Origin of the sequence: uncultured Xylophilus sp. (assembly GCA_913776965.1) — a bacterium.
Classification (GTDB): Bacteria; Pseudomonadota; Gammaproteobacteria; order Burkholderiales; family Burkholderiaceae_C; genus Xylophilus.
Genome location: CAJYQL010000128.1, coordinates 53,361 through 109,816, shown reverse-complemented (window position 1 = coordinate 109,816; position 56,456 = coordinate 53,361). Strand labels below are relative to the sequence as shown.

Below are 56,456 nucleotides of genomic sequence, written 5' to 3'. Positions count from 1 at the left end.
CGCCGTGCTTGGCGTTCTTCCACTCGTCTTTGTGGGTGTGGTGGTATTCCTGGGCGCAGTGCCGAAAGGTGGTGCTGGCTTGAACTTGTGCTTGGGCCTGCGCCTCGGCAGCCACTTTCTCGGCTTTGCGGGCGGCCTTGGCTTTCTGGCGTTCGCCGACCGGGTCGATGCCGTCTGCGATCTGCTGGCGAAAGCGGTTAGCGCGTATTCGGGCTTCAGCCAGGCCGAAGTCGTCGATCGAGCCCAAACCCATTTCCCGCGTTTTGCCTTCCATGGTGTACCGCAGGATCCAAGAGCGGCCGTGGCAGTTTTTGGCTACTTGCAGGTAGAGGCCGTGGCCGTCCAAGTGGTAGCCCGGTGGTTTGCTACGCAGGTCGACGGGGCGCAGGAGTTGGCGGTGGGTCATGTTGGGCGGGGTAAGGGTGGGGCCATAACGCCGGCGGTCGGCGCAAAGCCAATAGGGCGGGCATACCGGCCAACGCTCAGAAAGAAAGCCACCCGGAGGGGCGTATTTACCCTTCATGTTACCCACATTATTAACTGCATACTAGTGCTTTTTCTTGCACGGTGGTGCACATGACGGTATGGCTAACCCGTTGCCCCTACGCAATTTTTGCACTGGCATGGTTGCCCTTGCACTGCGTTGCAGTTAGGATGTTGCGGTCTGAGCTTCCGCCAGCGAATGTACGAAACGGGCCTGCGGGCCCGTTTTTCGTTGGGCTTTCATCGCTGGCCGAACGATGAGGCGGTGGATTGCGGGACCGTGTGAATCGAGGCATTCACCCGCCCCAGGCGAGGCCGACGGTGCCGAGCCATGGCAAATCCGGTAAGCCAGCGGCAGGTAGGTCACCCGAGTTCCGACAACTGCGCGTGAACGCGTGGACGCGTAATGCGACCGCAGTTACGTTGACGGTCTGCAGTTTCCACACCGCTTGTTCCTGCAACTCCACAGCAAACACATAGAATAAGAACAATTCGTGTTTATTTCTCATTGAGAGTTCCTATGCTCAAACCCACTCTGTTCGCGGCCCTGCTGACCACCTTCGGCTGCGCCCAGGCTCATGTCGTCTGGCTGGAGCCGGTGGGTGCCGACGGCACGGCGCGCGCCTATTTCGGCGAATGGGCGGACGACGTGCGAGAGACCGACACCGGTTACCTGAAGCTCGTCACGGCGCCGCGTGCACCTGCACCCGACGGCACGCTGCTGCCGGTGATGCGCCACCACGACCATCTGATGTTCCAGGCCGCACCGCAGGCCGACGCACGGCTGGTGGGCGGCTATGTCAACGATAAGGGCACGATCAGTCTCTACCAGGCCAAGACCGGCCGCACCGAGACGCAGCCGCGCAACCCGCTGGAATTGGTGCCCACGGCGCCGAACGCCAACACCTTCGTGCTGCTGCTCGCCGGCCAGCCGCTGGCCGGCAAGGACGTCGTGCTGTCCGGGCCGCCCAAGTGGGAGAAGAAGTTCAAGACCGACAACCTGGGCCGCGTGACGCTGCAAACGCCGTGGCCGGGGCAGTACGTCGCGGAGATGGTCCACCTCGACACGAACGGCAGCGGCTCCTGGGACGGCAAGCCCTACAGCCAGACGCGGCACGTGGCGACCCTGACCTTCCTGGCACCGTAGCGTTCCTCGGCCGGGGCGCTTCGCGCCTCGCCGTCCATCCTGTACGGGAGACATCGGCCGACCGGCACCGCCGGATACCCGATGTCCTCGACTGAAAAGCCCGCGCGCTGCATGTTCCGGTCCTCGACCTCGCCGATGAATTCCTCCGTCCCGCCCCGTCCATTGCCGTCCGCCTCGCGCGCCGAGGCCTCGCCCTCCATGCGCGGCCGCGGGTGGCTTGCGGGCAGCACGGGGCTGCGCTACAGACTCGGCGTGGCGGCCCGCACAGTCGTGGCGATCGGCGGCGGCTACGGGCTGTCGGCGCTGGTGGCGGCGACGCTGTCGGTGTGGCTGCCGATGACGCGGGTGGAGGCGGTGGTCACCGGCACGCTGGCGGCGTTCGTGGTGTATCCCTGCGCGGTGATGGGTGTGTTCGCCGCCCGCAGTCTCGCCCGGGCCTATGCCGGGCTGCTGGTGCCGGCCGCGGTGCTGGGTGCGCTTCTGCTCGTGCACCTGCGGACGGGAGTCCTGCCGTGAAAGAAGGTTTCCGCCAGTCGATGGCCTGGCTGCACACCTGGAGCGGCCTGCTGGTCGGCTGGGTGCTGTTCCTGGTGTTCTGTGCCGGTACTGGCGCCTACTTCAAGGACGAGATCACCTTCTGGATGAAGCCGGAGCTGCATCGGTCGGCCGCCACGCCGGTCACGCAGGAGCAGACGGCTGAGCGCTCGGTGGCCTTCCTGCAGCAACGCGGGCCGGACGCGGTGCGCTGGTTCATCGGCCTGCCGACCCAGCGCGAGCCGACCGCGCGCCTCTTCTGGAACCCGCCGCCGAAGCCGCTGCCGCCGGGCGCCGAGAAACCCCGCCGCCAGCGCTTCGAGAGCGCCAACCTCGACCCCGCCACCGGCCAGGCCACGGGCGAGGCCCGCGCCACCCGCGGCGGCGAATTCATCTACCGCCTGCATTTCGACCTGCACTACATGCCGGCGCTCTGGGCGCGCTGGATCATCGGCTTCTGCGCGATGTGCATGCTGGTCGCGATCCTGAGCGGCATCGTCACCCACAAGCGCATCTTCCAGGACTTCTTCACCTTCCGGCCGAAGAAGGGCCCGCGCAGCTGGCTCGACGCCCACAACGCGACCGCGGTGCTGGCGTTGCCTTATCACCTGATGATCACCTACACCGGGCTGGTCACGCTGATGTTCATGTACATGCCGTGGGGCCCGCAGGCGGCCTACCGGGGCGACACGAAGACCTTCAACGCAGAGATGTTCCCCGCCGATGCCACCCGCGGCGACAAGCCCGCTGGCCGCGCCGCGCCGCTGGTGCCGATGGCGCCGCTGCTGGCGCAGGCGCGGTCGCACTGGGGGCCGGACGCTCAGGTCGGCCGGATCGTGGTGATGCATCCGAACGATGCCAACGCCACCGTCACCATATCGCGGCAGGAAGGCCACGACCTGTCGTTCGAGCAGCCGTCGATGGTCTTCAGCGGCACCACCGGCGCGCTGCTGTCCACCCACGGCGACCGCATCGGCCCGGCGGCGGAGACACGCGGCGTGCTCTACGGGCTGCACGTCGGCCGGTTCTCCAGCCCGCTGATGCGCGGCCTGTTCTTCCTTTCGGGGCTCGCGGGCTGCGCGATGGTCGCCACCGGCCTGCTGCTCTGGGCGGTGAAGGAGCGACAGAAATGCGCTAAGGCGTTGAAGCAGGGCGGCCGGGTCGGCTTCGGCGTGCGCTTGGTGGACGGACTGAACGTCGCCGCCATCGCGGGTCTGCCGATCGCCTTCGCCAGCTATTTCTGGGGCAACCGCCTGCTGCCGACGGGCTTGGCGGACCGGGCGCAGATGGAAATCCACCTGTTCTTCGCCGCCTGGGCGATGGCGGCGGTCGCAGGCCTGGCCTGGCCTTCGCGGCGAATGTGGCAGATCCAGCTGGCAGCCGGTGGCGCCCTGTTCGCCGGCGTGCCGATGCTCAATGCGCTGACCACGCACAGCCACCTCTTCATGGCGATACCGGCGGGGCTGTGGAGCGTGGCCGGCTTCGACCTGGTCTGCCTGGCCCTCGGCCTTGCGCTGCTGGCCGCCGCGTGGACGGTGGCGCGCCCCCGGCCTGCCGCGCGGCCGAAGCCGGTCCGCGCACTTTCAGGCGCACCGGTCGACCCGTCGGCGCATCCGCCAGGACCGTCTTCGGCGACGGCTCGCAACCCGGCGGGCGCCGCGCCATGAGCGCGACCGTGCTGTGGATGGCGGGCGCCTTCGCGTCGGCGCTGGGCGGCTTTTCGGCGCTCGGGCTGGCGATGGACCGGCATTTCGAGGACGGCTTCGGCCGCGGCCGCACCTCCGACCGCGCGCGGCCCTGGTTGCGCGTGGCGGGTGGGCTGGGCCTGCTGTCGTCGCTCCTGGCCTGCTGCGTGCTGCGCGGCAGCGCCCAGGGCTGGGTGCTGTGGTTCGGCATGCTGACCGCGAGCGCGGTGGCGGTGGTGCTGGTGATGAGCTATGCGCCGCGCCAGTCGGCACGGGTGCTGGTCGCGGCCGGTGCGGTCGCCGTCCTGACGCTGGCCGCAGGTTGCTGGCGCTGGGACGGATGCTACTGAATCAATAGCTGCATGCGCCCGTCCAGCGGGCGCAGAAGACCGATTTCCTTCACATTTTTCCCAGGCCTGCGGTTCGAACGGCCGATCCGCGGTCGGCTGGGCGAGACCTCTCAAAAGCCGAAGCGCGGTGCGCTGTCCGGCGACGAGTGCCGGCGCCGGAAGAAGTGCATCGGTGCGATGGCGGTCACCGGCACCGCGACGCCGTCGACCTCGTAGGGTCGGAAGCGGGCGGTGCGCATCGCCCGGATGGCCGCCGCGTCGAGCGTGCTGTTGCCGCTGCCTTGCAGCAGCGCCACCCGCTGCACCGCGCCGTCGGCCGCCACGTGGACCCGCATGGCCGCGGACCCGCTGGCGACCGGTTCGCCGCGCTCGGCCCGGTCGAGCGGTACGGCCACCCGGATCGGCGCCAGCGGACGCAGCGCCTCGATCGGCACCGTGCGGGCGGGCCAGGGCTCGTCGTCGGCCGGGGTGGCGCAGCACGACAGGAGCAAAGAGACGGTCGCCACAGCAGTGCCCGCAAGGAGGGAACGACGGCGACTGCCGGGTGCTGGAGTGTCGATACGGGAGGACGGGCAGGGCACGGCCGGATGGTCGATCGATGGGGCGGCGCTGTCTGCAAGCGGTGGTAAGAAGGCGGTGAGGGTCGCTGCGGGTGTGCAACGCCGTAGACGCAGCGACGCCTGAACGGCAGGGGGCCGGTGCGTGGAGGATCGGTACGCCATTTCTCGCGTACAGGAGGCGTTCAAACCCGATAGTCCGTCGGCGCCATGCCGACGAGATCCGGGTTCACAATCCAATGAATAAGAATTACAATCAATTGCATTAGCCAAGCCGCGGGCGGCGCTGTCATGAAGGCACGTCCCATCCGGTTCAGCCAGAGACCCGAGCGGGTCGTGATCGTCCGGCGCTGGCTTTGTCCGTTTTCTTCGTCCTGGTGCATCGCGGCGCGTACCCAGGACCTATTTGTGAAGAAAACCGTACGTGCCGACAGGTACTTTCCCTCTGCCCGCGCCATCTGCCGTACCGGCCGCTGGGGCGTCGTGCTGCTGGCCGCATCGGGCGTGCCGGCCTGGAGCCAGGATGCCGCGCCCAGCGTGGCGGAACTCGGCTCCGTCACCGTCAGCGGGGCGCGCGAAAGCGCCTCCACCCGCCTGCCGCTGACGCCCAAGGAGACGCCGCAGTCGGTGAGCACGATCGGTCGCCAGGAGATCGAGCAGCGCGCGCTCACCAGCGTCGACGCGGTGCTGCGCAGCGCCACCGGCATCCATGTCAGCTTCTACGACACGCAGCGGCCGCTGTATTTCGCACGCGGCTTCCAGATCACCGATTTCCAGATCGACGGCCTGCCGACGTACAGCAGCAGCACCAACCAGGAGTTCGATACCGCGCTGTACGAGCGCATCGACATCGTGCGCGGCGCCAACGGCATCCTGACCGGTGTCGGCACGCCCTCGGCGACCATCAACCTGATCCGCAAGCGGCCCCAGCGCACCTTCGGCGGCTCGGTGGCGCTGACCGCCGGCTCCTGGGACTTCTACCGCGGCGAGGTCGACCTGAACCTGCCGCTGAATGCCGATGGCAGCGTGCGCAGCCGGTGGGTCATCGCACCGCAGAAGCGCCAGAGCTTCCGCGACCGGTACCAGGAAGACAAGTACGCGCTGCTCGGCGTGGTGGAGGCCGATCTCGGCAGCGCCACGGTGGTGTCGCTCGGCTACCAGCGCCAGAACAACGACCCGATCGCCGGGCTCTGGGGCACCATTCCGCGCTTCACGACCGACGGCGGCCTGGCGAACCTGCCGCTGTCGAGCAACTTCTCGCCGTCGTGGACCCGCTGGTCGCGCGAATCCGGCACCCTGTTCGCGACGGTGGACCACCAGCTCACCGACGACTGGGCCCTCAAGGCGACCTACCAGCACACCGAGGGCGAGACCTTCAGCCTGCGGACTTACGCCTACGGCGCCTCCACCGCGCTGGCGCCGTTCGTCAATCCTGCCACCGGCGCCGGCGTACGCCTGTACGGCGCTGTCGGCGGAGGCACGGAGAAGCAGGACACGCTCGACGCCTACCTCACCGGCAAATTCGCCCTCGCCGGGCGCCAGCACGACCTGACCGTCGGCTTCAGCAGCCTGCGCACCAACACCCGCACCGACGGCTACGCCAGCATTGCGGGATGGAGCTACACGATTCCCAACGTCTACACCTGGGACGGCACCGCGCCCCAGCCGACGGTGGCGCGCACCGGTGCCTTCACCGAGCAGGTCACGCGACAGGATGGCGTGTATGCGTCGGCGCGCTGGCGCCTCTCCGATCGCCTGTCGTTGCTGACCGGCGCGCGGCTCACCAACTGGCGTCGGCAGACGGACAACTTCAACACGACCGGGACGTACACCAGCACCACCGCACGCCAGTCGGTGCGTCGGGAGGCGTCGCCGTTCCTGGGGCTGGTCTACGACGTCACGCCGGAAGTGGCGGCCTATGCCAGCCACACCGGCATCTTCAATCCGCAGAACTACCGCGACCGCAACAACAACCCGCTCGCGCCGGTGGCGGGCACCAGCAACGAGATCGGGCTGAAAGGCGAATGGCCGCAGCGGGGCGTCAGCGCGTCCTTCGCGGTCTTCGAGGTCAAGCAGGACAACTACGGGGTGCGGGACAGCGGCGTACCGGCGGGCACGCTGCCCGACGGCGGCTCGGCGTACGTCGGCGTGCAGGGCACCCGCAGCACCGGCTGGGAACTGGACACCGGCGCGCGCCTGGCGGCAGGGTGGCGGGCGACCGCCGGCATCACGCGGGTGCGCACGCAGCGCAACGCGGCGGACCTGACCTACGCGAACATTCCCGAATGGATCGTGAAGCTGGGGTCGCAGTACCGCTTCAGCGGTCTGCTGGAGCCGCTGGAGATCGGCGGCCAGTTCCTGTGGCAGGGCCGCATGGACGCGTTCAACGTGCCGAGCCCGTCCGGCCCGGCGACGGTGACGCAGTCAACGTTCGGCCTGCTGAACCTGAATGCGTCCTGGCGGTTCAGCGACAAGACGACGCTGCATCTGGCGGTCTTCAATGCGGCGGACAAGCGGTACTGGGCGACCCTCGACTACCCCAACTATGGCGACAGGCGTTTTGCCAGCGTGACCCTGCGCAGCCGGTTTTGATATCCGACGGGTAGCGTCTGTGCCGCATAGGGACGCCGAGGACTGCAAGCCGCGGGGTAACCGGTGGGCCGCCGGTAATGGCGCGACGGGACTTTCGAACGCGGCGGGGCCTTGAACCAGTCGCGCAGGCGCATCAGTAAGATCTGCCAATACCGCGTTCACGCATCCGTCGCGGCGGTCGGCTCCAGTGCCGCATCAGCAGCAAAGAGGTGCCCAGGCTCATTGCCAGCGTCGTGGCGCCGCCGACGACGAGCCATCCCATCGGAACATTGGAGCGGGCCGACAACTCCGTGCGGGGCAGGCCGGCCACGACCCACCAGGGCGTGCCCCTCACTGGGGCGATGGCCGTCGCGACCTCGATCCCTTCTTGCGTCCGGGAATAGCTGACCCCGGGTTTGCCGGACTGGATCAGGGCCTTCAACGACGGCGTGGCGCGGGTTCCCAGGTACTTCTCCTCGTCCCGGGAGCGGGCGACCACGACCATGTTCTGGTCCAGCAGGGCCGCCGTCCAGCTATCGGGCCAGCGCTGCTCCCGCAGCACGACACCCAGAGCCGCGGGCTTCAGGGATATGCGCAGCCCATAGGTTGTGACGCCGTGCATCCGCCAGGGCACCGCGAAGCCGACCGTCAGGTCCGCCAGGGCGCTCTCGATACCCATGCCGGCTATCCAGACGCTGCTGTGGTCGAAGATGGCATGGGCGCCCATGGGCAGCGGTCTCCACGGCGGTGGCCGGTCGTGGGCCAGGTCGGTGTGGAGCACGACATGGCCCGCCCGGTTGAAAGCGGACACGCTGCCCACCGTCGCATCCGTTTTGACAATGGTCTCGGCCATCTTGCGCACCGCGTCCACATCGCCGGCCTGTGCACGTTCCTGGACGGCCAATACCCGCATGCTGGTCAGCGCCCGCTCGGCCTCGCGCGCGATGGCATCGGCGGCCACTTCGGCGTGCCACTGCAGCTCGAGGACGGCGTCGTTTTCCGACATCGCGCCGTGTCGGCCGACGACCCATACTGCGAAGGACAGCACGGGCAGCACTGCCACCAGCTGGGCGGTAACGGCCGCCCGGTAGGGCAGGTGGCGGAACGGTTGGAAGCGAGAGTTCTTCGACATGGCTGGTGCTCCGCAGACATGATGCCGCCGGAGCGGCGATCCGTCGTCAGCAGCCGCAACCTGTGGGCGGACCAGTCGTCGGAGCCTGGCGCTGGGGTTGCACGGCTTGTGGTGCGATGATGGACGACCGCCGGAAGGAGCTGTTTTCCCGGCACCGATCCCGTCCGTGGATGCATTGCCTGCGAATTTGCTGGCATGCTCCCGCTCCTTCGACGCCCTTTCGGCTGTTTTCGTATCCCCGCGCTTGGCTCACCTGTGATACCCACTCCTGTTCCCGATCTCACGGTCTGCGACCGCGAACCCATCCGTGTGCCGGGCGCGATCCAGGCCCACGGCCGCATGCTCGTACTCGATGGCGGGTCGCTGGCGCTCCGCGCCTGGAGCGCCAACTGGGGCGAGGGCGCAGACGCAGCCCGGACGGGCCTCGATGCCGATGTGCTGCGCGCCACGCCGGGCGATGGTTCGTCGGTGCAGGTCGGCACCCTGCGCCTGTCGTGCGAGCTGTATGCCTGCTGGGCGCATCGGACCACCGAGCACCTGATCGTCGAATGCGAACCGGAGCCTGCGGAAAAGCTGCCCGAGGCCCCGATCTACGGTGTGGTGCGCGATTTGCTGCCGCGTCTGCAGGCCGCGCCGACGGTGGAGGCACTGGCAGAACTCGCGGCCGAAGAGCTGCAGCGGCTGACCGGCTTCGGCCGCAGCGTCGTCTACCGGTTCGATGCCGACGGGCACGGCGAAGTGCTCGGCGAGACCTTGCAGGAGGGCTACCAGAGCTACAAGGGCCTGCGCTTCCCGGCCGCGGACATCCCGCAGCAGGCCCGGGCGCTATACCTCGCGAACCGCTTCCGGCTCATTCCGGACGCGAACTACGCGCCGGTGCCGCTGCTGTCGGTGCCGGGCGGTCCGGCGGCGCACGAGATCGACCTGTCGCATGCGTTCCTGCGCAGTGTGTCGCCGGTGCACCTGGAATACATGCGCAACATGGGCACGCCGGCGTCGATGTCGCTGTCGATCATCGTGGACGGCAAGCTGTGGGGCCTGGCCTCCTGCCACGACCATGCGCCGCGCAACCTGAGCCCCGACATGCGGGTCGCCTGCACCCACCTGGGCCAGCTGCTGTCGATGCAGGTCGAGTCCAAGCAGACGACCGCCGATGTCGCCGAGCGGCTCGAACTGCGCAAACAGACGTTGCAGATCGTGTCCCTGTTGTCCGAGAGCGATGCCAGCCTGCGCAGCATCCTCGACGAGCCGGCCGTGCTGCTGCGGATGGTCCGGGCCACCGGCGCCGCCGTGGTGCGCGATGAGGAGGTATGGACGGTCGGCGAGACGCCGTCGCCCGCCGGCGTGCGCGACCTGTCGGGCTGGATCGCGGGGCTGGGGCGCGAGGTGTACGAAAGTTCTCAGATCGCCGAGCACTATCCGCCCGCCGCGCAGTGGCAGAGCGCCATCGGCGGCGTCCTGGCCCTGTCGATCTCGCAGGTCCACCGCCACCAGATCCTGTGGTTCCGGCCCGAGGTGGTGCAGACCGTCACCTGGGCGGGCGACCCGCGCAAGTTTCAGCAGCCGGACGCCAGCGGCCGCATCCATCCCCGCCACAGCTTCGCCCGCTGGGTCGAGGAGATCGCCGGCCGCTCGGTGCCGTGGTCGGTGCCGGAAGTCAGCGCGGCCGGCGAATTGCGGCAGGCGCTGATCGGCATCGTGCTGCGGCGCGCGGAGGAACTCGCCGCCGTGGCCAACGAACTCGGCCGGGTGAACAAGGAACTGGAAGCCTTCTCGTACAGCGTGTCGCACGACCTGCGTGCGCCGATGCGCCACATCTCCGGTTACGTCGATCTGGTGATGGACAGCGAGAAGGCCCTGAGCGAGCGGTCGCACCGCTATCTCGGCCATGTGAAGGACGCAGCGGGATTCGCCGGCCAGCTGGTTGATGCACTGCTGGACTTTTCCCGCATGGGCCGCACCGCGCTCAATCTCAAGTCCATCGACACCCGCGCCCTGGTGCATGCGCTGACCCGCGAGATCGCCCGCGCCGAGCCGCACCGCACGATCGAGTGGCGCATCGACAGCGACCTGCCCCACCTGACTGCCGATCCGCTGCTGCTGCAGGTGGTGGTGCGCAACCTGTTGACGAATGCTGTCAAGTACAGCCGTACGCGGGATGTGTCCATCGTGGACATCCGCACGATCCGTAACAATGCCGGGACAGGATTGGAAGTTCAGGACAACGGCGTCGGTTTCCAGATGCAGTACGTCGCCAAACTCTTCAACGTGTTCCAGCGCCTGCACCAGACCGAAGAGTTCGAAGGTACCGGCATCGGCCTCGCCAACGTCAAGCGGATCGTGGAGCGCCATGGCGGCACGGTCTGGGCGCGCGGCGAACTCGACCACGGTGCTGCGTTCGGCTTCGTGCTGCCGCCGTACACCCCGAAACTCCAGGCCCTAAACCCCTTGGACAACACTCCCGCCCATGCTCAAGCCCATCCTCCTCGTTGAAGACGATCTTCGCGACCAGGAACTGACGTTGCTGGCGCTGGAACGCAGCCAGCTCGCCAACGAGGTCGTACTGGTCCGCGACGGCGCATCCGCCCTCGACTACCTGCGCCGCGAAGGTATGCATGCCGACCGCGAGCCCGGCAATCCGGCCATCGTGCTGCTCGACCTGAAGCTGCCGAAGGTCAACGGACTCGAGGTGCTCGAAGCGGTGCGCGCCCACCCGGCGCTGCGCAGCGTGCCGGTGGTGATGCTCACCTCGTCGCAGGAGGAAAGCGATCTGGTGCGCAGCTACGAACTCGGCGTCAACGCCTATGTGGTGAAGCCGGTCGACTTCAAGCAGTTCGTGTCGGCGATCTCGGATGTCGGCGTGTTCTGGGCGGTGCTGAACGAGCCGCCGCCCGGGTCGCAGCGCGCCGGCCGACGATATGAGTGACGACCGCACGGCGCCCGTAGCGGCGCCCGACGATGCGCACCTGAGCGTCCTGCTGCTGGAAGACTCCGCGTTCGATGCGGAATTGCTGCAGGAGCAGCTGCTGCGCTCCTATCCGCACGCGACCCTGCAACATGTGCGGGACGGCCGCAGCTTCGCGGCGGCGATCGCACGGGGCGGCTTCGACGTGATCCTGTCGGACCACGACCTGGGCGGCTACACCGGCGTCGAGGCGCTGGACCTCGCCCACGCGCAGGTGCCCGACGTGCCGTTCATATTCGTCTCCGGTGTGATCGGCGAGGACAACGCCGCCGAACTGCTCAAGCGCGGCGCGACCGACTACGTCAGCAAGTCGCGGCTCGCCCGCCTGGACATGGTGCTGGAACGGGCACTCCGCGAAAAACAGGAGCGGATCGCCCGCGTCCAGGCGGAAGCGGCCCTGCGGACGGCGCGCGAGCAGGCCGAACGCCTTGCGGCGGAACTGGAATTGCGCGAACAGCAGGTCAAGGCCGGCGAGGAGCGGCTGCACAGCGCGACCGAGGCCGGCAACATCGGCATCTGGCAGTTCGATCTGGCGACCCAGGAACTGTTCGCGTCGGACCACTGCAAGAAGAATTTCGGCCGCGATCCCCGGCTGCCGTTCACCTATGCCGAACTGACGGCAGCGGTCCACCCGCACGACCAGCAGCGCATGCGGGCCGCCGTCGCGCACACCGTGGCCACCGGCCAAGACTACCGGATCGAATACCGGGTGCTGCGGCCCGACGGTCAGATGGCCTGGGTCCGGGTCGAAGCCCGTCTGGAGCACGATGCGGACGGGCAGCCGCTGCGGATGGTCGGCATCTCGCAGGAGGTGACGGGCGCGGTGCTCTCGCGGCGCCGGGGCGAGTTGCTCGAGTACCTGGACAGCCATGTGTTCTGGGGCAAGCCCGATCCGGCGGAGATCGCCTACGGCGTGGTGGAAGCGCTAGGCCGCATCCTCGACGTGGACCGTGCCGGGTACGGTGTCGTGACCGACCAGGGCGAGACACTGACGATCGAACGCGACTGGACTGCGCCCGGCCTCGATATCCCCACGCTGTCCGGTCCCTACCGGTTTCTCGATTTCGGCAACTACGTCGACGAGTTGCGGCGCGGCGATACGGTTGTGGTGCCCGACGTGCGCACCGACCCCCGCACCCGCGACAATGCGGACCCGCTGACAGCGATCGGCGCCCGTTCGTTCATCAACGTGCCGGTGAGCGAGGGCAGCGGCCTCGCGGCGGTGCTGTACCTTGCGCTGGGAGCGCCGCGCACCTGGACGGACGAGGAGAAGAGCCTGGTCCGCGAGGTCGCGCACAAGACCCGGCATTCGATCGAGCGCCGGCGCGCGGAACTGAAATTGCATGCCTTCGCCAATTCGCTCGAACGCAAGGTGCAGGAGCGCACGGCCGAGCTGATGCAGTCCGAGGAAGCGCTGCGGCAGTCGCAGAAGATGGAAGCGGTCGGCCAGCTCACCGGCGGCCTGGCGCACGACTTCAACAACCTGCTGGGCGCGATCTCGGGCGCGCTGGAACTGCTCAAGCGGCGGATGGGCCACGAGGAGATGGTGACGCGCTATGTCGAGATCGCTCAGAACTCGACCAAGCGTGCCGCGGCTCTCACCCACCGGCTGCTGGCGTTCTCGCGCCGGCAGACGCTCGAGCCCAAGGTGGTGAACGTCAACCAGCTGATCGGCGGCTTCGAGGACCTGGTGCGCCGCACGATCGGGCCGCAGGCGGTGCTGGAAGTGGCGGCCGGCATCGGCACTTGGCCGGTCGAGGTCGATCCGGGCCAGCTGGAAAACGCGCTGCTCAACCTCTGCATCAACGCGCGCGACGCCATGCCCGATGGGGGCCGTCTGCTGATCGAGACCTCGAACTGCCCGCTGGAGGGCGAGGCCGCCCGCCGGGAGCGGATGCCGCCGGGTCCTTACTTGTCGATTTCCGTGACCGACACCGGCACCGGCATGACGCCCAGCGTGATCGCGCGCGCCTTCGATCCGTTCTTCACGACCAAGCCGCTCGGGCTCGGGACGGGGCTGGGCCTGTCGATGGTGTACGGCTTCGCCAAACAATCCGGCGGCCATGTGCGGATCTATTCGGAGGTTGGCCAGGGTACGACGGTGCGCATTTATCTACCGCGCCACCTGGGCGACGACGCCGTGGTGGAGCCCGCGGGTCGGCAGACAGGCGTCTCCGCCGCCCAGGGGCAGGGCGAGACGATCATGGTGGTCGACGACGAGGAAGCCATGCGTATGTTGATGGCCGAGCTGCTGCAGGACCTGGGCTACCGCGTCCTGCAGGCCGCCGAGGGTGCGCGGGCGATCGAGATGCTGCAGGCCGAGAAGTCGGTGGCGCTGCTGGTCACCGACGTGGGGCTGCCCGGCGGCATGAACGGCCGCCAGGTGGCCGACGCGGCGCGGACCCTGATCCCGCAGTTGCAGGTGCTGTTCGTGACCGGCTATGCCGAGACCGCGGTGCTGAGCCATGGCCATCTGCCGGCCGGCATGCAGATCCTGACCAAGCCGTTCGAGATGGAGATGTTCGCGCAGAAGGCGCAGGGGCTGATGGCGCTGGCATCGTCGCGCTGTACCCAGGCCCCGGTAGCTGCGGAGCCGTCGTAGCGACGGGGCGTCGCGCCGCGCACGCGGCATGGTTTGAAGCCAAATGATGCGTTTGCGCAGAGGGCGTCTTCGTAGAACGCTATGAAATTTATAGCTTAAGACGGACGATCTCACAATGCGTCACAGCGCTGTTCTGCCGTTGGTGCCTGCGTCGGTGTCCTGAGTCGTCCCGCAGTGCCTCTATTTTGAGCAGCGGCCTGCAACGTAGGCGGGGCGCGGCTTACGGCAGTTGCCCCCGTCCTTATCCACAGAGTCGTCCACGCGCGACAGGGACAACTGGACCTCGCCTCTCCGGCAGCGAGGGAGAGCAGGGCGGTCAGACGATCGCGCAGTCCGCCGTGCCGTGCAGCAAGACGGCGCCAGTGCCGGGCTGACGCACGCTGCGCAGCAGGTTTTCCGCCAGCTTGCGGGCGTGGATGTCTTCTACCGTGCCGTACCAGCGCACGATGGTGCCGTCGAGCGCCCGGCACGGCGCGGCATAGCAGCGGGTCCAGCGGTATTCCTGTGCCCGCACGTACCAGACCGGCAGCTCCATGTCGTGGATCTCGCCCGTTTCCAGGCTGTGGGTCCAGGCGGCGAAAGCGTCCAGACGGTAGTCCGGGTGCAGCACCTCGGCCCAGCCGCTGCCCTGCAGTTCTTCCAGCGAGCGGCCGACCGCGATCTGGTACTTCGGGCTGATGAACAGGAAATGCCCATTCGGCTGCGCGACCCAGCTGGACTGCGGGCTCAGTTCCACCGTGTTGCGGTAGTGCTCCTCGCTGTCGCGCAGGGCGCGCTCCATCGCCTTGCGCCGGGTGATGTCGACCATCGCGACCGACACGCCCATGATGTCGCGGGCCTCGTCGCGCACCGTGCGGCACGACACCAAGTAGCAGCGGTCCTGCAGCCAGAGTTCTCCCTCGGGAATCGGCTCGCCGCGCAGCGCCTGGTCGAGCGCCTGGCATTGGGCAGCGGTGAGGAAAGGCATCACCTCGTGGACGCAGCGGCCCTGCAGCGAAGAAGCGGCGGTGTAGCAGAGCTCGGCGAACGGCGCGTTGGCGCTGACGATGCGGTGCTGGTGGTCGATGAAGGCGATGGCCGCGACCGAGCTGTCGTAGATCGCCTGCAGCTGGGCGAGCCGCTGGTTCGGCGAACGGTCGAGCGGCCGCGGGCGCGCCGATCCGTCCGGCAGCGCGCGCACCAGCAGCAGCGCCCGGGCTTCGTCCGCCTGCATGCCCAGGCCGAAGTGGAAGCCTTGGCCCAGGCAGCAGCCGAGCTCCTGCAGCAGCGCCACCTGTTCCAGGCTCTCGACCCCTTCGGCGACCACCGACAGGCCCAGGCTCTGGCCGAGCCCGACCACGGCGGCCACGATCTTGCGGCTTTCGCGGCGTGCCAGCATCGACTGCACGAAGCTCATGTCGATCTTCAGCGTGTCGAAGGGCAGGTCCTGCAGCCGCGTGAGGCTCGAATGTCCGGTACCGAAGTCGTCGAGGCCGACCTTCACGCCATGACTTTTCAACACGTTCACCGTGCGGCGTGCGCGTTCGAGCTGCGACGGCTCCAGCGCCTGCTCGGTGATCTCGATGCACAGGCGCGTCGGGTCGATGCCGGCGTCGCGCGCGGCGTCGAGGATCATCGCCGGCAGACCGTCGTCCTGCAACAGTTCGGGCACGATGTTCAGGCTCAGCGACGGCCGGCCTGGCCAGTCCGCGGCCTCGCGGCATGCGCGGGCGACCAACTGCGCGGTGAGTTCCGGCAGCAGCCCTGCGTCCCGAGCGACCGGGATGAACTCCACGGGACTGATGTCGCCCGCCTCGCTGTCGTGCCAGCGCGCGAGCACTTCGAAACCGCTGACCGTCCCGCTGCCGAGGCAGACAATCGGCTGGAAGACCGGATAGATGGCGTGGTGGGCGACGGCATGGGTCAGCCGCTGGACGAGCGAAGAAGGCATGGTGGATCGACGCGATGTGAAAGGGCCTGCAGCGGCAGCTGTGGGGGCCGGGCGGTGTCACAGGGCCGATGCAGAACGCGGGCGAGGTCCACCGGGGAGCGCCGGATAATAGATACGATACGTAACGTAGTCAATCATTCATGATCATTTTTCGACAGAGGGTTGCCTTATGAGCGCGCCGGCAACACCCGGCCCCCAGCGGCTGACACGGGCCGACGGCGCGGTGGCGACCCAGCTGGTCCTGGATGCCGCGCTGAAGCTCGCCTACGAAGGGGGCGTGCGCCATGTGACGGTGGAGCGCATCACCCAGGCGAGCGGCGTCGCCAAGACCACGATCTACCGCCGCTGGCCCAATGCTAGCGCGGTAGTGATGGAGGCGTACCTGGCCGAGATCCAGCCCATGATCGGCTACGCCGACGAGGGCGACGTGGTGGAGACCTTCCGCCGTACGGTGCGCGACGTGGCGGTCGTGCTGTCGGGCTACCGCGGAACCCTGCTGCGCCAGCTGCTCGGCGAGGCGCAGCATGATGGGCAACTGCAAAAGGCGTTCGTCGACCGCTGGACCCAGCCGCGGCGCGAGGCCGCACGCGCGGTCTTGCGGCGGGCGATGGAGCGGGGCGAGCTGCGGCCGGATATCGACATCGAGGTGACCATCGACGCGATCTACGGCGCCATCTACTACCGCATGAACATTCCCTACGCGGCGCTGACCGCCGACTATGCCGAGCGGCTGGTCACCCAGATCTTCCACGGCTTGGTGGTGCGGCCCGACAGCACCCCTCGTCCGGCGGAAACCTGATCCGACGTGGCCGGTCAACTGGCGAACACGAAGCCGCCGCCGCCTTGTTTGGCACGGTACATCGCGGCATCCGCCTTCTCCAGCAGCTCGGTGGCGCGTTCGCCGGTTTTCGCGCTGCACACGGCGATGCCGATGCTGGCGCCGACGGCGACTTCCTGACCATCCGGCAGCAGGATCGGCTGGCGGACCCGTTCGACGATCGCGCCGGCGATCGCCGACAGCTGTGGCACATCCTGGGTATAGATAAGGAACGCGAACTCGTCGCCACCCAGCCGGGCGACCGTATCCGAATTGCGCACCAGCGGCGGCAACCGCCCGGCCACCGCCTTCAATACTTCGTCGCCGGCGGCGTGTCCGAGGTTGTCGTTGATCGCCTTGAACTTGTTGAGGTCCATCAGCGCGACGGCGAAACCGCGACCCTGCTGTTGGTGATAGGCATCGGCCAGTTCCATCCGGTTGTCGAACGCACGCCGGTTGGCCAGCCGGGTCAGGGCATCGCGTTCCACCTCGGCAGCCAGCGGCGAGACGATCTTGCGGGTGGTGCGGCGGATCGTCACGATCGAAGCGAAGCACAGCAGCAGGGAGGCCGCCGTGATCAGGTGCTCCAGCCGACGAAACGGGCGCAGCGTCGGCCCATACGGTGTAGCCACCACCGACACGACGCGCACCTCGCTGCTGCCGTTCATGTCGACCGCCATCACCCGGTAGTTTTCGCCGTCGATCTGTTCGGTCCAGGCGGTACCGTTCGCGTACTGCAGCCCGGCATGCGCCACGCTGCGCGTGTCCCATGCGAGCGACGAAGCGTGCGCTGTCCAGGGCTCGCCCGGTGCCGCCGACACGTACGCGAAGTCGAGGTTGGTGACGTTCTTGAACTCGGCAAGGACGGCCCGGTTGATCTCGAATCCCAGCAGCACCGCGCCGGCCGGTGTCGGATTACGGACCGCCGTGCGCGTCCACTTGAAGAGCCGCGAATCCCCGTCCGGCTGCAGAGGAAACAGGTTGGGCTGGCCTTCGCGGTAACGCTGCGCGATCCGTTCGAGGTCCGCGTCGGCCACCTTGCCGTCCTGCGAGGCGAACGCCCGGGCTGACGACTGGGCGACGACCTGTCCGTTCAGATCCAGTAGGACGGCGACGTGCGCATCCAGCCGTTTCGACAGGTTCTGCAGCGCCGATTCGATGGTCGCCGGATCTTCGGTTCCTACCGCGTCGAGAAACCCGAAGTCCTTGGTCAGCAGATCCGCGGAGCTTTTCAGGTAGGCACCGCGCTGGGCGGCCACGAACCGGTAGGCCCTTGCCCCGGTGCCGAGTTGCCCGTCGAGGGTGTCCATCGCGATCTGGCGATTGGCCATGATCAGATAGAAGTACCCGGCGATCTGGAGCAGGATGATGATCGGAATGACGACATAGACCAGCTTCTTGTCGGAAGCCGTCGGCATCGTCTTGGAGAACAACATGGATGGCCTCCGGTCGGAACAATTCAGCGTGTACTTGGATGCTCCGTTTCGTACCTGGGCCTATTGTTACGAGGGTCTCTGTGCTGCTTTTTCTCCAATCGCGTTGAAGCTGATCACAGGTGATGTCGTCTCGATATTTGTGACCCGTCCGACCGGCTGATTTGACGATGAATCGAACAGAGTTTGATCTTCACGGCATCGGCGCGGTCGGAATGGCGCGGGGAGTTAGATTCAGGCGACGGATGCAACGTAACTCGATGTTGCATCTGCTTGCAATTGATCGAGGGGCCCTGTGCCAATGCACGACCGCGGTTCCGTCAACCCCATTCGCTGGTGCGCAGAACGTGCCGGAGCGCTGCCGGCAGCTTTGCGATGGATGTCGCATCCGATAGCCGCGCTCTTTGTCCGTCAGGCTAGAACGATGCCGTCGGCAGCAGCTGCGACACTGGGTGCTTGCACTGTGGCCTTAATGCACTCGACGCCTTATCTGTCTGCTGAATGCAGCGCCTGCGCAAGCGCTTATCGCCAGGGGACGGGTCGTAGGACCTTGATCGGATCAGCAGTGTCTAAAAAATATCTCAGAGAAATTGGGCGATAGCGAAGCCGAGCCGCCACCTTACTGCTCGAACGTACCCGGCGGGAAAAGCTGGTCCAGCTGCACGATGCCCAGTTCCGTCGCGTCGCCCGCGTGGTCGGGCAGCAGGACGGCAGCGGCGGCCGAGAGCGCCACCAGAATCGTGGCGGTGAAGGCCAGGAAAGCGGTACGCAACGAGCGACGCATGATGGGACTCCGGTGGTTGATGGCCGTATTACGTGCCTGGCCGGACGAACGCGTTGCAAGACGTTGCCGCAGCTGGCAAGCCGATTTGGCCTACAGCCGCCGATGGTGCCGCAGTTCGGTGACTGAGCGGAACCCCCGGGCACCCCTGCTGTTGCAGAAATGTCAGGCTTTGGATGACGCCAGCCGCTCGAGCGCATTGCGTACCGCGGGCAGGTCGGCGGGCTCTGCCGGCTCTGCGGCCCGCGCGACCAGGGCCGCGATGTCGGCATCGGGCCCTTGCAATGCGGCGATGACCTGGGCGGCCTCCCGCGGCTGCTCGTATGCCCGGCTCTGGAGCACCGTCTGCCCACGGCCGTCCTGCAGCTTGAAGCGGAACCGGCCATCGGCCTCGCGGTACTGTTTGAACGTCGGTGCGGCAGTCTTCTCGTCGCGCGCGGCGTCGCGGGGCGCGACCGTGGCTCCGCGCAAGGGGCGCAGCCCGACGGCCTGGCGCAGTTCTTGAACGAAAGGCGTCGCGATGGCGCGGGCCTTGGCGGCGCCCGCCTGCAGCATGTCTTCCAGCCGTTCGGGGCGGGCGATCAGCGCTTCGTAGGTATCGCGCAGCGGCGCGATTTCCCGGTCGATCCGTTCGAACAGCCGCTGCTTGGCATCGCCCCAGCCGATGCCGTCGGCATACGCCTGCCGCAACTCGGCCGTCTCTTCGGCCGACGCAAATGCCTGGAAGATCTGGAACAGCGCCGACCCATCGGTGTCCTTGGCCTCGCCCGGCGCCCGCGAATCCGTCACGATGGTCGCGATGCTCCGCTTCAGGTCGGACGCCGGCAGGAACAGCGGGATCGTGTTGTGATAACTCTTGCTCATCTTCCGGCCGTCGAGGCCCGGCAGCAGCGCGACCGACTCTTCCACGGCAGCGGCCGGCAGCACCATGTGCTCGCCGTAGAGGTGGTTGAAGCTGGCGGCCATGTCGCGCGCCATCTCGATGTGCTGGATCTGGTCGCGGCCGACCGGCACCTTGTGGGCGCGGAAAGCGAGGATGTCGGCGCCCATCAGTACCGGATACATGAACAGGCCGGCGGTCACGTCGGTGTCGGTGTCCTGGCCTGCCGCCGTGTTGCGGTCGACCGCCGCCTTGTAGGCATGGGCACGGTTGAGCAGGCCCTTGCCGGTGACGCAGGTCAGGAGCCAGCAGAGTTCCGGAATCTCCGGAATGTCCGACTGGCGGTAGAAGGTCACCCGCTCCGGGTCGAGTCCCGACGCGATCCAGGTCGCGGCGATCTCGAGCGTCGAGCGCCCGATGCGGGCCGGCTCGTCGCACTTGATCAGCGCGTGGTAGTCGGCCAGGAAATAGAAGCTCTCGGTGCCGGGCTCGCGGCTGGCGCGCACTGCCGGGCGGATCGCGCCGACGTAGTTGCCGAGATGGGGGGTGCCGGTGGTCGTGATGCCGGTGAGGACGCGCTGGATGCTCATGGAAGACGAAGCGAATGCGGAATGACGGATCAGCGCAGCAGCGCGGTCAAGGGTGCGATCAGCAGGTTGATCGCGCCGTAGCCTGCGGACATCAGCGGCATCAGCCAGTAGGTGCCGACGATGCCCGCCACCACCAGGCCCAGCACGATGAAGAAGCCGTAGGGCTCGATGCGCGCCAGCCACTGCGACTGCTTCCAGGGCAGCAGTCCGGCAAGCACCCGGCCGCCGTCGAGCGGCGGCAGCGGGAACAGGTTGAACGCCCACATGACCAGGTTGACCAGGATGCCGGCGCGGGCCATCTCGATAAAGAAACGCTCCTGCACGCCCGCCGCGACCAGTCCGACCAGTACCAGCGCCCAGAGGATCGCCTGCAGGAAATTCGACAGCGGCCCGGCGAGGGCCACCAGCACCATGTCGCGCCGCGGCCGGCGCAGGTGGCCGAAGTTGACCGGGACCGGCTTGGCGTAGCCGAACAGGAAGGCGCCCGAGGTCGCGAAGTAGAGCAGCACCGGCATCAGGATCGTGCCGACCGGGTCGATGTGCTTGATCGGGTTGAGGGTCAGCCGGCCCAGCATGTAGGCGGTGTTGTCGCCGAGCCGGCGGGCCATGTAGCCATGGGCGGTTTCGTGCACCGTGATCGCGAAGATCACCGGCAGCGCGTAGACCAGGACGGTCTGGATCAGTTTCTGGAAGTCCACCGGTCGATTGTCTCAGGCGGCGGCCGCTCAGGCGGACAGGCCGAGCGCCCGCAGGTCGCCGGCGCCCTGGCGGACGATGGTCGGATCGCCGCCGGTGCCCATCGGCGTCAGGTCGATGACGGTCGTCGGCAGCTGCGGGCAGGCGCCTGCATCCACCACCGCCGCCACGGCGCGCTCGTAGCGTTCGCGAATCTCTTCGGCATCGTTGAGCGGTTCGGTCTCGCCCGCGGGGATCAGGGTGGTCGCCAGCAGCGGCGCGCCGTGCTGGGTGAGCAGTTCCTGCAGCACCCGGTGGTCCGGCACCCGCAGGCCGATGGTCTTGCGCTGCGGATGGCTGACCCGGCGAGGCACTTCCTTGGTCGCCTCGAGGATGAAGGTGTAGGCCCCGGGCGTGGCCAACTTGAGCAGCCGGTACTGGCGGTTGTCCACCCGCGCGTAGCTCGACAGCTCGCTCAGGTCGCGGCAGAGCAGGGTGAGGTGGTGGCGGTCGTCCACCTGGCGGATGCGGCGCAGGGTGTCGACGGCATCGCGGTCGTCGAGCTGGCAGACCAGCGCATAGCTGGAGTCGGTCGGCACCGCGGCGACGCCGCCTCGCTGCAGCAGCGTCACCGCCTGCTTGAGCAGGCGGGGCTGGGGGTTGTCGGGATGGATCTCGAAATACTGGGCCATGGCAATGTCGTCTCAGGATTCGGCGGGCTGGACCACGATGCGGCTTTCGCGCACCGTCAGCCAGGCGCCGGCAGCGCCGCAGAGGGCAATGGTGACCATGCCGGCCACGGCGGTGGCGTCGGGCACATGGTCGAACAGCAGCCAGCCGCCCAGCATGGCGAAGCCGATCTGGGCGTATACGAAAGGCATCAGGGTGGATGCCGGTGCGCGTCGGTAGGCGATGGTCAGCAGCAGATGGCCGGCGGTGCCCATCACCCCCATCAGCAGCAGGGCGCCCCAGACGGCGGCATGGGGCGGCGGCGTCCAGACCAGCGGCAGGAACACCGAGGTGATCAGGGTGCCCACCCAGCCGCTGTAGAACTGCATGGTGATCGGATCTTCGGTCTGGGCCAGCCGGCTCGTCAGCACCTGGAACCAGGCGTTGCATGCGACGAGGCCGAGCGGCAGCAGCATCGCCCACTGGAACGCCTGGCCGCCCGGCCGCATCACGAGCAGGGTGCCGGCGAATCCCCCGGCCACCAGCGCCCAGCGCAGCCCGGACACCCTTTCCTTCAGCACCGTGGCGGCCAGCAGCGTGATCGCCAGCGGGGTGACCATGACGATCGCGGTGAACTCGCCGACCGGCATGTGGCGCAGGCTGAAAAAGGCGAAGACGCTGGTCAGCAGCAGCAGGAGCCCGCGCAGGCACTGGAAACGCGGGTGGGCGGTGCGCAGGGCGGCGAATCCGCGCGTCGGCAGGATCAGGGCGGTGGACGCGGCCGCCTGGAACGCATAGCGGAACCAGATCGCCATGAAGAGCGGAATGCTCGCGCCCGCGTATTTGGTGCTGCTGTCGAGCGTCGCGAAACAGGCGGTCGCGAGCACGGCGAGCGCGATGCCGCTGGCCGCGCCGGATACCCGCATCACCGGATGCGGTCCTGCAGCAGCTCCCAGACAGGGGTGAGGCCGGCGGACAGGTACGGCAGCTTGCCTAGGTCGGTATGCGATTCCTCGGGGCTATGGAAATCGCTGCCGCGGGACGCTGCGAGGCCGAACTCGCGCGCCATGTCGGCATAGGTGCCGTACTCCGCCGGCGTGTGGCTGCCGGTGACCACCTCGACGCCCTGGCCGCCGTGGGTCTTGAATTCGCTGAAAAGCGCATATTCCTCGTTCGCCGAGAAGCGGTACCGCCCCGGATGCGCGATGACCGCGACGCCGCCGGCGCCGGTGATCCAGCGTACCGCGTCGCCCAGCGCTGCCCAGCGGTGCGGCACATAGCCGGGCTTACCCTCCGTCAGGTACTTGCGGAACACCTCGGGCGTGTCGCGGCAGACACCGGTCTCCACCAGAAACCGGGCGAAATGGGTACGGGAGATCAGTTCCGGGTTGCCGACGAAACGCAGGGCACCTTCGTAGGCGCCGTGGATGCCGACCAATGCCAGCTGTGCCGCCATGTCTTGCGCGCGGGCGCCCCGGCCACCGCGAGTCTGCTGCAGACCCGCGCGCAGCGCCGGGTCCTCGTCGTCGAAGCCGAGGCCGACGATGTGGACCGTTTCTCCGGCGAACGTGACCGAGATCTCCACGCCGGTGAGGAAGGGCAGGCCGATGCGGCCGGCTTCCCCGGCGGCCCGGGCGAGGCCGCCGATCTCGTCGTGGTCGGTCAGCGCCCAGAGTTCCACGCCGCGCTCGGCCGCCCGCCGGGCGAGCGCCTCCGGCTCCAGCGTGCCGTCGGAGACGACGGAATGGCAATGCAGGTCGGCGTTCTGGTAAGTCGTCACATACAAATTTTAGGCTTTATGCCGTGAGGGTGGCGCCGATGAGAACAGCAGGCCTGCGGCGAAGAAGTAATTTTGCGGGTCGGTAATTCGCAACGCCGGGGTCTTCCGGGTGTTCAGTGCCGCAGCCTGTCAGTAACATGCGGTTTCACAGATCGGAGCATCGTGCTCCGTTTCCATCAAAGGGGTGGTTTTTCATGAAGCTGGACAACATGGGTGTAGCGCGCAAGCTGTGGATCGTGGTGGCGGGCCTCATGGTGGCGATGGTGGCGGTGGCCGCCTGGAGCCAGATGCGCGTCGGGCGGGTCAGCGCCGATGCGGCTGCAGCCGGCTGGGCCGGGCTGATCGCCATGGGCGTGATCTTCGTCGTCGGCCTGATCCTGACGGCCGCGTTGGTCCGGTCGGTCACCCAGCCGCTGGCGCGAGCGGTGGAGTTGTCGGAAGCGATCAGCACCGGCAACCTCACCCTTGACGTGCATGACGACCGCAAGGACGAGTTCGGCAACCTGCTGCGCTCGCTCTCCCAGATGTCGAGCAAGCTGCGCCAGGTGGTGGCGGAAGTGCGCTCCGGCGTCGAGTCGGTGTCGGTCGCATCCAGCGAGATCGCCAACGGCAACCAGGACCTGTCCGGCCGCACCGAGCAGACGGCGGCCAACCTGCAGCAGACGGCGTCCAGCATGGAGCAGCTGACCGGCACCGTCACCCAGTCCGTCGAGACCGCCCGCCAAGCCAACCAGTTGGCCTCCACCGCCGCCCAGACCGCGATGCGCGGCGGCGAGGTGGTGAGCCAGGTGGTGTCGAGCATGGAGCAGATCTCGGCCTCCTCGCGCAAGATCTCCGACATCATCGGCGTGATCGACGGCATCGCCTTCCAGACCAACATCCTCGCGCTGAATGCCGCGGTGGAGGCTGCCCGCGCCGGCGAACAGGGCCGCGGCTTCGCAGTGGTGGCCTCCGAGGTGCGCAGCCTGGCGCAGCGCTCGGCCCAGGCGGCCAAGGAAATCAAGACGCTGATCTCGGCATCCGTCGACACGGTGGAGTCCGGCTCCCAGCAGGTGGCGCAGGCCGGCCAGACGATGGGCGAGATCGTCAGCAGCGTGCGCCGGGTGACCGACCTGATCGGCGAGATCACCGCGTCGTCGCAGGAACAGCGCGACGGCATCAATTCGGTCAACCAGGCGGTCGGCAACCTCGACCAGATGACCCAGCAGAACGCGGCACTGGTGGAAGAGTCCGCTGCCGCCGCCGGCGCCCTGCGCGACCAAGCGCAGCGCCTCTCGCAGGTGGTGGCGGTGTTCAACGTGGGTGCTGTGGCAGCGTCGCCGGCCCTGGCGGCAGCGGCGATGCCGGTGCGCCGGCCGGTCCCGGCGCCGGCGGCTGCCGCGCCGGCCGTGGCAGCGTCGCCGGCGCGGAAGGTCCCGCTCGCATCGTCCGCGGCCAAGCCCGCGGCGAAACCGGCCCCGGCACCGGCGCTGGCCCGGCCGGCAGCCCCCGCCCCGGCCACGGTCGCCGCCGGCGCCGACGACGACTGGGAAAGCTTCTGACGCCGGCAGGCACGGGCGGCGCGGCGCGTTAGAGCTCCGCGCCCTCGACCACGAACTGCACCTTGCGTTCGCCGCGCCACTCGTTCACATCCAGCCGGAAGGCCAGCGTCACTCGCGGCGGCAGCGGGTCGGTATGGCCGAACCAGATCGCATCGACCGGCTGGCCTTGGTGCAGCAGCTTCAGGGACAGGTGCTTGTCCCCGACCAGCCGCTGGCTCACGACCTGGACTTCCTCGCTGAAGGTCGGTGCGGAGAAGCCCTGGCCCCAGACCTCCCGGTGGAGCGTGTCCACCATCTCGGCGCGGCGGTATTCGGGCGCCAGCGGTCCGTCGGTGTCGATGCGGCGGGTCAGCGTGGCCGCATCGAGCCATTCCTGGGCCACCTGCGCCAGCGCATTGCGGAACGTCTCGAAATCGGCCCGGCCGATGGTGCAGCCCGCCGCCATCGCGTGACCGCCGAATTTCAGCAGCACGCCGGGATGGCGCTTGGCGACCAGGTCGAGCGCGTCGCGCAGGTGGAAGCCCGGAATCGAGCGGCCCGATCCCTTGATCTCGTGCTCCTTGCCCGGCGCGGCGCTGGCCGCGAACACGAAGACCGGCCGGTGCAGCCGGTCCTTGAGCCGCGAGGCGACGATGCCGACCACGCCTTCGTGGAACGCCGGATCGAAGACGCACAACGCGGCCGGCGGCGTATCGCCGTCGGTGTCGCCGTCGAACAGCGATTCGGCCAGCGCCAGCGCCTGCTCCCGCATGCCGCCCTCGATCTCGCGGCGTTCGCGGTTGATCCCGTCCAGCATCTGCGCCAGCTCGGCGGCCCGTGCCGGGTCGTCGGTCAGCAGGCATTCGATGCCGATCGTCATGTCGGCCAGCCGGCCGGCGGCGTTGATGCGCGGCCCGAGGGCGAAGCCGAAATCGAAAGTGGTCGCCGCCCGGACGCTGCGGCCGGCGACCGCGAACAGTGTGGCCATGCCGGCCGGCAGCGCGCCGGCGCGGATCCGGCGCAGGCCCTGCGCCACCAGCCTGCGGTTGTTGGCGTCGAGCCGCACCACGTCGGCGACGGTGCCGAGCGCCACCAGCGGCAGCAGGGCGTCGAGGCGCGGCTGGGTCTGCGCATCGAAGACACCGCGCCGCCGCAGTTCGGCGCGGACCGCCAGGAGCACGTAGAACATCACGCCGCAGCCGGCGATGCATTTGCTGTCGAAGCCGCAGGCCGGCTGGTTCGGATTGACCAGCGCGTCGGCTTCCGGCAGCACCGGGCCCGGCAGGTGGTGGTCGGTGACGACCACCCGCAGGCCGAGCGCGCGGGCGGCGGCTACGCCCTCGACGCTGGCGATGCCGTTGTCGACCGTCAGCAGCAGATCGGCGCCGCGCGCATGCACCCGCTCGGAGATCGGCGGGGTGAGGCCGTAGCCGTCGACTACCCGGTCGGGCACTAGGTAGTCGACCTGCCGGGCGCCGAGCATGCGCAGGCCGCGCACCGCGACGGCGCAGGCGGTGGCGCCGTCGCAGTCGTAGTCGGCGACCACGCAGATCCGCAGGTCGTCGCGGATCGCGTCGGCCAGCAGGGCGGCGGCGGCCTCGGTGCCGTGCAGCCCGACCGGCGGCAGCAGCCGGCCGAGCGCGTCGTCGAGTTCGTCCTGGTGGTGCACGCCGCGCGCGGCGTAGAGCCGGGCAAGCAGCGGGTGGATGCCCGCCTGCTCCAGTGTCCAGACGCTGCGCGGCGGAATGTCTCTTGCTATTATTTTCATAGCTGCTCGCGCAGGTGGGGAAAGCGCAAACGGCCCGAAATGCTTTTGAAACGGTGGACCCAGCGGCCCAGGCCCGACCGTGGCACATGGCGGAAGGTTAGGCTGCTGCGCTCGCCGCACAGCGTCAGCGTCGCGGGCTCTCCACGGTCGACCGCTGCCGCCAGCCGGGCGCAGGCGTCGGCGTCGATGCGGCGCCAGCCGTCGGCCCAGGCGACCCAGTCGTCGCGCAGGGCGGCGGCGCGCAGGTCGTCCGGCATCTCCAGGCCGGGCGCGTCGGCGGCGGCGCCCGCCGGCCAGTCGCCGGTGCCGCTGAACCAGAAGGCGTTGACGGCCAGCTGACCGCGGGCATTGCGCGCGTCGGTGGACGGGTCGGTGTAGAGCAGCATCTGCATTTCGCCCTGCAGCCGGCGCAGCGGCCGGGCCTCGGGGCCGTCGGGCATCCACAGGTCGATACTGCGGCCGGTGACGCGGTCGAGCGAGGCGGTCGCCAGGCCCCGCAGCGGCGCGCCGCGGGCACGCCAGCGCGTCGGCGCCACGAATTCCAGCGCCATGCCGTCCTCGGCGAAATAGGGCGCGACCAGCGCCAGCAGCCGGCGGGATTCGTCCTCGGACAGCTGCAGCACGGCCGGGTCGAGCATGCCGATATGGTCGGGTGCCACCTGCCAGTGGCAGGGCGTCACCCAGGCCCAGGCATCGGCGGCAACATCCTGGCCGTCGGCCGCGGCCGAGCGCGCGGCCCAGGGCAGGCGGCCGTCCTCGACCGGCAGGCCGAGGGCGCGGGCCAGCGCGCGTTCGTGTGGCGGGGAGAGCGTGAATTCGTCGCCGGCATCGCCGCCGGCAGGCGCCATGCCGGCCAGCAGCCGCTCCAGGCGGGGCAGCGCCAGCGTGCGGGCCGCGGCCTCGCAGCCGGGAGCGAGCGCGGCGGCATAGGAGATCAGGAGGTGCATGGCGCCGATTGTCTCGCGCGGTATCGGTAGGCGTCGGGGCCGGGGGTTTGCAGGACAATGCAGCCGCGCGAACCGCCGCCTCCGGGCGCCGGACGCGGCCCGACGACTTTTTGCGGATCTCCATGCAACTTCCCTACGAGCTGGTCCTCGGCTGGCGCTACACCAGGGCCGGCCGCGCGACGCGGCGCAACGGCTTCATCTCCTTCATCTCGGGCGTGTCCATGCTGGGCATCGCGCTCGGCGTGGCGGCGCTGATCATCGTGCTGTCGGTGATGAACGGCTTCCAGAAGGAGGTGCGCGACCGGATGCTGTCGGTGGTGTCGCACATCGAGATCTTCGCCCCCGGCGGCCAGCCGCTGCCCGACCCGCAGAAGACGATCGCCGAGGCGCGCCGCAATCCGGAGGTGGTGGGTGCCGCGACCTTCATCGCCACGCAGGCGCTGCTGGCGCGCGGCGAGGACATGCGCGGCACGCTGGTGCGCGGCATCGACCCGGCCCACGAAGGCGAGGTGACCGACCTGGGCGCCGCCACGCAGAAGGAGGCGCTCGACCGGCTGGTGCCCGGCCAGTTCGGGATCGTGCTGGGCGTGGAACTGGCGCGCGCCCTGGGCGTACGCAACGGCGATCCGGTCACGCTGGTCGCGCCGAGCGGCCAGGTGACGCCCGCCGGCGTGGTGCCGCGGCTCAAGCAGATGACGGTGGTCGGCACCTTCGATTCGGGCCACTACGAGTACGACTCGTCGCTGGTCATGATCCACCAGGACGACGCGGCCCGCATCTTCCGGCTGGAGGGCCCGACCGGCATCCGCCTGAAGCTGAAGGACCTGCACCAGGCGCGCCAGGTCGCGCAGCAGCTCGCCGGCTCGCTCAGCGGCGACCTACTGATCCGCGACTGGACCCAGCAGAACAAGACCTGGTTCGCGGCGGTCGAGCTGGAGAAACGCATGATGTTCATCATCCTGACGCTGATCGTCGCGGTGGCGGCGTTCAACCTCGTCTCCACGCTGGTGATGACGGTGACCGACAAGCGCGCCGACATCGCGATCCTGCGCACCCTCGGCGCCAGCCCCAAAAGCATCATGGGCGTGTTCGTGGTGCAGGGCGCGATGGTCGGCGTGATCGGCACCCTGGCCGGCCTGCTGCTGGGCCTGGCGATCGCCTTCAACATCGACGTGATCGTGCCGGCGCTGGAGCGCCTCTTCCAGGCGAGCTTCCTGCCGAAGGACGTCTACCTGATCAGCCGCATGCCGAGCGAGCCGCAGCAGTCCGACATCGTGCCGATCGCCGTCATCTCCCTGATCCTGGCCTTCGTCGCCACCCTGTACCCGAGCTGGCGCGCCAGCCGCGTGAACCCCGCCGAGGCGCTGCGCTATGAATGACCGGCCGATCCTCGAGGCCACCGGCCTCACCAAGCGCTTCCACGACGGGCGTATCGACGTGACGGTGCTGCACGGCGTGGACGTGCGCATCCGCGCCGGCGAGACGGTCGCGATCGTCGGCACCTCGGGCTCGGGCAAGAGCACGCTGCTGCACCTGCTCGGCGGGCTGGATGCGCCCAGCGCCGGCAGCGTCGTGCTGCAGGGCCAGCCGCTCGCGCAGCTCGATGCCGCGGCGCAGGGCCGCCTGCGCAACCGGCACCTGGGTTTCGTCTACCAGTTCCACCACCTGCTGCCGGAATTCAGCGCGCTGGACAACGTCGGCATGCCGCTGCGCATCCGCCGCGAGACGCCCGAGGTCTGCGCCGAGGCGGCCGGCCGCATGCTGGCCGCCGTCGGGCTGTCCGGCCGGCTGCACCACCGGCCGGCGGAACTGTCGGGCGGCGAGCGCCAGCGGGTGGCGATCGCCCGCGCGCTGGTCACCCAGCCGGCCTGCGTGCTCGCCGACGAACCGACCGGCAACCTCGACCGCAGCACCGCCGACGGCGTGTTCGCACTGATGCTCGGCCTGGCGCGCGACCAGGGCACCGCCTTCGTCATGGTGACCCACGACGAAACGCTGGCGGCCCGCTGCGACCGGCAGCTGCGGCTGGTCTCGGGCCGGCTGCAGGACTGAGCAGGGCGTCGGGCCGCTTCGGCACCGGCCGCAGCGATACAACTGGTAAGCCCGGGAGGGCCCGTCGCGCCGTAAGGTGGCGACCGACCCACCCCTACCGGAGCCTTACCATGCCTGCCGACCGCACCGAACCCGCGCCAATCAACGACACCGACGAAGCCAAGGGACTGGTGCCTGACCCGCAGCTGCAGGAAGTGCATCGCCGGGAGGAAGCCGCGCTCGACCAGGGACAGTCGACGGACGAGGCGCAGGCCCGCGCCTGGGCCGAGGTCAACGGGGGCGGCAAGGCTGCAAAAGACAACCCGGCACCCCAGGATGCAAACCCCCAGGACGGCGACCCGGCCACCATCTCGGTCGGCGGCTGACGACGCGTGCCGTCCGCTGCGCCGTCGGATTCAGGCGACGCGGTGGAACCACCACATCGACAGCGTGGCCGACACCAATGCCAGCGCGGCCGCGAGGAGCGCGAACAGCGCCGACACCTCGGTTTCGCGTTTCTCGACCGTGAGCCGCGAGCTCAGCGTGTCGTAGACCTTCTTCAGGTCGGCCGCGGTGCCGGCGTAGAAGTATTCCGCCTGGGTCTTGGCGGCGACGGCCTTGAGCGTTTCCTCGTCCAGCCGCACCCGCATCGACCAGCCCTCGAATCCGATGGTGTCACCGTCGCGCGTGCCTACGCCGACCGTGTAGACCCGTACGCCGCGGTCGGCCGCGATCTGCGCCGCTTCCAGCGGGTCCACTCCGGTGGTGCGCTGGCCGTCGGTCAGCATGACGATCGCGGCCGAGCCGTAGGAGCCGGGCGGCACCGGCTTCGGGGGCGCTGCTTGCGCCGGCGGCTCGATCCCGGCGAGCGGCGCGCTGCGCATGCCGCTACGGTTCGGGCCCATCGCCGACACGTCGATCCCGCTGTTGGGGAACAGCGTGGCGAGCGACATCACGATGCCGTTGCCGGTGGCAGTCCCGCGCTGCAACTGGAAGCCGTCGATCGCCCGCTCGAGGTCTTCCCGCGACTGCGTGGGCAGCTGCGCGACCTGCGCGCTGCCGGCGAACGCCACGATGCCGACCCGCACGTTGCGCGGCAGTTCCGAAATGAAGGACTTGGCCGCCTGCTGTGCCGCGACCATCCGGTTGGGCTGCACGTCGGTCGCCCGCATGCTGGCCGACACATCGATCGCCAGCATGATCGTCTGCTGCTGGGCGGGCAGGGCGATCACCGCCACCGGCCGGGCGGCGGCCAGCAGCATCGCGACGAAGGCGAACAGCAACAGCAGCGGCGGCAGGTGGCGCCGCCAGCCGGGGCCCTTGCCGCCCGCATCGCGTACCAGCGACAGGCTGGCGTAACGCACCGCCAGCTTGCGCCGGCGGCCCTGCAGCCACAGGTAGAGCAGCACCAGCAGCGGCACCGCCAGCAACAGCCAGAGCAGCTGCGGCCAGAGGAAGTCGGGCACCGGCACCGCATGCCAGAAGGCCTGCCAGCGGTCGGTCCAGGTCGGGGTATCGGGCGGCATGGCGAACGGAAGTGGTAGGGCGGCAGGTCGAAGGAGGCGGTTCAGGCCGCGCGCGACGGCGCACCGCGCACGCCGCTGCGGCGCTTGCGCAGCTCGGCGAACCGCAGCACGGCGTCGGCGGTGTCGTCGGTGGTGGAGAGTTCGAGCGCATCGGCGCCGGCCCGGGCGAAGGCCTGCAGCAGCGTGGCTTCGCGCAGCGCGGCGGCGCGCGCGAACCGCTGGCGGAACAGTCGGTCGTGGGTGTCCACCACCATCTGCTCGCCGGTTTCGGCATCGCGCAGGGCGACGAGGCCCAGGTCGGGCAATGCCTGCTCCAGCGGATCGACCAGGCGCACGGCTACCACGTCGTGGCGCTCGGCCAACTGCCCCAGGGGCCGCTCCCAGCCGGCGGGGCTGATGAAGTCCGAGACCACGAACACGGTGGCGCGCTGGCGCAGCGTCCGTGCGGCGGTGCGCAGCCAATCGCCCAGCCCTTGCTGCGGTGCCGGTGCAGCACCTTTGCCCCGGATCGGGGCGGGCGCGGTGACGGTCTGCAGCCGGTGCAGCAGATGCAGCACGTGGGCGCGGCCGCCGCGCGCCGGAATCCAGGCGGTGTCGCGGTCGCCGCCCAGCAGCGCGCCGACGCGGTTTCCGTGGCGGGTCAGCAGGCGCGCGACCAGCCCGACGAAGGCGGTCTGGGCGTCGCGCTTGGTGCGGTCGCCCGAGCCGAAGTCCATCGAGCCGCTGCGGTCGACCACGAACCAGGCCGCCATTTCGCGGTCCTCGGTGAAGACCCGCACATGCGGCGTCTGCAGCCGGGCGGTCACGTTCCAGTCGATATGGCGGACATCGTCCGACGGCTGGTACTCCCGCAGGTCCGCCAGGTCCAGCCCGCTGCCGCGCTGCAGTGTGCGGTAGGGGCCCTGCAGCAGGCCGTCCAGCCGGCGCAGGGCGGTCCATTCCAGGCGCCGCAGCAGCGCTTCGGCGCCGGAAACGGCGTCGCCGCCTGGGCGATCAGGCCGCGCGCTGGTATTCATGGTGGAGTGGCTTCGGCGGCGTGGGCACATGGGCCATCAGCCGGCCGATCAGGTCGTCGGCGGTGATGCCCTCGGCCAGTGCCTCGTACGACAGCGCCAGCCGGTGGCGGAACACGTCGGGCACCAGGTCGGCCATGTCCTCGGGCAGCGCATAGCCGCGGCCGCGCATCATCGCCAGCGCCCGGGCGCCTTCGGCCAGGTTGATCGTGGCGCGGGGACTGGCGCCGTAGTTGACCAGGTGCGCGAAGTCCTTCAGGCCGCTCGCCTCGGGCCGCCGGGTCGCCGCCACCAGCCGCACCGCGTACTGCAGCAGCGACGGGTCGATGTAGACCCGCCGGCAGGCGGCCTGCAACTCGGCCAGCTGGGCGGTGGTCGCGACCGGGCCGGCCGGCGGCGGCGGATGCATCGCCCGCTGCACGATCACGAACTCTTCCTCGTCGCTCGGATAGTCCACCATCACCTTCATCATGAAGCGGTCGACCTGCGCTTCGGGCAGCGGATAGGTGCCTTCGGTCTCGACCGGGTTCTGTGTGGCGAGCACCACGAACGGCGACGGCACCCGGTGGCTCTCTCCGGCGATCGTCACCTGGCGCTCCTGCATCACCTCCAGCAGCGCGCTCTGCACCTTGGCGGGCGCGCGGTTGATTTCGTCGGCCAGCAGCAGGTTGGCGAACACCGGACCGAGCGCGGTGCTGAACTCGCCGGTCTTCTGGTTGTACATGCGGGTGCCGACCAGGTCGGCCGGCACCAGATCCGGCGTGAACTGAATGCGCTTGAATGCACCTTGCACTGCCTGCGACAGCGTCTTGACCGTCAGCGTCTTGGCCAGACCCGGCACGCCTTCCACCAGCAGATGGCCTTCGGCCAGCAGCGCGACCATCACCCGTTCCAGGAAGCGGTCCTGGCCGACGACGATGCGCTTGACCTCGAAAAGCACCTGTTCCATCAAGGTGGCGGCAGAGTCGCGGGTGGTGGTGTTCATGCAGCGTGGAGGCAGAAGAGGAAAGGGCGGCGGTCAGAACGGCGGCATGCCGGCGGCGGCCGCGGCGTTCTCGATCGGCACGGCGAAACCGATGCCGAGGAAGGTGCGGGCGGAGGTCGGGTTGAGGATCGCGGTGACGATGCCGATCACCTCGCCGTCCATCGTGATCAGCGGCCCGCCCGAGTTGCCGGGGTTGGCGGCCGCATCGAACTGGATCAGGTTCGACAGCTGCCGCTTGCCCTCGGGCGAGAGAAAACCGCGCTTCAGCCCGGACACCACACCGCCGGATACCGACGGCCCGATGCCGAACGGAAAGCCGATCGCCGCGACCTCGTCGCCGGGCCGCAGGTCGGTAGTGGAGCGCAGCGTGGCGGCGGCCAGGTCGTCTGGGATCTTGTGCGCCTGCAGCACCGCCAGGTCGTGTTCAGGCTGGACGCCGGTCACCGACGCCTGGGCCTCCAGCCCGTCCGCGAAGGTGACCCGGATGTGGTCCGCACCCGCCACCACGTGCAGGTTGGTCAGGATCACGCCCTTGTCGACGATCACCACGCCGGTGCCGATGCCGCGCTCGATCTCGCCTTCTTCCTTTTCCTTGTAGCGGCCGTTCTTCTTGCGGTCGGTCTTGCCGTAGGCGACGACCCGGACCACCGACGGGCCGACCTTGTCCGCCGCGCGGGCGACCGCCGACGGCAGCACGGTCTTCTCCAGGGTATGGCGGACGGCCGCGTCGATGTCGTCCTGCGTCAGCACACGCGGCGCCGGTCGCAGCGCCAGGACCAGCACGGCCGCTACGGCGCCGACTGCGAGCAGCGGGACGATGCCGGAGCGCAGGGCGCGCCAGCCGCGTTGCAGGCGCGATGGCGGCGTGAGGGGCGAGACCGAGGCGGGTTCCGACGCCTCTTCGGCCGGTGCGTCTACCGCTTCGGGCGCGTCGCCGGTCAGGGCAGGTGCGACCGGCGCGGCAGTGCGGCGGGAGCTGCTGTAGAGGGCGGGCCTGCGCATCCGGAAATCCTCGGTTGGCGCGTCCCGACAGCAGGACGCCTGGATGGTTCCACACCCTAGCACGATTCACCGGTATGCGCTGTCGTCGCGCGACGTGACACGTGGGCATCGGGGGCAGTGCATGATGGCGCGATGACCGGCTGGATCGACACCCACTGTCACCTCGACGCTCCGGAGTTCGCAGCCGACGGCCCGGCGATGCGCCACGCGGCGCGGTCGGCGGGCGTCGGGCTGTGCGTGGTGCCGGCGGTGGCTGCTTCCAACTTCGACGCGGTGCGCGGCTGGGCCGAGGCGCACGGCGATGCCTATGCGCTCGGCATCCATCCGCTCTGCAGCGGCGAGGCGACCGATGTCGATCTCGCGCGGCTGGAGTCCGAGTTGGCTGCCCGCATCGGCGATCCGCGGCTGGTGGCGGTCGGCGAGATCGGGCTCGACTATTTCGTGGCCGGCCTGGACGACACGCGGCAGCAGGCGGTGTTTCGCGCCCAACTGCGGCTGGCTCGCCGCTTCGATCTGCCGGTGCTGCTGCATGTCCGTCGATCGGTCGACCGGGTGCTGCGCCATCTGCGGGAGCAGGGCGGCAGCGGGCCCGGCAGCCATCAATGGCGCGGCATCGCCCACGCCTTCAACGGCAGCCTGCAGCAGGCGCAGGCGTTCGTCGACCTCGGGCTGAAGCTGGGTTTCGGCGGCACGGCGACGTTCGACCGGGCACTGCAGGTACGGCGCGTGGCGTCGGCCGTGCCGCTCGCATCGATGGTTGTGGAGACCGACGCGCCCGACATTCCCCCGCACTGGCTCTACCGCACCGCCGACGAACGCGGCGCCGCCGGCCCGCAGGCGCGCAATTCGCCGGTCGAGCTGCCGCGCATCGGTGCGGCAATCGCCGGCCTGCGCGGCATGGCGCCCGAGGCATTCGCAGCTGCCACCACCCGCAATGCGCTGGATGCGATGCCCCGTCTCGCGGCGCTGGCCGGATGATAGCCGCCGGTGGGGTGCGGCTGGTCGGGCTGCCGCCGGTGGTATCGCCGGCCACCCGGTTGCTGGTGCTCGGCAGCTTTCCCGGCGCCCGGTCGCTGGCGGAACAGCAGTACTACGCCCATCCGCGCAACCAGTTCTGGCGCATCCTGTCGCTGCTCTGGAACGAGGACCTGGTGGCCCTGCCGTATGCCGACCGGCTGGCACATCTGCAGGCGCGGGGGCTCGGCCTGTGGGATGTCTATGCCAGCTGCGAACGCCAGGGCAGCCTGGACACGGCCATCCGCGCGCCGCAGGTCAACGACTTCGCCGGGCTGGCCCGGTGCTGCCCGCTTCTGGAGGCCGTCGCCCACAACGGCGGCGAGAGTTTCCGGCACGCGCGGCATTCGGCGACACTCGCCGTGTCGGTCCACCGCCTGCCCTCGACCAGCCCGGCCCATGCTGCCTGGAGTCTGGAGCGCAAATGCGAGGCCTGGGCCGACGTGTTCCGCCAGCACCATCTGTTCCGATGACGACCCGTCGCTCACCGCCTGCCGCTCCTTCCGCCGTCGCCCCCGACGCCGACCTGCCCGAAGTCCACTTCTCGGACTGGGGCGACGTGCGCAGCCTGCACCTGGGGTCCGCCTGGATCCAGGGCTCGATGCGGATGGACGCGCCCTACGAACTGGAGCTGGAATACGTGCAGCGCATGATGGCGTGGCTGCTGTTCGTCGCGCCGCCGTCGGTCGCCAAGCGCCATGCGATGCAGCTCGGCCTCGGCGCCGGGGCGCTCACGAAGTTCTGCCGCAAGAAGCTGCGCATGCGCACGACCGCGATCGAGCTCAACCCGCAGGTGCTGCATGCGTGCCGTGGCTGGTTCAAGCTCCCGCCCGACGACGAGCGGCTGCAGGTCATCGTCGCCGATGCGGCCGAGGAGATCCGGCGTCCGGTCTGGCACGCAGCGGTCGATGCGCTGCAGGTGGACCTCTACGACGAGGAGGCGGCGGCGCCGGTCCTCGACAGCGACAATTTCTACCGCGAATGCCGGGCGGTGCTGACCGAGGACGGTTGCATGACCGTCAACCTGTTCGGCCGCGACTCCAGCTACCAGCAGAGCCTGGACAGGATCTGCGCCGCCTTCGGGCAGGAGGCGGTCTGGGCGTTCCGCCCCACCCGGGAAGGCAACACCGTCGTCCTGGCCCAGCGGACCCCGCAGCGGCCGGACCGCGTCGCGCTGGCCGCGCGCGCGGACCTGGTGCAGTCCCGCTGGGGCCTGCCTGCTGCCAAATGGCTACGCACTTTCAAGCCCGCGGTGCCGACCGCGTTGGCCGCACCGGCAGCACCGGCGCCATGAGCGCACCGACTCCGCCCACCGTGCCGCCGGCCGCACACGCCGGCCCGATCGACTGGCGCCGCATCGTCGGCTGGATGCGCGACGACGGCGTGGTGTCGCAGGAAGAGGCCGACCGCACCGTCGCCCGCTGTTCGCGCGCCGAAAGCACGCAGCCGGCCCTGGTGCGCCTGGCCAACGTCGCGATGGTCCGCCACTCCGACGGCAAGCCGCTCGACCTGGAGGCGCTGACGCAGTACCTCGCGACCAAGGCCGGGCTCGCCTATCTGCGCATCGACCCGCTGCGGGTGGACGTGGGCAAGGTGGCCGACACGATGAGCGCCGCCTATGCCGAGCGCCACCGGGTGCTGCCGGTGCAGGTCACGCCCACCGAGGTGGTGGTCGCGACCGCCGAGCCCTTCGTGACCGACTGGGTCGCGGAGGTGGAGCGCCAGGCCAAGCGCCGGGTGCGCCGGGTGGTCGCGAATCCGCAGGACATCCACCGCTTCACCGCCGAGTTCTTCGCCCTCGCCAAGTCGGTCCGCGCCGCGCAGAAGGCCGGCGGCAACGCGGGTGCCGCAAGCTTCGAGCAGCTGGTCGAGCTCGGCCGCAGCAACCGCCAGCTCGATGCCAACGACCAGGGCGTGGTCCGGGTGGTGGACTGGCTCTGGCAGTACGCCTTCGATCAGCGGGCGAGCGACATCCACCTGGAGCCGCGCCGGGAGCAGGGCGTGATCCGCTTCCGGATCGACGGCGTGCTGCATCCGGTCTACCAGATGCCGCTCGGCGTGCTGGCGGCGATGACCGCCCGCATAAAGCTGCTCGGCCGGATGGACGTGGTCGAAAAGCGGCGCCCGCAGGATGGGCGCATCAAGACCCGCAACACCCGCGGCGACGAGGTCGAGATGCGGCTGTCCACCCTGCCCACCGCCTTCGGCGAGAAGATGGTGATGCGCATCTTCGACCCGGACACGGCCGTCAAGGACCTGGATGCGCTGGGTTTCGTGCCACACGACGCCGGCCGCTGGGAAGAGCTGGTGCGCAGGCCGCACGGCATCATCCTGGTCACCGGACCGACCGGCTCCGGCAAGACGACCACGCTGTATTCCACCCTGAAGCGGGTCGCGACCGAAGAGGTGAACGTCAGCACCGTCGAAGACCCGATCGAGATGATCGAGCCGTCGTTCAACCAGACGCAGGTGCAGACGCAGCTCGACTTCGGCTTCATCGAGGGCCTGCGCGCGCTGATGCGGCAGGACCCGGACATCATCATGGTCGGCGAGATCCGCGACCTCGCCACCGCGGAGATGGCGGTCCAGGCGGCCCTGACCGGGCACCTGGTGTTCTCGACGCTGCACACCAACGATGCGCCGTCGGCCGTCACCCGGCTGATGGAGCTGGGCGTGCCGCCGTACCTGGTCAATGCGACGCTGCTCGGCGTGCTGGCGCAGCGGCTGGTGCGGACCCTGTGCCGGGCCTGCCGCGCGCCCGATACCGACAGCACCGATGCCGACCTGGCGGGCGTCATCCGGCCGTGGAAGCTGAATGCGCCGTGGCAGCCGTACCGGCCGGTCGGCTGCGTGGACTGCCGCATGACCGGTTTTCGGGGCCGGATGGGCCTCTACGAACTGCTGGTCGTCACCGATGCCTTCAAGGACAAGGTCCACAAGGAGCCGAACATCGACGCGCTGCGCCGCCAGGCCCTGGCCGACGGGATGCGGCCGCTGCGCCTGGCGGGGGCGCTGCGGGCAGCGGAGGGCCTGACCACCCTCGGCGAGGTGCTGGGCGCGACACCGCCGCTCGCCTGACGCGCGGCCTGCGCAGTCCGCAGGCCTTGGGGAATACCCCGAGGCCGCGGTAGGTGGAATCCACATCCGGACGGACAGGGGCGGGGCAGAGAATCCGCGAGTCTGAAAATTTTCGTCTGGAGATAGCTGTGAAGATCAAAAGTCAAAAGGACTTCTTCGCGGGCCTGATGTTCCTGCTCATAGGCATCGGGTTCGCGTGGGGGGCTACGACCTATTCCGTCGGTTCCGGCGCCCGCATGGGCCCGGGATATTTCCCGCTGGTGCTCGGCGTGGTGATGGCACTGCTCGGTGCCGCCCTCACCATGACCGCCCTGGTCGTCGAGACCGAAGGCGGCGACAAGATCGGCAAGTGGGCCTGGCGCCCGCTGTTCTTCATCATCTGCGCCAACCTGGCCTTCGGCGTGCTGCTCGGCGGTCTGCCGAGCGTCGGCATTCCGGCGATGGGCCTGATCATCGGCATCTACGCGCTCGTGCTGATCTCCAGCCTGGCCGGCGACGAATTCAAGATCGGCCCCACGCTGATCCTCGCCACCGTGCTCGCCGTCGGCAGCTACGTGGCCTTCATCTGGGCACTCAAGCTGCAGATGCAGGTCTGGCCCACCTTCATCACCGGCTGAACCACCCGAGACATTCCCCATGGATCTGATCAACAACCTCTCGCTGGGTTTCAGCGTCGCGTTCACCGCGACCAACCTGCTGTACTGCCTGATCGGCTGTATCCTGGGCACGCTGATCGGCGTGCTCCCCGGCATCGGCCCGGTGGCCACCATCGCGATGCTGCTGCCGGCCACCTACGTGCTGCCGCCGGTGTCCGCCCTGATCATGCTGGCCGGTATCTACTACGGTGCGCAGTACGGCGGCTCCACCACGGCCATTCTGGTGAACCTGCCGGGCGAATCGTCCTCGGTGGTGACCGTGATCGACGGCTACCAGATGGCGCGTCGCGGCCGGGCGGGCCCGGCGCTCGCCGCTGCCGGCCTCGGCTCGTTCTTCGCGGGCTCCGTCGGTACCCTGATCCTGGCTGCGTTCGCGCCGCCGCTGACCGAGCTGGCCTTCAAGTTCGGCCCGGCCGAATACTTCTCGCTGATGATCCTGGGCCTGATCGGCGCCGTGGTGCTGGCCTCCGGCTCGCTGCTCAAGGCCGTGTCCATGATCGTGCTAGGCCTGCTGATGGGCCTGGTCGGTACCGACGTGAACTCCGGCGTCGCCCGTTTCTCGTTCGACATCCCCGAACTGACCGACGGCATCGGCTTCGTGACCATCGCCATGGGCGTGTTCGGCTACGGCGAAATCATCGCCAACCTGGCCAACCCGTCGTCCGACCGTGAAGTGTTCACCGCCAAGGTCAAGGGCCTGTTCCCGACCGGCGAAGACTTCAAGCGTATGCTGCCGGCCGTCCTGCGCGGCACCTCGCTCGGCGCGGCCCTGGGCATCCTGCCCGGCGGCGGTGCACTGCTGGCAGCCTTCGCGGCGTACACCATCGAGAAGAAGACCAAGCTGCATCCGGGCGAAGTGCCCTTCGGCAAGGGCAACATCCGCGGCGTCGCGGCTCCCGAGTCGGCCAACAACGCCGGTGCGCAGACCTCCTTCATCCCGCTACTGACGCTGGGCATTCCGCCCAACGCCGTGATGGCGCTGATGGTGGGCGCGATGACCATCCACAACATCCAGCCGGGCCCGCAGGTGATGACCAGCAACCCCGAGCTGTTCTGGGGCCTGATCGCCTCGATGTGGCTGGGCAACGCGATGCTCGTCATCCTGAACCTGCCGCTGATCGGCATGTGGATCAAGCTGCTGTCGGTGCCGTACAAGTTCCTGTTCCCGTCCATCGTGCTGTTCTGCGCGATCGGCGTGTACTCGACCAACAACAACACCTTCGACATCTGGATGGTCGGCATCTTCGGCATCGTGGGCTACATCTTCCACAAGCTCGGCTGCGAACCCGCACCGCTGCTGCTCGGCTTCATCCTGGGACCGATGATGGAAGAGAACCTGCGCCGCGCACTGCTGCTGTCCCGCGGCGACTGGGTGGTGTTCGTCTCCCGTCCGATCTCCGCCGGCCTGCTCGCCGCCGCCGTGCTGCTGCTCGTGATCGTGCTGCTGCCCGCAGTGAAGAGCAAGCGCGAGGAAGCGTTCGTCGAAGACTGACGCCCGGCACGCGACGATCTCAAAAACGGCACCTTCGGGTGCCGTTTTTCGTTGCCGGAGACGAACGACAATCGCGCGGTCGCCCGGCCGGGCTCCGCCGCGTTCCCCATGTCCCTGTTTCCGCAGCTTCCGCAGCACGACGACCGCATCGCGCTGCACAACGAGATCCATGCCCGCCCGCCGGAAGCGATGGCCGCGCCGCTCGCGATCTCGCACATCGTGATGGCCTGCGACGCCGCCGAGCGCGAGGCGAGCCGCCACCACCTGGCCGACCTGCTGCGCGAGCACCACCTGCCGCTGCCGGATGCGGCGACGATCCACCTGCGCATCGACGTCGGCCGGTTCCGCATTCGCTGGGAACTGCACACCGAATTCGTCACCTGGACCTTCCAGCGGCGCCCGGACCACGGCGCCGCGACGGCGGCGCCCGACTGCGCGCTGCAGGTGGTGCCGCACGGCTGGCTGGCCCGGCTGCCGGGCCGGCTGCTGACCGCGCTGCACGTCGGCGTGCTGCCCGGCGGGGCCGACACGGTGCCCGCCGTGCCGCCCGACTGGCTGCACGAGGACACGATGGTCGCGTCCAGCATCGCGGGCGGGGAGGGTGCGGCGTATACCGACTTCGTGCTGCACGCCGACGGTTTCGGCCGGATGCTGCTGCGTGCCGGCGCGATGGGGCCGCGCCGACTGGGCCGGATGGTGCAGCGTCTGCTGGAAATTGAGACCTACCGCATGGCTGCACTCCTCGGGCTGCCGGCGGCCCGGGGCGCAGCGGCGGCGCTGGGCAGCGCGGAGCGCGAGCTGGCCGGCCTCGCCGAGGCGATCCGCAGCGCCGAGCGCCACGACGAGGCCCAGCTGCTCGACCGGCTGACCCGGCTGGCCGGGCAGGTGGAGAGCCAGCATGCGGCCACCCACGCCCGGCTGTCGGCCAGCGCGGCGTATTTCGAGCTGGTCGACAAGCGCATCGCCGACATCGTGGAGTCGCGCATCGGCCACCTGCAGATGCTCGGCGAGTTCCTGGAGCGGCGGCTGTCGCCTGCGCGCAGCACCTGCGCCTGGGCCACGCGGCGGCAGGAGGCGCTGTCGCAGCGGGTGTCGCGGGTCAGCAACCTGCTGCGGACGCGGGTCGAGATCGAGCAGCAGCAGAGCAGCCAGGCGCTGCTGACCACGATGAACCGGCGGCAGGACATGCAGCTGAAACTGCAGTCCACCGTGGAGGGGCTGTCGGTCGCGGCGATCACCTACTACATCGTGGGCCTGGTCGGCTACCTCGCCAAGGGCGCGCAGAAGGGCGGCTCGTCGATCAGCCCGGAAGTCGCCACCGCGGTGGCGATTCCCCTGGTGGCGCTGGCGGTCTGGTGGTCGCTGCGGCGCCTGCACCACCGCATCGTCGGAGAATCGCGGCCATGAAACGACGTCTCCTGCTGTCTTCCTCTGCTGCCGCGGCTGCTGCCGCCGGCCTGCCCTGCGCCTTCGCGCAGCCGGCCGCGTGGCCCGTCCGGCCAATCCGGCTGCTGGTGCCGTTCCCGGCGGCCGGCGCCACCGACCTGTTCGCCCGCGGCCTGGCGCAGAAGCTCGCCGAACGGCTGGGCGTGTCCATCGTGGTGGAGAACCGGCCCGGCGCCGGCGGCTCGATCGGCGCCGACGCGGCCGCCAAGGCCGCGCCCGACGGCTACACGCTGATGCTGACGACCTCCAGCACGCACGCCATCGGCCCGGCCATCAACCCGCGCCTGCCCTACGACACGGTGCGCGACTTCACGCCGATCGTCCATGCCGGCAACGCGCCGAGCATCATGCTGGTGCCCAACGATTCGCCCGCGAGGACGGTGCAGCAGTGGATCGACCATGCGAAGCGCAACCCCGGCCGGCTGAACTACGGCTCCAGCGGCAACGGCACCATCGTCCAGCTGACGGCCGAACTGTTCAAGTCGCAGGCGGGGATCTTCGTCACCCACATTCCCTACAAAGGCACCGCGCTCGCGATGCCCGACCTGATGAGCGGCAAGCTCGACGTGGTGTTCGATTCGCTGCCGACCGGGCTGCCGTTCGTGCGCGACGGCCGGCTGCGGGCGCTGGGTGTCACGTCGCTGAAGCGCACGCCCCTGGCGCCGGACCTGCCGCCGATCGCCGATACGCTGCCAGGCTATGTCTCCAACACCTGGTTCGGTGTGTACGGACCGCGCGGCCTGCCGGCCGAGGTGGTGGCCCGCGTCAACGCCGCCGCCAACCAGGTGCTGGCCGATGCCGATACCCGCGAGCGCTTCGCCCGGCTCGGCATCGAGGCGGTCGGCTCGACGCCAGCGCAGTTCGCACAGATGGTGGCCGACGATGCGGCCAAGTGGAAGAAGATCATCGTCGAACGCAGGATCGTCGGCGACTGAACGGCGCCGCGACGGCGGGCCGTTCCGCGTCGTCGAGGCGCCTTCCGGCCGTGTGCCGTCGCGGTGTGCACGGTCGCCTGTGCCGTGCCGCACACGCCGGCGGTGCCTTCCGTATGATTTCCCGCTTTTCCACCTGACGGACACACGGGAGACTGCATGGATCTGGGCTTGACGGGCAAATGGGCGCTGGTGGGCGGCGCGAGCAAGGGACTGGGGCTGGGCTGCGCACGCGCGCTGGCGGCCGAAGGCGTCAATGTGGTGATGGTCGCCCGCGGTGCCGAGGTGCTGCAGGCCGCCGCCGCGGAGGTGCAGGCGCAGGCGGCCTCCGGTGCGCAGGCCATCGCGGTGGCCGCCGACATCACGACCGAGGCCGGCCGCGACGCGGTCTTCGCCGTCCGCCGCGATTTCGACATCGTCGTCACCAACGCGGGCGGCCCGCCGCCCGGCGATTTCCGGAACTGGGACCGCGATGCCTGGATCCGCGCGCTCGACGCCAACATGCTCACGCCGATCGAACTGATCAAGGCGACGGTCGACGGCATGGCCGCGCGCGGCTTCGGCCGCATCGTCAACATCACATCGGGGGCGGTGAAGGCGCCGATCGATGTGCTGGGCCTGTCCAACGGCGCCCGCAGCGGCCTGACCGGCTTCGTCGCCGGCGCGGCCCGCAGCGGCATCGCCGCGAAGGGCGTGACGATCAACAACCTGCTGCCCGGCGCCTTCGACACCGACCGGCTGCGCACCACCATGGCCGCCGGCGCGAAGAAGGCGGGCGCCGATCCGGAAACCGTGGCCGACAAGCGCCGCCAGACGATTCCGGCCCGCCGCTTCGGCACGGCCGAGGAGTTCGGTGCGATCTGCGCCTTCCTGTGCAGCGCGCAGGCCGGCTACATCACCGGCCAGAACGTGCTGGCCGACGGCGGCGCCTTCCCCGGCACGATGTAGCGCGTGCCCGGCCCGGCCCGCCGCGGCCTCAGCGCCGGGCCGACAGCACGATGCCGGCCACGATCAGCGCGAACGCCGCCGCGTGGTACAGGTGCGGCGGCTCGCCGAGGAAGGCCGCCGACAGCAGCGCGGCGAAGAGCGGGGTGAGGTTGGCGAAGAAAGCCGCCATGTTCGGCCCGACCCGCGCCACCCCGGCGCCGAAGCAGCGATAGGCCAGGATCGCCGGGCCGACCGCGATGAACACCAGCGCCGCCGCCAGCGGCCAGCCCCAGTCGATATGCGGATCGCCGAGCGTCCATTCCGCCGCGGTGAACAGGCCCGACCAGCCGAGGCCGAACACGATCTGCGCGAGCAGGAAGGCCGACCAGTCCTGGCGCAGCGCCGGGCTCTCGCCGGGCTTGGCGAGCAGCCAGGCATAGAACGACCAGGCGATGGTCGCCAGCACCATGAAGCCGTCACCCGGGCGCAGCCGCAGGGCGAGCAGCTGCTGCAGCTCCCCACGGCTCAGCACGATCAGCACCCCTACCATCGACAGCGCGGCCCCGACGATCTGGCTGCGCCGCGCCGGCGCGCGGAAGAACAGCGTGCCGACCAGCAGCATCCAGACCGGCATGCTGGAGCCGACCAGCGTGGTGTTGATCGGCTCGGAGGTCTGCAGCGCCAGGTACTGCAGCGCGTTGTAGCTGCCGACGCCCAGCAGCCCCAGCAGGGCGAAGCGCCGCCATTTGCGCCAGATCTCCGACGATGGCCGCAGCACATGCCCGGCCAGCGGCAGCAGCAGCACGAACGCGATCGTCCAGCGCACGAAGTTGAGCGTCATCGGCGGCATCAGCGTGTGTACCAGCCGGCCGACGACCGCGTTGCCGGCCCAGAGCAGCGGCGGCACCAGCATCAGCAAAACGGTGGAGGGCGACAGGCGTGCATGCATCCGGACGACTGTAGCGCGGGCCGCTGTCGCGTGCCGCGCTGCAGCCCGCGGCGAAGCGTGGCAGGATGCGGCGGCCACCCGCCGGCCGTCCGGCGCGGCCCCGTCCCCATTCACAGGAGCCCGTTTCCGCATGAGCAAAGCCGTTCGCATCGACCGTCCCGGCGGTCCGGAAGAAATGAAGATCGTCGACGTGCCGGTCGGCGAGCCCGGACCCGGCGAGATCCGCATCCGCCACAAGGCGGTCGGACTCAATTTCATCGACGTGTACCAGCGCACCGGCCTGTACCCGTTCCCGATGCCGCTGCAGCTCGGCATGGAAGCCTCGGGCACCGTCGAGGCGGTGGGCGAGGGCGTCGATCACCTCGCGGTCGGCGACCGCGCGGCCTACGCCAGCAACCCGCCCGGCAGCTACAGCGAGGTCCGCGTCATGCCGGCGAAATGCGTCTGCCGGCTGCCCGACACCATCGACTTCGAGACCGGCGCGGCGATGATGCTCAAGGGCCTGACCGCGCAGTACCTGCTGAAGAAAACGCTGCCGGTCGAGGGGCTGCAGCCCGGCGACTTCGTGCTGTTCCATGCCGCGGCCGGCGGCGTCGGCCTGATCGCCTGCCAGTGGGCCCGCGTGCTCGGCCTGCAGCTGATCGCGACCGCCGGCTCCGACGAGAAATGCGCCCTGGCGCTCGCCAACGGCGCCGCCCACGCGATCAATTACCGCACCGAGGACTTCGCCGCCCGGGTGAAGGAGATCACCGAGGGCCGCGGCGTGAAGGTGGTGTACGACTCGGTCGGCAAGGACACCTGGGAGAAGTCGCTCGACTGCCTGCGGCCGTTCGGCCTGATGGCGAGCTTCGGCAACGCCTCCGGCCCGGCACCGGCCTTCGCGCCGGGCATGCTCGGCGCGAAGGGATCGCTGTACGTCACCCGTCAGACGCTGTTCACCCACATCGCCACCCGCGCATCGACCCAGGCGATGGCCGACCAGCTGTTCGAGGTGGTGGGCTCCGGGCAGGTGAAGATCCACATCGACCAGCGCTATCCGCTGGAAGAGGTGCAGCAGGCGCACCGGGACCTGGAAGCACGCAAGACGACGGGCTCGACCATCCTTACGCTGTAGTTCGGTAGGAAAAAGGCCTCCGGCGCCGGTGAGGCGTGCGCAAGCAGCTATCGAAATAGTAGCAATCGAAACGGTTCAGGCGCCGGACGCCCCGGACGGGAGCGCCTGCGCCACCCGCCGTATCCGCGCCCAGGCATCGGCGGCCAGCGGCGACAGGCTGCGCTGGCGGCGGTGCACCAGCATCAGGTCGCGCTCGACCTGCGGCACCAGCGCCCGGACCGCCCATGCGCCGGGCGGTGTGCCGTGCAGCGCCAGGGCCGGCAGCACCGCGACGCCGATGCCGGCCTCCACCATGCGCAGCACGGTGGTCGGATGGCCCAGCTGCTGCGCCACGCGCGCAGCGGGCGCGTGCCGGGCGAGCGCGTCGTCGATCAGGCGGCGGCTGCCCGAGGCCTGGTCGAGCAGGACCAGCGGCCAGTCCGACAGTGCCGTCCACGGCACCGCAGCGCCGCCGGTCGCCAGCGCATGGTCCGGCGGGCAGACCAGGCAGAACGGTTCGCAAAACAGCGTCTCGCAGTGCAGGTCGTCGGCGGCGGCCGGATCGACCACCACGCCGAAATCGACCGCACCGGTGCGCACGCTGTCCAGCACATCCTGCTGGATGCGGTCCAGCAGCACCAGTTCGACGCCCGGTGCTTCCCGGGCGCTGGCGGCGATGCAGGCGGGCATCAGGGCGGCCGACAGGGTCGGGCTGCTCGCTACCCGCACCCGGCCGCGCTTTTCGCGGGCCAGGTCCTGCACGTCGCGCAGCGCCAGCTCCAGCTCTTCCAGCAGCCGGCCCAGATGGGCTTCCAGCCGCCGGCCTGCCTCGGTCGGCACCACATCGCGGGTGGTGCGGTCGAAGAGGCGCAGTCCGAGCTGCGCTTCCAGTTCGGTGATGGCGCGGCTCACCGCCGGCTGGGTCAGGCCGACACGCTCGCCCGCCCGGCCGAAGCCGCGCTCCCGGGCCACGGCCTGGAACACACGCAGCTGGCGCAGGCTGACATTCATGACACGGGATCATAGAACGATCAGATAAATCGATTTCTCTTCTCGGTCGCGCGGCGCCATGATCGCGGCCCATGAGCCGCTCCCGTTTCCTCCCCGACAACTTCACCCTCAGCCTGGTCGCCGTCGTCGTCATCGCGACCGTGCTGCCCTGCAGCGGCGCCGTGGCGCGCGGCTTCGAATGGCTGACCACCGCGGCGATCGCGCTGCTCTTCTTCCTGCACGGCGCCAAGCTGTCGCGCGAGGCGGTGATCGCCGGTGCGCTGCATTGGCGGCTGCACCTGCTGGTGGTTGCCTGCACCTTCGCGCTGTTCCCGCTGCTCGGCTGGGCGCTCAAGCCGGTGCTGTCGCCGCTGGTCACACCCGACATCTACACCGGCATCCTGTTCCTCTGCGTGCTGCCGGCCACGGTGCAGTCGGCCATCGCCTTCGTCTCGGTCGCGCGCGGCAACATTCCGGCGGCGATCTGCAGCGCCTCGGCCTCGACGATGCTGGGCGTGTTCATCACGCCGTTCCTGGTCAACCTGCTGGTGGTGCCGAGCAGCGGCGGCAGCGGGCCGGGGCTGGACGCGATCGCGCGCATCCTGCTGCAGCTGATGCTGCCCTTCGTGCTGGGCCACCTGTCGCGCCGCTGGACCGCCGGATTCGTCAAGCGCCACGCGGCCCGGCTGAAGTACGTGGACCAGGGCTCGATCCTGCTGGTGGTCTACACCGCGTTCAGCGCGGCGGTGATCGAGGGGCTGTGGAGCCGCGTGCCGCCCGGCGCGCTGGCCGGCTTGGTCATCGCGTGCTGCGTACTGCTGGCGCTGGCGCTCGCGATCACTACCTACGGCAGCCGGGCACTCGGTTTCTCGAAGGAGGACGAGATCACCATCGTCTTCTGCGGCTCCAAGAAGAGCTTGGCGAGCGGGGTGCCGATGGCCAAGGTGCTGTTCGCCTCCCATGCGGTCGGCGCGATCGTGCTGCCGCTGATGCTGTTCCACCAGATCCAGTTGATGGTGTGTGCGGTGCTCGCGCAGCGCTATGCCCGTCGCGCCGTGCCGCCGTCCGCGGGAGAGGCCGAACCGACAGCAGCGCCCCTCCGCACGGGATGACAGGATGCCGGTGCCCGTCCTACTCGGGGTAGGGCGGGCGGCTTGCAGGCGCGGGTCCGGTGCGATCGGTAGACTCCTTTGCAAATGCTTGCAATCTGCAGAGCTCCTGCGGATGGCGGACGCAAAGGAAAACACATGACGTTCAGGGCCTACATCATCGAAGACAACCTGGTCATCCGCGAGAACCTGCTGGCCACGCTGCGCGAGGTGGTCCAGCTGGAGCCGGTCGGCATGGCGGAGACGGAACAGGAAGGTGCCGGCTGGCTGCGCGACCATGCCGGTCAGTGGGATCTGGCGATCGTCGACTTGTTCCTGAAGGAAGGCAATGGCCTCAACGTGCTGGCTGCCTGCCAGGACCGCAAGCCCGGCCAGCGCATCGTGGTGCTCAGCAACCACGCGACCCGCGAAGTGCGCCGCCGCTGCGAATTGCTGGGCGCCGATGCGGTGTTCGACAAGTCCACCGAGATCGACGCACTGCTCGACTACTGCGAAGCCGAGCGCCGCCGCGTCGAGACCCGCCCGGCCGCGCTGCACTGAGGCAGCGGCCTGCGCGGCACCATCCGGTGCGTGTCAGCGTGGGAATTCGCCCGGTGCCGGCTCCCGCAGCCGGCTCGGTGCCAGGGCGCCCGCCGATTCCAGGATCGGATAGGCGATCGAGCAGATGTGCGAGTTGATCCGCTTCAATTCGCTGATCAGGTCGATGTGCAGCGAGCTGGTCTCGATGCTGCGCACCGTGTTGTCCGACAGCCGGCCCAGGTGGGTCGTCGCATAGGCCCGTTCCAGGTCGCGGAACCGGGCCTTTTCTTCGAGCAGCTTCTGCGCGTCCCGCACGTTGCCGTTGAGGAACACGCTCATCGACAACCGCAGGTTGTCGATCAGGCGGGCATGCAGCTCCACGATCTCGGCCATGCCGGCTTCCGAGAAACTGCGCGCCTTCTTGATCTTCTTGTCCTCGATGTCGATCAGCACCCGCTCGACGATGTCGCCGATCTGCTCCATGTTGATGGTGAAGCTGATGATGTCGGTCCAGCGCCGGCTTTCCTCCTCGCCCAGCGCCTCGCGGGAAATCTTCGTCAGGTAGTACTTGATCGCGGAATAGAGCGCATCGACCTCGTCGTCCATCTTGCGCAGCCGCTCGGCGACCTGCAGGTCGTTGCGGCGGATCACGTCGAGCATGCCGACCAGCATCGTCTCCACCACGTCGGCCTGGTGCAGCGCCTCGCGCGCGGCGCAGGAGATCGCGAGCGACGGCGTCGACAGCGCCGAAGGGTCGAGGTGGTGGATCCGGGCGGTGCCCTGCTGCGGCTTGACGTGCGGCATCAGCCGCTGGACCAACCGCGCCACGCTGTCGGTGAAGGCGATGAAGCCGACCCCGACCACGATGTTGAACGCCAGGTGGAACAGCACCACGCCCTGCGCCGCATCGCCCAGGTACGGCTGCGCGAACCGCAGCCACAGCCCGATGAAGGGGGCCACCAGGGCCACGCCGCCGAGCTTGAACACCAGGCTGCCGACGGTCACCTGCCGCACGTCCACCGGCGACTTGGCGGTGGTCAGCACCGCGAGGATGCCGCTGCCGAGGTTGGCCCCGAGCACCAGGCCGAGCGCCACGTCGAGCGCCACCACGCCCGAGGCCGCCATCGCCGCGATCAGCAGCACTATCGCGAGGCTGGAGTACGCCACGACGGCCAGCACGGCGCCGAGCATGATCTCCATCGCCAGGTCGCTGCTCACCGAGACCAGCAGCGCGCGGATCGCCGGCGAGGCGAGCATCGGCTCGGTTGCCTGCACCACCAGCTGCAGCGCGAGCAGCATCAGCCCCAGGCCGATGAAGACGCGGCCGACCCGACCCGCGGTCGTCGCCTGGCGCGAGATGAACATCACTACGCCAACGAAAATCAGCAGCGGCGACAGCCACGACAGGTCGACCGAGAACAGCACCGACATCAGCGCGGTGCCCACGTCGGCGCCGCGCATCACCGCCAGCGCCGCCGGCAGGGTGATCAGCCCCTGCCCGACGAAGGACGAGGTCATCAGCGAGGTCGCGGTGCTGGACTGCACCAGCGCCGTAACGCCGATGCCCGACAGCGCCGCGGTGAAGCGGTTGCCCATGCTGCGCGCCAGCAGGCGCCGCAGGTTGGCGCCGAACACGCGCAGCACGCCGGTGCGGACCAGCTGCGTTCCCCAGACCAGCAGCGCGACGGCTGCGAGCAGATTCAGCAGGTGCTTCATGCGGCCATTGTCGGCCGATGGGGGACGTGGATCATTCGGCCTGGATCTTCCGCTCGCGGATCAGGCGCGACCACTTCTCGTTGTCCGCTTTCACGAAGGCCTGGAACTTCTCCGGCGACTGCCAGTGGACCTCGGCGCCTGCGGTCGAGAACTTCTCCTTGACCGCCGGCTGGACCAGCGACTTTTCCAGCGCCGCCGCGATCTGCTGCACCACTGGCGCCGGCATGCCGGCCGGTCCGACCAGGCCCTGGAAGCCGATCGATTCCAGACCCGGCAGGCCGAGCTCGCGCACCGTCGGCACGTCCGGCAGCTGCGGGTCGCGCTTCTCGCCGGTGACGGCCAGCGCCTTCAGCTTGCCGCCCTTGATCTGCGGCAGCAGCACGCTGCCGGCATCGATCATCAGCTGCGTCTGGCCGCCGATCAGGTCCTGGACCGCCGGCGCACTGCCCTTGTAGGCGACGTGCGTCATGTCGAGGCCGGTCACCTGGTTGACCAGCTCGCCGTTCAGGTGGGTCGAGGTGCCGATGCCGCCCGACGCGAAATTGACGCTGCCGGCGCGCGACTTGGCCCAATCGACGAATTCCTTCAGGTTCTTCGCCGGATGGTCCGGCCGCGTCACCGCGATGTAGCCGCCCTGGCTGATCTGCCCGATGTAGGTGAACTGCTTCAGCGGGTCGTACGGCTTCTTCGCCTGCAGGTACGGCGCGATGGCGAACGGGCCGGTGTTGGCGAGCAGCAGGGTGTAGCCGTCGGCCGGGGCGCGGGTCAGTTCGGTGGCGGCGATGGTGCCGCTGGCGCCGGGCTTGTAGTCGATGACTATCTGCTGCTTGAGCAGTTCCTGCATCGGGACCTGCACCGTGCGCGCGGCGAAGTCGATGCCGCCGCCCGGCGGGTAGCCGACGATCAGGCGGATGGGTTTGGCCTGGGGCCAGGCCTGGGCGCAGGCCATGCCTGCGGCAGCCAGCAGCAGGGCGCCGGCGATGATCTTCTTCATGCGATGTCTCTTTATGGTTGTTGCGGCGACGGATGCCGCCGGTCCAGTTTAGGACCGAAATGCCACAGGCCGGGGGCGGCGGCGATTCGGAACCGCGTCGTAACCGCGCCCGCGGCGGTCACTTGCCGCGCCGCACCCGCAGCAGTTCGTCCACGATCAGGCAGATGGCGCCCACCGTGATCGCGCTGTCGGCGATGTTGAAGGCCGGGAAGTGCCGGCCGGCGAGGTGGAAGTCCAGGAAGTCCACCACGTAGCCGTGCATCAGCCGGTCCACCACATTGCCGACCGCGCCGCCCAGGATGCAGGCGAGCGCGAACGAGAACAGCCGCTGGCCCGCATGCGAGCGCAGCATCCAGACGATGAACAGCGCTGCGCCGACACCGATGGCGGTGAAGAACCAGCGCTGCCAGCCCGACGAATCGGCCAGGAACGAGAACGCCGCGCCGGTGTTGTGGGCCCGCACGATGTTGAAGAAGCTGGTGACGTAGGTCGCGTCGCCCAGCCGGTAGTAGCCGAGGATCAGCGTCTTGGTGAACTGGTCGGCGATGAACAGGATCGCGGCGAGCGCCAGCCAGGGCCACATGCGGGCCGCGCCGCCCCGTGCGCTGCGGCCGGCGGTGAAGGTCGTCTTGCCGGCCATTTATGCAAACTCCCGCGCTTCGCCGGCGCCGAACAGGTTGGAGGTGCAGCGGCCACAGATCGTCGGATGCGCCGGGTCATGGCCGACATCGGCGCGATAGTGCCAGCAGCGCTCGCATTTGGCATCGGATGTGGGCTTTGCGCTGATGAACAGGGTGTCTGCAGCTACCAATTCGATAGCAGAAACGATGAACACGAACTTCAGGTCGTCGCCCATGCGCTGCAACAGCGCCAGGTCGTCGGGCGCCGCGCCGATCGTCAGGTTGGCCTGCAGCGACGCGCCCAGCTGACCGGCGGCCCGCAGCGCCTCGGTTTCCTTGTTCACCAGATCGCGGATCTCGCGCAGCCGGCTCCAGGGCGCGAGCAGCGCGTCGTCGGTGCCCTCGAAACGCGAGAAGGTTTCCAGGAAGATGGTGTCGGAATCACCGACGATCTTCCATGCCTCCTCCGCGGTGAAGCTCAGGAACGGCGCCATCCAGCGCAGCATCGCCTGGGTGATCGTCCACAGCGCGGTCTGGGCGCTGCGGCGGGCCCGCGATTTCGGCGCGGTGGTGTAGAGCCGGTCCTTCAGGATGTCGAGGTAGAAGCCGCCCAGGTCTTCCGAGCAGTAGAGCTGCAGCTTGGCGACCACCGGGTGAAACTCGTAGACCTGGTAGTGCGCCAGGATCTCGGCCTGGAACTGCGCGGCGCGGGCGAGCGCATAGCGGTCGATCTCCAGCAACTCGGCCGCAGGAACCGCATCGGTCGCGATGTCGAAGTCGCTGATGTTGGCGAGCAGGAAGCGCAGGGTGTTGCGGATGCGGCGGTAGCCGTCCACCACCCGGGCCAGGATCTTGTCGTCGCCGGCGATGTCGCCGGAATAGTCGCTGGCGGCGACCCACAGGCGGATGATCTCGGCGCCCAGCTTCTCGGCGGTCTTCTGCGGATCGACGCCGTTGCCGAGCGACTTGCTCATCTTGCGGCCCTGGCTGTCGACGGTGAAGCCGTGGGTCAGCAGGCCCTTGTAGGGCGCGCGGTCGTACATCGCGCAGGCAGTCAGCAGCGAGCTGTGGAACCAGCCGCGGTGCTGATCGTGGCCTTCGAGGTACAGGTCGGCCTCGGTGCCGGTGGTGTGGTGGCCCTCGTCGCGGCCGCCGCCTTGGGCGACGCTGTCGTCGAAGTGCGAACCGCGCAGCACGTGGAAGTGGGTGGTGCCGGAATCGAACCACACGTCGAGGATGTCGTTGCCCTTGGTGTAGTGCTGCGCCTCCTCGGCGCCCAGGATCTCCTCGGCGGTCGCCTTGCTCCAGGCCTCGACGCCGCCCGCCTCGACGATGTCGGCGGCGCGGTCCATCAGCTCCATCGTGCGCGGATGCAGTTCGCCGGTGGCGTTGTGCAGGAAAAAGGGCAGCGGCACGCCCCAGTTGCGCTGGCGCGAGATGCACCAGTCGGGCCGCCCCGCGATCATGTCGCGCAGCCGGGCCTTGCCGTTCTCCGGATAGAAGCCGGTCTGCTCGATCGCGTCGAGCGCCAGCTGGCGCAGCGTGCGCGGCGCCTTGTCCTTGGTGAAGACGCCCTCGCCTTCGTCCATGCGCACGAACCACTGGGCGGCAGCGCGGTAGATCACCGGCGTCTTGTGGCGCCAGCAGTGCGGGTAGCTGTGGGTGATCTCGGTCGCGGCGAAGAGGCGACCCGCGTCGCGCAGCGCCTCCACGATCACCGGTGCGGCCTTCCAGATGAACTGGCCGCCGAACAGCGGCAGCTCGTCCACGTACACGCCGTTCGACTGCACCGGATTCAGGATGTCATCGGTGGTGAAGCCGTGGGCCACGCAGGAGTTGAAGTCGTCCACGCCGTAGGCGGGCGACGAATGCACGATGCCGGTGCCGTCGTCGGCGGTGGCGTACTCGGCCAAGAACACCGGCGACAGGCGGCGGTAGCTGTACGTGCCGGAGCCCGCATCGGCCACGTCGTGCAGCGGGTGCTTGAACTTGAGGCCGCCCAGCTTCTCGCCCGGCACGGTCGCCAGCACCGAGCCTTCGAGCTGGAAGCGCGCCAGCGCCTTCTCGACCAGGGCGGCGGCCAGCAGCAGCACGCCGCGCGGCGTCTCGACCAGCGAATACTCCAGCGCCGGATTCAGGTTGAGCGCCTGGTTGGCCGGGATGGTCCAGGCGGTGGTGGTCCAGATCACCGCGTAGGCGGGTTTGTCGAGCGGCGCCAGGCCGAAGGCGGCGGCCAGGTTCTCGGGCTCTGCCGATTCGAAGGCTACGTCGATCGTCTGCGACTTCTTGTCGGCGTACTCGATCTCGAACTCGGCGAGCGACGAGCGGCAGTCGAAGCACCAGTAGACCGGCTTCAGGCCGCGGTAGACGAAGCCGCGCTCCATGATCCGCTTGAGCGCCCGGATCTCGTCGGCCTCGTTGCCGGGGTTCATCGTCAGGTATGGATCGTCCCAGGCGCCCAGCACGCCGAGCCGCTTGAAGTCCTTTTTCTGCAGTGCGATCTGCTCGTTAGCGTAGGCGCGGCTCTTGGCCTGCACCTCGTCGCGGCCGAGGTTGCGGCCGTGCAGCTTCTCGATCTGGTTCTCGATCGGCAGGCCGTGGCAGTCCCAGCCGGGCACGTAGAGCGCGTCCATGCCTTCGAGCTGCCGCGCCTTGACGATCATGTCCTTCAGGATCTTGTTGACCGCGTGGCCCATGTGGATCTGGCCGTTGGCGTACGGCGGGCCGTCGTGCAGCACGAATTTCGGTGCGCCGCAGCGGGCCTCGCGCAGCCGCTTGTAGATGCCTTTGTCTTCCCACTCCTGCACCCAGCCCGGCTCGCGCTTGGGCAGGTCGCCCCGCATCGGGAACGGGGTGTCGGGCAGGTTCAGGGTGGCGCGGTAGTCGGTCGGGGCGGGTGCGTCGGACATGGGTGTGCGGTCGTCGGGGGATTCGGCAGGCTCGGCCCGAACGGGGAGGGTGGTCGGAGCAGGGGAGGACAAGCCGTTCGCCCCGAGCCTGTCGAAGGGCGGCAGCACGGCGCCGGCAGGGCGCGGCGGGGCTTCAAATTCGGTCGCGGGAGGTCTGGCGGTGGGTCTGGCCGTGGCGCGACGCGAAGTACGCGCGGGCCTCCTCGCCGTCGCGGGCGATGCCGGCGGTGAGGGCGTCGAGGCTGGGGTAGCGCAGCTCGTCGTGCAGTTTGTGCAGCAGGTCCACGCGGATGATTTTACCGTAGGCCTCCTCGGGCCCGAGGGTGGCCGGCCAGTCCAGGCAGTGCGTCTCCAGCAGCACCCGGCCGCCGTTGACGTCGGCCGGATCGAGCGACGGCCGCACGCCCATGTTGGCCACGCCCTCCAGCGGCGCGGGCACGAGGCCGTGCACATGCACCGCGAAGATGCCGGCGGCGGCGGGCTTCCAGTGCGAGAAGCGCAGGTTCAGCGTGCGGAAGCCGTCGCCGCGGCCGGGCGCGCTGGCGCCGAGTTCCCGGCCGAGCTTGCGGCCGTGCACCACGTGGCCCGACAGGCTGTACGGCCGGCCGAGCAGCCGGGCGGCGGCCTCCATCCGGCCGGCTGCCAGCGCCTCGCGCACCGCCGAACTGGAGACCCGCAGGCCGCCGACCTCGTAGCTGTTCATGCGGGCCACGTCGAAGCCCGCCGCCGCACCGGCCGCGTCGAGCAGCGCGTAGTCGCCCGCCCGCCGCGCACCGAAGCGGAAGTCGTCGCCGACCAGCACGTAGCGCGCGCCCAGGCCGCGCAGCAGCACCTCGTCGATGAACGCTTGCGGCGGCTGCGCGGCGAGCTGCGCGTCGAAACGCAGCACGATCGTCTGGTCGATGCCGCAGCGCTCCAGCTCGGTCAGCTTGTCGCGCAGCGTGGCGATGCGGGCCGGCGCCAGGCTGGCGCGGCCGGCGACCTCGGCGAACCAGTCTCGCGGATGGGGCTCGAAGGTCAGCACGCAGCTCGGCACGCCGCGGTGCTGGGCCTCGCTGCGCAGCAAGGCCAGCATCGCCTGGTGGCCGCGGTGCACGCCGTCGAAATTGCCAATCGTGAGGGCGCAGGCCGCAGCGACGCCCGGATGGTGGAAACCGCGGAAGACCTTCATGCGTTGATATCTTTTTGATAGCAGCCGCCGCAGGCGCGGCGGGCGGTGGACGCCAATTTGTCACGAAAGGGGTATATTGTGGATCAACCGTGCGCACCGCCTGGCAAGCCGCGCGCCCCGTCCGAACCATCTGCAATGCGCGCCGGCGCACCGCTCTCCACAAGAGACACCGCCGGCCTCTTGAGGAGCCGTGTCGTGAAGGTACTGAAGTTGTCGGCCCAGGGACTGCCCCAGTCCTGGATCAGCCTGGAGCAGGCGGTGATCCACTACGCGGCCGGGGAAGTGCGCTGGGAGTCCGGCGCCGAGATCGCGGTGTTCCGCGGCGGCACCAACGCCGTGACCGGCCAGCAGTCGATGATCGCGGTCAACAGCATCATCGGCACCCGGGGCGTCCCGCGGATCAACCCGTTCGAGCTGCGGCCGGGTCTGACCAACGGCAAGCTCTTCGCCCGCGACCGCAACGTCTGC

At 69.2% G+C, this 56,456-nt stretch carries 50 protein-coding genes and 1 pseudogene (2 of these 51 cut by a window edge); 26 read left to right on the top strand and 25 right to left on the bottom strand.

The window, feature by feature from the left end; translation table 11 throughout:
• Positions 1–406, bottom strand: the beginning of a protein-coding gene (locus QZ500_RS18280; RefSeq protein ID WP_295857304.1) for a site-specific integrase. The gene continues 842 nt to the left of window position 1, outside the view; 406 of the gene's 1,248 nt are visible here — the first part of the coding sequence; it begins with the start codon at positions 404–406; the stop codon falls past the left edge of the window.
• A gap of 597 nt (positions 407–1,003) precedes the next feature.
• Between QZ500_RS18280 and QZ500_RS18275 the strand changes: the two genes are divergently transcribed.
• The 4 genes from QZ500_RS18275 (at position 1,004) to QZ500_RS18260 (ending at position 4,199) form a co-directional block, all read left to right on the top strand.
• Positions 1,004–1,630 carry a DUF4198 domain-containing protein gene (locus QZ500_RS18275; protein WP_295857302.1) on the top strand — a complete coding sequence of 209 codons (627 nt, stop codon included), beginning with the start codon at positions 1,004–1,006 and terminating at the stop codon, positions 1,628–1,630.
• 135 nt (positions 1,631–1,765) lie between these two features.
• Positions 1,766–2,146 carry a hypothetical protein gene (locus QZ500_RS18270; protein WP_366763517.1) on the top strand — a complete coding sequence of 127 codons (381 nt, stop codon included), beginning with the start codon at positions 1,766–1,768 and terminating at the stop codon, positions 2,144–2,146.
• Entirely contained in the window at positions 2,143–3,831 is a 1,689-nt protein-coding gene (locus QZ500_RS18265; protein WP_295857300.1) for a PepSY-associated TM helix domain-containing protein, read from the top strand. The genes QZ500_RS18270 and QZ500_RS18265 overlap by 4 nt, the downstream gene beginning before the upstream one ends.
• On the top strand, positions 3,828–4,199 hold the full coding sequence (locus QZ500_RS18260; RefSeq protein ID WP_295857298.1) for a DUF3325 domain-containing protein: 372 nt from the start codon (positions 3,828–3,830) through the stop codon (positions 4,197–4,199). Before QZ500_RS18265 ends, QZ500_RS18260 begins: the two co-directional genes overlap by 4 nt.
• A 110-nt stretch (positions 4,200–4,309) precedes the next feature.
• Here QZ500_RS18260 and QZ500_RS18255 read toward each other — a convergent pair whose 3' ends face one another.
• Complete coding sequence (locus QZ500_RS18255; RefSeq protein WP_295857296.1) at positions 4,310–4,705, bottom strand: energy transducer TonB; 396 nt, start codon at positions 4,703–4,705, stop codon at positions 4,310–4,312.
• A 236-nt stretch (positions 4,706–4,941) separates the two neighbouring features.
• A complete protein-coding gene (locus QZ500_RS18250; protein ID WP_295857294.1) occupies positions 4,942–5,139 on the bottom strand; it encodes a hypothetical protein in 198 nt (65 codons plus the stop codon).
• 25 nt (positions 5,140–5,164) lie between these two features.
• On the opposite strand from QZ500_RS18250, the gene QZ500_RS18245 reads away from it, so the two are divergent.
• The gene (locus QZ500_RS18245; protein WP_295857291.1) at positions 5,165–7,348 is read left to right on the top strand and encodes a TonB-dependent siderophore receptor; all 2,184 of its coding nucleotides are present in this window, start codon (positions 5,165–5,167) and stop codon (positions 7,346–7,348) included.
• A gap of 133 nt (positions 7,349–7,481) precedes the next feature.
• Here the strand turns inward: QZ500_RS18245 and QZ500_RS18240 are convergent, their stop codons facing one another.
• A complete protein-coding gene (locus QZ500_RS18240; protein WP_295857290.1) occupies positions 7,482–8,459 on the bottom strand; it encodes a hypothetical protein in 978 nt (325 codons plus the stop codon).
• A 195-nt stretch (positions 8,460–8,654) separates the two neighbouring features.
• Here QZ500_RS18240 and QZ500_RS18235 point away from each other — a divergent pair, with 195 nt between their 5' ends.
• From QZ500_RS18235 to QZ500_RS18225, 3 genes are read left to right on the top strand one after another with little or no spacing between them, the layout of a single operon-like run.
• Entirely contained in the window at positions 8,655–10,952 is a 2,298-nt protein-coding gene (locus QZ500_RS18235) for an ATP-binding protein (RefSeq protein WP_295857288.1), read from the top strand.
• Positions 10,927–11,385: a response regulator gene (locus tag QZ500_RS18230; RefSeq protein WP_295857286.1), complete on the top strand. Its 459-nt coding sequence runs from the start codon at positions 10,927–10,929 to the stop codon at positions 11,383–11,385. Before QZ500_RS18235 ends, QZ500_RS18230 begins: the two co-directional genes overlap by 26 nt.
• A complete protein-coding gene (locus tag QZ500_RS18225) occupies positions 11,378–14,026 on the top strand; it encodes a response regulator (RefSeq protein WP_295857284.1) in 2,649 nt (882 codons plus the stop codon). Before QZ500_RS18230 ends, QZ500_RS18225 begins: the two co-directional genes overlap by 8 nt.
• A gap of 316 nt (positions 14,027–14,342) precedes the next feature.
• Here QZ500_RS18225 and QZ500_RS18220 read toward each other — a convergent pair whose 3' ends face one another.
• Complete coding sequence (locus tag QZ500_RS18220) at positions 14,343–15,956, bottom strand: EAL domain-containing protein (protein WP_295857282.1); 1,614 nt, start codon at positions 15,954–15,956, stop codon at positions 14,343–14,345.
• Between the two features lie 169 nt (positions 15,957–16,125).
• Here QZ500_RS18220 and QZ500_RS18215 point away from each other — a divergent pair, with 169 nt between their 5' ends.
• Positions 16,126–16,755, top strand: a complete 630-nt coding sequence (locus tag QZ500_RS18215; protein ID WP_295857280.1) for a TetR/AcrR family transcriptional regulator — start codon at positions 16,126–16,128, stop codon at positions 16,753–16,755.
• Positions 16,756–16,769: 14 nt separating this feature from the next.
• On the opposite strand, the gene QZ500_RS18210 is transcribed toward QZ500_RS18215, so the two are convergent.
• From QZ500_RS18210 to QZ500_RS18180, 7 genes are all read right to left on the bottom strand, one after another.
• On the bottom strand, positions 16,770–18,209 hold the full coding sequence (locus QZ500_RS18210) for a diguanylate cyclase (RefSeq protein WP_295857278.1): 1,440 nt from the start codon (positions 18,207–18,209) through the stop codon (positions 16,770–16,772).
• A 616-nt stretch (positions 18,210–18,825) separates the two neighbouring features.
• The gene (locus QZ500_RS18205; protein WP_295857277.1) at positions 18,826–18,990 is read right to left on the bottom strand and encodes a hypothetical protein; all 165 of its coding nucleotides are present in this window, start codon (positions 18,988–18,990) and stop codon (positions 18,826–18,828) included.
• Between the two features lie 162 nt (positions 18,991–19,152).
• Positions 19,153–20,457, bottom strand: coding sequence for a tryptophan--tRNA ligase (locus QZ500_RS18200; RefSeq protein ID WP_295857276.1), 1,305 nt, complete (start codon positions 20,455–20,457; stop codon positions 19,153–19,155).
• A gap of 29 nt (positions 20,458–20,486) precedes the next feature.
• The gene (locus QZ500_RS18195; RefSeq protein ID WP_295857274.1) at positions 20,487–21,155 is read right to left on the bottom strand and encodes a site-2 protease family protein; all 669 of its coding nucleotides are present in this window, start codon (positions 21,153–21,155) and stop codon (positions 20,487–20,489) included.
• A 27-nt stretch (positions 21,156–21,182) separates the two neighbouring features.
• Positions 21,183–21,824 carry an L-threonylcarbamoyladenylate synthase gene (locus QZ500_RS18190; RefSeq protein ID WP_295857273.1) on the bottom strand — a complete coding sequence of 214 codons (642 nt, stop codon included), beginning with the start codon at positions 21,822–21,824 and terminating at the stop codon, positions 21,183–21,185.
• 12 nt (positions 21,825–21,836) lie between these two features.
• A complete protein-coding gene (locus tag QZ500_RS18185; protein ID WP_295857270.1) occupies positions 21,837–22,727 on the bottom strand; it encodes a DMT family transporter in 891 nt (296 codons plus the stop codon).
• Positions 22,727–23,581, bottom strand: coding sequence for a 3',5'-nucleoside bisphosphate phosphatase (locus tag QZ500_RS18180; protein WP_295857269.1), 855 nt, complete (start codon positions 23,579–23,581; stop codon positions 22,727–22,729). The genes QZ500_RS18185 and QZ500_RS18180 overlap by 1 nt, the downstream gene beginning before the upstream one ends.
• A 353-nt stretch (positions 23,582–23,934) precedes the next feature.
• On the opposite strand from QZ500_RS18180, the pseudogene QZ500_RS18175 reads away from it, so the two are divergent.
• A pseudogene (locus QZ500_RS18175) lies at positions 23,935–25,122 on the top strand (methyl-accepting chemotaxis protein); the annotation flags it as partial.
• Positions 25,123–25,150: 28 nt separating this feature from the next.
• Here the strand turns inward: QZ500_RS18175 and recJ are convergent.
• Together recJ and QZ500_RS18165 are read right to left on the bottom strand one after the other, a co-directional pair.
• Positions 25,151–26,869, bottom strand: coding sequence for a single-stranded-DNA-specific exonuclease RecJ (recJ, locus tag QZ500_RS18170; RefSeq protein ID WP_295857267.1), 1,719 nt, complete (start codon positions 26,867–26,869; stop codon positions 25,151–25,153).
• Positions 26,866–27,816, bottom strand: coding sequence for a phosphoglycerate mutase (locus QZ500_RS18165; protein WP_295857265.1), 951 nt, complete (start codon positions 27,814–27,816; stop codon positions 26,866–26,868). The genes recJ and QZ500_RS18165 overlap by 4 nt, the downstream gene beginning before the upstream one ends.
• A gap of 122 nt (positions 27,817–27,938) precedes the next feature.
• On the opposite strand from QZ500_RS18165, the gene QZ500_RS18160 reads away from it, so the two are divergent.
• The 3 genes from QZ500_RS18160 (at position 27,939) to QZ500_RS18150 (ending at position 30,233) form a co-directional block, all read left to right on the top strand.
• Positions 27,939–29,195: a lipoprotein-releasing ABC transporter permease subunit gene (locus QZ500_RS18160; protein WP_295857263.1), complete on the top strand. Its 1,257-nt coding sequence runs from the start codon at positions 27,939–27,941 to the stop codon at positions 29,193–29,195.
• Entirely contained in the window at positions 29,188–29,868 is a 681-nt protein-coding gene (lolD, locus tag QZ500_RS18155; protein ID WP_295857261.1) for a lipoprotein-releasing ABC transporter ATP-binding protein LolD, read from the top strand. Before QZ500_RS18160 ends, lolD begins: the two co-directional genes overlap by 8 nt.
• A gap of 110 nt (positions 29,869–29,978) precedes the next feature.
• Entirely contained in the window at positions 29,979–30,233 is a 255-nt protein-coding gene (locus QZ500_RS18150; protein WP_295857260.1) for a hypothetical protein, read from the top strand.
• Between the two features lie 30 nt (positions 30,234–30,263).
• Here the strand turns inward: QZ500_RS18150 and QZ500_RS18145 are convergent, their stop codons facing one another.
• The 4 genes from QZ500_RS18145 to QZ500_RS18130 are packed head-to-tail and all read right to left on the bottom strand — an operon-like array spanning position 30,264 to position 34,373.
• Entirely contained in the window at positions 30,264–31,373 is a 1,110-nt protein-coding gene (locus QZ500_RS18145; RefSeq protein WP_295857257.1) for a VWA domain-containing protein, read from the bottom strand.
• Positions 31,374–31,414: 41 nt separating this feature from the next.
• A complete protein-coding gene (locus tag QZ500_RS18140) occupies positions 31,415–32,389 on the bottom strand; it encodes a DUF58 domain-containing protein (RefSeq protein ID WP_295857256.1) in 975 nt (324 codons plus the stop codon).
• The gene (locus QZ500_RS18135; protein WP_295857254.1) at positions 32,367–33,371 is read right to left on the bottom strand and encodes a MoxR family ATPase; all 1,005 of its coding nucleotides are present in this window, start codon (positions 33,369–33,371) and stop codon (positions 32,367–32,369) included. The genes QZ500_RS18140 and QZ500_RS18135 overlap by 23 nt, the downstream gene beginning before the upstream one ends.
• A gap of 33 nt (positions 33,372–33,404) precedes the next feature.
• Positions 33,405–34,373 (bottom strand): trypsin-like peptidase domain-containing protein, encoded by a 969-nt coding sequence (locus tag QZ500_RS18130; protein ID WP_295857253.1) that lies wholly within the window; start codon positions 34,371–34,373, stop codon positions 33,405–33,407.
• A gap of 132 nt (positions 34,374–34,505) precedes the next feature.
• Here QZ500_RS18130 and QZ500_RS18125 point away from each other — a divergent pair, with 132 nt between their 5' ends.
• The 9 genes from QZ500_RS18125 to QZ500_RS18085 all read left to right on the top strand — a co-directional run bounded on the left by QZ500_RS18125 (position 34,506) and on the right by QZ500_RS18085 (position 43,939).
• Positions 34,506–35,351 carry a TatD family hydrolase gene (locus QZ500_RS18125; RefSeq protein ID WP_295857251.1) on the top strand — a complete coding sequence of 282 codons (846 nt, stop codon included), beginning with the start codon at positions 34,506–34,508 and terminating at the stop codon, positions 35,349–35,351.
• Positions 35,348–35,860, top strand: coding sequence for a DNA-deoxyinosine glycosylase (locus tag QZ500_RS18120; protein WP_295857249.1), 513 nt, complete (start codon positions 35,348–35,350; stop codon positions 35,858–35,860). The genes QZ500_RS18125 and QZ500_RS18120 overlap by 4 nt, the downstream gene beginning before the upstream one ends.
• A complete protein-coding gene (locus QZ500_RS18115) occupies positions 35,857–36,681 on the top strand; it encodes a spermidine synthase (RefSeq protein ID WP_295857247.1) in 825 nt (274 codons plus the stop codon). The genes QZ500_RS18120 and QZ500_RS18115 overlap by 4 nt, the downstream gene beginning before the upstream one ends.
• On the top strand, positions 36,678–38,465 hold the full coding sequence (locus QZ500_RS18110; RefSeq protein WP_295857245.1) for a GspE/PulE family protein: 1,788 nt from the start codon (positions 36,678–36,680) through the stop codon (positions 38,463–38,465). The genes QZ500_RS18115 and QZ500_RS18110 overlap by 4 nt, the downstream gene beginning before the upstream one ends.
• A gap of 128 nt (positions 38,466–38,593) precedes the next feature.
• Positions 38,594–39,082, top strand: a complete 489-nt coding sequence (locus QZ500_RS18105) for a tripartite tricarboxylate transporter TctB family protein (RefSeq protein ID WP_295857242.1) — start codon at positions 38,594–38,596, stop codon at positions 39,080–39,082.
• A gap of 19 nt (positions 39,083–39,101) precedes the next feature.
• Positions 39,102–40,613, top strand: a complete 1,512-nt coding sequence (locus QZ500_RS18100) for a tripartite tricarboxylate transporter permease (RefSeq protein ID WP_295857240.1) — start codon at positions 39,102–39,104, stop codon at positions 40,611–40,613.
• Positions 40,614–40,721: 108 nt separating this feature from the next.
• Entirely contained in the window at positions 40,722–42,020 is a 1,299-nt protein-coding gene (locus QZ500_RS18095) for a DUF3422 family protein (RefSeq protein WP_295857238.1), read from the top strand.
• Positions 42,017–42,994 (top strand): tripartite tricarboxylate transporter substrate binding protein, encoded by a 978-nt coding sequence (locus QZ500_RS18090; RefSeq protein ID WP_295857235.1) that lies wholly within the window; start codon positions 42,017–42,019, stop codon positions 42,992–42,994. Before QZ500_RS18095 ends, QZ500_RS18090 begins: the two co-directional genes overlap by 4 nt.
• 156 nt (positions 42,995–43,150) lie before the next feature.
• Positions 43,151–43,939: an SDR family oxidoreductase gene (locus QZ500_RS18085; protein ID WP_295857233.1), complete on the top strand. Its 789-nt coding sequence runs from the start codon at positions 43,151–43,153 to the stop codon at positions 43,937–43,939.
• 28 nt (positions 43,940–43,967) lie between these two features.
• Here the strand turns inward: QZ500_RS18085 and QZ500_RS18080 are convergent, their stop codons facing one another.
• Positions 43,968–44,867 carry a DMT family transporter gene (locus QZ500_RS18080; RefSeq protein WP_295857231.1) on the bottom strand — a complete coding sequence of 300 codons (900 nt, stop codon included), beginning with the start codon at positions 44,865–44,867 and terminating at the stop codon, positions 43,968–43,970.
• Between the two features lie 130 nt (positions 44,868–44,997).
• Here QZ500_RS18080 and QZ500_RS18075 point away from each other — a divergent pair, with 130 nt between their 5' ends.
• On the top strand, positions 44,998–45,981 hold the full coding sequence (locus QZ500_RS18075) for a quinone oxidoreductase (RefSeq protein ID WP_295857230.1): 984 nt from the start codon (positions 44,998–45,000) through the stop codon (positions 45,979–45,981).
• Positions 45,982–46,056: 75 nt separating this feature from the next.
• Here QZ500_RS18075 and QZ500_RS18070 read toward each other — a convergent pair whose 3' ends face one another.
• Positions 46,057–46,971 (bottom strand): LysR family transcriptional regulator, encoded by a 915-nt coding sequence (locus QZ500_RS18070; protein WP_295857228.1) that lies wholly within the window; start codon positions 46,969–46,971, stop codon positions 46,057–46,059.
• Positions 46,972–47,042: 71 nt separating this feature from the next.
• Here QZ500_RS18070 and QZ500_RS18065 point away from each other — a divergent pair, with 71 nt between their 5' ends.
• Positions 47,043–48,062, top strand: a complete 1,020-nt coding sequence (locus QZ500_RS18065; protein WP_295857226.1) for a bile acid:sodium symporter family protein — start codon at positions 47,043–47,045, stop codon at positions 48,060–48,062.
• Between the two features lie 135 nt (positions 48,063–48,197).
• On the top strand, positions 48,198–48,599 hold the full coding sequence (locus QZ500_RS18060) for a response regulator (protein WP_295857224.1): 402 nt from the start codon (positions 48,198–48,200) through the stop codon (positions 48,597–48,599).
• Between the two features lie 33 nt (positions 48,600–48,632).
• Here QZ500_RS18060 and QZ500_RS18055 read toward each other — a convergent pair whose 3' ends face one another.
• The 5 genes from QZ500_RS18055 to QZ500_RS18035 all read right to left on the bottom strand — a co-directional run bounded on the left by QZ500_RS18055 (position 48,633) and on the right by QZ500_RS18035 (position 55,988).
• Positions 48,633–50,294, bottom strand: coding sequence for a Na/Pi cotransporter family protein (locus QZ500_RS18055; protein ID WP_295857222.1), 1,662 nt, complete (start codon positions 50,292–50,294; stop codon positions 48,633–48,635).
• A gap of 31 nt (positions 50,295–50,325) precedes the next feature.
• Positions 50,326–51,288, bottom strand: coding sequence for a tripartite tricarboxylate transporter substrate binding protein (locus QZ500_RS18050; protein WP_295857220.1), 963 nt, complete (start codon positions 51,286–51,288; stop codon positions 50,326–50,328).
• A gap of 118 nt (positions 51,289–51,406) precedes the next feature.
• On the bottom strand, positions 51,407–51,928 hold the full coding sequence (gene lspA, locus QZ500_RS18045; RefSeq protein ID WP_295857218.1) for a signal peptidase II: 522 nt from the start codon (positions 51,926–51,928) through the stop codon (positions 51,407–51,409).
• A complete protein-coding gene (gene ileS / locus QZ500_RS18040) occupies positions 51,929–54,817 on the bottom strand; it encodes an isoleucine--tRNA ligase (RefSeq protein ID WP_295857217.1) in 2,889 nt (962 codons plus the stop codon). It abuts the gene before it with no gap.
• A 133-nt stretch (positions 54,818–54,950) separates the two neighbouring features.
• Positions 54,951–55,988: a bifunctional riboflavin kinase/FAD synthetase gene (locus tag QZ500_RS18035; protein WP_295857215.1), complete on the bottom strand. Its 1,038-nt coding sequence runs from the start codon at positions 55,986–55,988 to the stop codon at positions 54,951–54,953.
• 195 nt (positions 55,989–56,183) lie between these two features.
• Between QZ500_RS18035 and QZ500_RS18030 the strand changes: the two genes are divergently transcribed.
• Positions 56,184–56,456: the beginning of an HNH endonuclease gene (locus tag QZ500_RS18030; RefSeq protein ID WP_295857214.1), read on the top strand. The gene runs 285 nt beyond the window's last position; 273 of the gene's 558 nt are visible here — the first part of the coding sequence; its start codon is at positions 56,184–56,186; the stop codon falls past the right edge of the window.

Excerpts from the sequence above, each read along its gene's own strand:
- QZ500_RS18110 (WP_295857245.1), top strand. The coding sequence starts at position 36,678 with ATGAGCGCACCGACTCCGCCCACCGTGCCGCCGGCCGCACACGCCGGC.
- QZ500_RS18165 (WP_295857265.1), bottom strand. The coding sequence starts at position 27,816 with ATGCACCTCCTGATCTCCTATGCCGCCGCGCTCGCTCCCGGCTGCGAG.
- QZ500_RS18190 (WP_295857273.1), bottom strand. The coding sequence starts at position 21,824 with ATGGCCCAGTATTTCGAGATCCATCCCGACAACCCCCAGCCCCGCCTG.
- QZ500_RS18120 (WP_295857249.1), top strand. The coding sequence starts at position 35,348 with ATGATAGCCGCCGGTGGGGTGCGGCTGGTCGGGCTGCCGCCGGTGGTA.
- QZ500_RS18135 (WP_295857254.1), bottom strand. The coding sequence starts at position 33,371 with ATGAACACCACCACCCGCGACTCTGCCGCCACCTTGATGGAACAGGTG.
- QZ500_RS18275 (WP_295857302.1), top strand. The coding sequence starts at position 1,004 with ATGCTCAAACCCACTCTGTTCGCGGCCCTGCTGACCACCTTCGGCTGC.
- QZ500_RS18070 (WP_295857228.1), bottom strand. The coding sequence starts at position 46,971 with ATGAATGTCAGCCTGCGCCAGCTGCGTGTGTTCCAGGCCGTGGCCCGG.
- QZ500_RS18085 (WP_295857233.1), top strand. The coding sequence starts at position 43,151 with ATGGATCTGGGCTTGACGGGCAAATGGGCGCTGGTGGGCGGCGCGAGC.
- QZ500_RS18210 (WP_295857278.1), bottom strand. The coding sequence starts at position 18,209 with ATGTTGTTCTCCAAGACGATGCCGACGGCTTCCGACAAGAAGCTGGTC.
- QZ500_RS18240 (WP_295857290.1), bottom strand. The coding sequence starts at position 8,459 with ATGTCGAAGAACTCTCGCTTCCAACCGTTCCGCCACCTGCCCTACCGG.
- QZ500_RS18130 (WP_295857253.1), bottom strand. The coding sequence starts at position 34,373 with ATGCGCAGGCCCGCCCTCTACAGCAGCTCCCGCCGCACTGCCGCGCCG.
- QZ500_RS18225 (WP_295857284.1), top strand. The coding sequence starts at position 11,378 with ATGAGTGACGACCGCACGGCGCCCGTAGCGGCGCCCGACGATGCGCAC.
- QZ500_RS18125 (WP_295857251.1), top strand. The coding sequence starts at position 34,506 with ATGACCGGCTGGATCGACACCCACTGTCACCTCGACGCTCCGGAGTTC.
- QZ500_RS18100 (WP_295857240.1), top strand. The coding sequence starts at position 39,102 with ATGGATCTGATCAACAACCTCTCGCTGGGTTTCAGCGTCGCGTTCACC.
- QZ500_RS18050 (WP_295857220.1), bottom strand. The coding sequence starts at position 51,288 with ATGAAGAAGATCATCGCCGGCGCCCTGCTGCTGGCTGCCGCAGGCATG.
- QZ500_RS18270 (WP_366763517.1), top strand. The coding sequence starts at position 1,766 with ATGAATTCCTCCGTCCCGCCCCGTCCATTGCCGTCCGCCTCGCGCGCC.
- lspA (WP_295857218.1), bottom strand. The coding sequence starts at position 51,928 with ATGGCCGGCAAGACGACCTTCACCGCCGGCCGCAGCGCACGGGGCGGC.
- QZ500_RS18250 (WP_295857294.1), bottom strand. The coding sequence starts at position 5,139 with ATGCACCAGGACGAAGAAAACGGACAAAGCCAGCGCCGGACGATCACG.
- QZ500_RS18220 (WP_295857282.1), bottom strand. The coding sequence starts at position 15,956 with ATGCCTTCTTCGCTCGTCCAGCGGCTGACCCATGCCGTCGCCCACCAC.
- QZ500_RS18230 (WP_295857286.1), top strand. The coding sequence starts at position 10,927 with ATGCTCAAGCCCATCCTCCTCGTTGAAGACGATCTTCGCGACCAGGAA.
- QZ500_RS18065 (WP_295857226.1), top strand. The coding sequence starts at position 47,043 with ATGAGCCGCTCCCGTTTCCTCCCCGACAACTTCACCCTCAGCCTGGTC.
- QZ500_RS18215 (WP_295857280.1), top strand. The coding sequence starts at position 16,126 with ATGAGCGCGCCGGCAACACCCGGCCCCCAGCGGCTGACACGGGCCGAC.
- QZ500_RS18200 (WP_295857276.1), bottom strand. The coding sequence starts at position 20,457 with ATGAGCATCCAGCGCGTCCTCACCGGCATCACGACCACCGGCACCCCC.
- QZ500_RS18115 (WP_295857247.1), top strand. The coding sequence starts at position 35,857 with ATGACGACCCGTCGCTCACCGCCTGCCGCTCCTTCCGCCGTCGCCCCC.
- QZ500_RS18145 (WP_295857257.1), bottom strand. The coding sequence starts at position 31,373 with ATGCCGCCCGATACCCCGACCTGGACCGACCGCTGGCAGGCCTTCTGG.
- QZ500_RS18090 (WP_295857235.1), top strand. The coding sequence starts at position 42,017 with ATGAAACGACGTCTCCTGCTGTCTTCCTCTGCTGCCGCGGCTGCTGCC.
- QZ500_RS18235 (WP_295857288.1), top strand. The coding sequence starts at position 8,655 with ATGCTCCCGCTCCTTCGACGCCCTTTCGGCTGTTTTCGTATCCCCGCG.
- ileS (WP_295857217.1), bottom strand. The coding sequence starts at position 54,817 with ATGTCCGACGCACCCGCCCCGACCGACTACCGCGCCACCCTGAACCTG.
- QZ500_RS18075 (WP_295857230.1), top strand. The coding sequence starts at position 44,998 with ATGAGCAAAGCCGTTCGCATCGACCGTCCCGGCGGTCCGGAAGAAATG.
- QZ500_RS18035 (WP_295857215.1), bottom strand. The coding sequence starts at position 55,988 with ATGAAGGTCTTCCGCGGTTTCCACCATCCGGGCGTCGCTGCGGCCTGC.
- lolD (WP_295857261.1), top strand. The coding sequence starts at position 29,188 with ATGAATGACCGGCCGATCCTCGAGGCCACCGGCCTCACCAAGCGCTTC.
- QZ500_RS18080 (WP_295857231.1), bottom strand. The coding sequence starts at position 44,867 with ATGCATGCACGCCTGTCGCCCTCCACCGTTTTGCTGATGCTGGTGCCG.
- QZ500_RS18140 (WP_295857256.1), bottom strand. The coding sequence starts at position 32,389 with ATGAATACCAGCGCGCGGCCTGATCGCCCAGGCGGCGACGCCGTTTCC.
- QZ500_RS18260 (WP_295857298.1), top strand. The coding sequence starts at position 3,828 with ATGAGCGCGACCGTGCTGTGGATGGCGGGCGCCTTCGCGTCGGCGCTG.
- QZ500_RS18095 (WP_295857238.1), top strand. The coding sequence starts at position 40,722 with ATGTCCCTGTTTCCGCAGCTTCCGCAGCACGACGACCGCATCGCGCTG.
- QZ500_RS18060 (WP_295857224.1), top strand. The coding sequence starts at position 48,198 with ATGACGTTCAGGGCCTACATCATCGAAGACAACCTGGTCATCCGCGAG.
- recJ (WP_295857267.1), bottom strand. The coding sequence starts at position 26,869 with ATGAAAATAATAGCAAGAGACATTCCGCCGCGCAGCGTCTGGACACTG.
- QZ500_RS18055 (WP_295857222.1), bottom strand. The coding sequence starts at position 50,294 with ATGAAGCACCTGCTGAATCTGCTCGCAGCCGTCGCGCTGCTGGTCTGG.
- QZ500_RS18185 (WP_295857270.1), bottom strand. The coding sequence starts at position 22,727 with ATGCGGGTATCCGGCGCGGCCAGCGGCATCGCGCTCGCCGTGCTCGCG.
- QZ500_RS18150 (WP_295857260.1), top strand. The coding sequence starts at position 29,979 with ATGCCTGCCGACCGCACCGAACCCGCGCCAATCAACGACACCGACGAA.
- QZ500_RS18205 (WP_295857277.1), bottom strand. The coding sequence starts at position 18,990 with ATGCGTCGCTCGTTGCGTACCGCTTTCCTGGCCTTCACCGCCACGATT.
- QZ500_RS18160 (WP_295857263.1), top strand. The coding sequence starts at position 27,939 with ATGCAACTTCCCTACGAGCTGGTCCTCGGCTGGCGCTACACCAGGGCC.